A 57671-nucleotide genomic window follows, 5' to 3' on the forward strand; every position below is an offset into this window, starting at 1 on the left:
GGACAGGGTGGTACTTTCTATTACGAATTTACTGGTCAAGGACAGCAAGAAAGTAAAAGATCCCAACCAGAGGGTAAAATTCAGGTTGACTATATTCCACCGAAGGAAACTCCGGAGCGTAAGGGGACAGAAACAGCTGGTGAGTTTGTCGATTTTGAGGAAATAAAATAATTTTTAGCAGTCCAAATAGCGTATCTTTGTGGCTATGTGGCTCAAGCAACTTTCTGTTCTAAATTTCAAGAATTACTCGGAATCTTCATTGGAATTTCTCCCTGAAGTAAATGCTTTTACAGGGAATAATGGTGTTGGTAAAACCAATCTATTGGATGCAATCCACTACTTATCACTTTGTAAAAGCTATTTTAATCCTATTGATTCGCAACATATCAAATCAGGTAATGATTGGTTTATGGTGCAGGGAGAATTTGATAAGGAATCAAATAGTGATGTTATTTCCTGTAGCCTAAAAAAGAATCAAAAAAAACAGTTTAAAAAAAATAAAAAAGATTATCCTCGATTGGCTGATCATATTGGGCTTTTCCCTTTGGTCATGATATCTCCCAATGATAGCGTCATCGTCACAGATGGTAGCGAGGAACGCCGAAAGTTTGTGGATAATGTGATTTCGCAAACTGACAATAAATACCTAGATACCTTAATTATCTACAACAAGTTTCTGATCCAACGAAATAGCGTGCTGAAGCAAGCCCGTCAGACCAATGTCTTGGATCTAGGCTTAATCGAAATTCTTAACTTTCAACTGGAGGAAGTCGGCAATATTATATTTGAAAAGCGAAGATCATTTATGGCAGAGTTCCAACCTGAATTTGATCGACATTATCAATTCTTGACCGAAGATGCTGAATCTGTCCAACTACAGTATGAATCTCCGCTGATGTTAGATTCTTTCTTGAATATTCTGGAGAAAAACCTTGAGCGCGATCGTATTCTGGAACGCACCAGTCAGGGAATTCATAAGGATGATCTGATATTTACCATTCATGGTGGAATGCCACTAAAAAAGTTTGGTTCCCAGGGCCAACAAAAATCATTTCTCATTGCTTTGAAACTTGCTCAATATTCTTATCTACAACAGAAAAAAGGATTCAAACCCTTGTTGCTCTTGGATGATATTTTTGATAAGCTCGACGATCGTCGTACCCATAAATTAATGCAGATGGTTTCTGAGGATGGTTTTGGGCAAATTTTTCTAACTGACACAGATTCGAAAAGAATTCAACGAATCTTTGACGAAATCAACCGCCCTGTTCGTATATTTGGTATCGAAGGAGGACAAGTGAATGTATAAGAAGCAACCAACGAAAAAGAGCCTAGAATTTATTCGGTCAAGCGATGATATGACCATTAAGCAGGGGGTAGAACGTCTCCTTGAAGCTTATAAACTGCGTCGAAAATTTGATGAGACCTCAATCGCTTCGGTATGGCCTCAATTGATTGGTAAAGCAATTGCCAACCGTACGCAACAGCTTTATGTGAGAGACAAAAAGTTGTTTGTGCGTGTGGAGTCTGCCGTCATTAAAAACGAACTGGCATTAATGCGTCGGCAAATCCTCGGAAGGGTAAACGAGTATGTAGGACACGTCATCATCGAAGAAGTCGTGATCTTGTAGTTTGCTTTCGTAGTTATGTTTAATCAATTGTTTGAAAACCTATTTCCTCTTCCCAAAGCCACTCAAGAAAAATTGTTCGCAAGTTTCGAACGAATTGAACTCAAAAGAGGAGATTATCTGATCAAAGAAGGGGACTATTCTTCCAATTTATTTGTTATCGAATCAGGACTGATTCGCCAATATGCATGGAGTAAAAACGGGGAATTTACACAGTGGATAGGTACAGCTAATCACTTCGTCACAGAGCTGTCTTCTTTTATTTTTGATACCCCTTCTAAATGGAATTTTCAATGTATTAGTGATTGTCATTTGTTCCGTTTGTCAAAATCAGATTACCAAAAGATGGAGTCTGAGGTTATTGAATGGAATAAATTTGAAAAGACATTTTTAGCAAAATGTTTTGGAGCGATGGAGCAACGAATTTCAGATTTTATTTGTTTGACAGCGGAAGAACGCTATCAACAGTATTTTGAGCAACATAAATTCCTATTCCATCAAGTACCACTTCAATATATTGCCTCAGTCTTGGGTATGAGCCCCGAAACACTCAGTCGTATCCGCGCAAAAATGAGTTCTTGATAAAAGTCAAGAGCTGTCTCCATTTCTTATCCTAGTTTTGTTTTATCTCCAATAGTAAGTGAGGGCCTTTGGGCTTTGAATTGGGCTAAGGCTTCTGTGTAATAAGGTGTTCAATTTGAAAACGCTTTGTGAACACTTGTTTTCTGGAGCAATTTTCAATTCAATGAATCCATCATGGGGTAAGCATGTGGACTTCATTTGGAGGGATATAAATTATTAAAATAATGAAAAAGATTGAGACAAGTATCGCGATTAAAGCGACAGTAGAGCAGGTATGGCAAGTGTTGACAGATTTCAAAACTTATCCAGTGTGGAGTCCAACTATAAAAAGCTTTGGACAGGAGCCTGCATTGGGAAAGCGTTGTGCAGTTAGGTTGGAACAACCTGATGGTTTTAAAATCAAGATGAATCCACGCTTTTTGAGCATCGACTCTAACCGCGAGCTGCGTTGGAGAGGTGAATTATTTGTTCCGGGAATCTTTGATGGTGAGCATTATTTTATATTGGAACAGATGGAAGAGGGGCAGGTTCGACTCATTCAAGGTGAGCTGTTTTCTGGTTTATTAATCCCATTCTTCGGAAAGTTATTGTTGACAACGAAGCAGGGGTTTGAACTTTTCAATGCAGCATTGAAGCAACGTGTGGAGTTGGGTTGTTAACTTTCAACATTGTTATGTGAATTTGGATCTGTTATACACATCGTATTTCGATGCCGAAGAGCTTTTAAGCTTGTTATGAACATTTTTATGTTGATAACCCCTTGGTTTTACACATTTATCGTTAGTTTTTAGATTTGCTTATTTATCTTATTAACATTTAACTGTTGATAAGCATGGGGTTATACACATTTTGCATCAACGATCATATATGTACGTTACACTTATTAACATTTTAGGTGTTAATAAGTGGTTGTTTTTGTGGAAAAGTGAGCGTTAAAGTATCGAAAAGTAAATCTTATGCACAAAGTACCAACAATCTGATCTGGGTTGATCTTTGGTGATTTGTTAAGATGTTTGTTGAAATGTTAAATAGTCCTGCGCTATTTGGAGAATACTAAATATTATAAGTATTGTTCCAGATCACCTTTTCCTTCACGAATAACATCAAAGGTTCCCTCTGTCAGGTCTACTACTGTTGAAGCGACATTGTCCCCGTAGCCTCCGTCAATAACGGCGTCTACCAGATCTTGATATTTCTCATAGATCAATTCGGGGTCCGTGGAGTATTCGATAATTTCGTCTTCATCGTGGATGGAAGTTGTCACAATCGGATTGCCTAATTGTTTCACAATTTCCCGAACGATGTTATTGTCTGGCACACGAATACCTACAGTCTTCTTCTTCGAACTTAATAATTTGGGAACTTTGGTGGTAGCATTAAAGATAAATGTAAAAGGGCCGGGTAATGCCTTCTTAAGGACACGAAAGACGGCAGTGTCGAAAGATTTGGTGTATTGTGAAATATCAGTCAGGTCGTAACAGATGAAAGAGAGATTGGCTTTATCGGGTTTTAAACCTCTAATCTCACACACACGTTCAATTGCCTTTTGTTGGGTAATATCACAGCCTATACCATAAACGGTATCTGTAGGGTAAATGATTACACCGCCACGCCTAAGGATATCAACGGCTTGTGCGATGGCTTTTGGATTGGGATTATCGTTATATATTTTGATAAGCATATCTAGTCTGGTAAAATTTATAATAGCGTTGGGGGATTTAGTTTTTTAATCTGGTCACGTTCGAGCACGAAGCGGATGATGTCAAAGCTTCAAAACTATCCTTCCGATACGTATATATTTAAAAGAACAACAGCCAAAATATTTTGTTTTGGCTGTTGTTCTTTATATTAAAATTCTGCGTTTTTCGGTGTGCGTGGGAATGGTATTACGTCGCGGATATTTGTCATTCCGGTTGTGAATAATACCAGGCGCTCAAAGCCTACACCAAATCCTGAATGTGGCACGGAACCAAAGCGGCGTGTATCCAAGAACCATTCCATTTCTTCTGCTGGTATACCTACTTCGGCCATACGTGCTAATAGACGGTCAAGATTTTCCTCACGTTGCGAACCGCCGACCATTTCACCGATACCTGGGAAAAGAATATCCATGGCACGAACAGTATTGCGACCCTGGGCATCAGGCTCATTCTGCTTCATGTAGAAAGATTTGATCTCCCTTGGGTAATCAGTTAGGATAACAGGTTTTTTGAAGTGTTTTTCCACCAAATAACGTTCATGTTCAGATTGCAGGTCAGCTCCCCAGTCATCAATTAGATACTTGAATTGTTTCTTCTGGTTTGGCTTACTACGTTTTAGTATTTCAACAGCGTCAGTATAAGTTACACGTTCGAAATTATTCTCTAAAACAAAGTTTAGTTTTTCAACCAAATTTAATTCAGAACGTTCTGCTGCTGGTTTTGATTTCTCTTCTTCTAACAAACGGCTTTTCAAAAATTCGATTTCCTCAGGACAAGTTTCCAAAGCGTATTTAATCACGTATTTCAGCAAAGCTTCTGCTAAATCCATATTGTCTTCCAATTCATAGAAAGCCATTTCCGGTTCTATCATCCAGAATTCAGCCAAGTGACGTGTTGTATTTGAATTTTCGGCTCTAAAGGTTGGCCCAAAAGTATAGATATTACCAAAAGCCATTGCTCCGAGTTCACCTTCCAATTGACCAGATACGGTAAGATTCGTCGATTTTCCGAAGAAATCTTCCTTGAAATCAATTTCGCCATTTTCTTTACGTGGCGGGTTGGTCAAATTTAAGGTAGTCACCTGAAACATTTCACCGGCACCTTCTGCATCAGAACCTGTGATAATCGGTGTGTGCATGTACACAAAATCATTTTCTTGGAAAAATTTATGTACAGCGAAAGCTAAGGCATTACGAACTTTGAATACAGCATTGAATGTGCCTGTACGAAAACGTAAGTGAGCAATTTCACGTAGAAATTCTAAGCTGTGTTTTTTCGGTTGTAAAGGGTATTTTTCAGGATCTGAATCCCCTATAATGCTTACTTCAGTAGCTTTAACTTCTACTTTTTGTCCTTTACCTAGCGATTCTATCAATTGGCCTTTTACACGAACTGCAGCTCCGGTAGTGATACGCTTTAGGATATCTTCAGGTGTATTTTCAAAATCGACTACTGCTTGAATATTATTGATTGACGAACCGTCATTAATTGCTATAAATTGATTGTTACGGAAAGTTCTTACCCAACCTTTAACAACGACCTCTTTGCCGAATTCTGTGGCATTCAATAGTTCCTTTATTCTTGTGTGTTCCATCTTAATTTTTGGAGAATGACTTGTAAAAGATGCTTTGTCAAAAAAGCAATACAAAAATAAGCTATTCTATTGGTTTATTGGGTATAAATGTTGATTTAATTCGCTGAATGAAGGATCAATAAGCTTCTAAACTTAATTTTTCCCGGTCACTATTCGCGTCAAACTGAGTGAAAAATAGCTGCCTTGGGGGCAAAAAAAAGCGGAACAACTGAGTTGTCCCGCTTTTAAGCTTTATGATGATTGAAGGAATTAACCTTTCAACACTTTAGTTACTAATTCAGCAGCTTCTTTCAATAAGATTGCAGAATAAACTTGTAAGCCTGATTCATCGATTAATTTTTTCGCTTCTTCAGCATTTGTACCTTGAAGACGTACGATGATAGGAACAGGAATATTACCAATTTCACTGTAAGCATCAATGACACCTTGCGCTACACGGTCACAACGAACGATACCACCGAAGATGTTGATCAAAATTGCTTTTACATTAGGGTCTTTCAAAATGATATTGAAACCAGCTTTTACAGTTTCAGCATTTGCAGTACCACCAACATCTAAGAAGTTTGCAGGTTCACCACCAGCTAATTTGATGATATCCATTGTTGCCATTGCAAGACCAGCACCGTTTACCATACAACCTACGTTACCGTCAAGTTTAACATAGTTAAGGTTTGATTCACCAGCTTCAACTTCCGTTGGATCTTCTTCTGTTACATCGCGCATAGCTGCGTAATCAGGGTGACGGTACAATGCGTTCTCGTCAAGATTTACTTTGGCATCAACTGCTAAGATCTTGTCATCAGAAGTTTTTAATACCGGATTGATCTCGAACATAGAAGAGTCAGTAGAATCGTATGCTTTGTAAAGTGCAGCAACGAATTTTACCATTTCTTTGTGTGCAGCACCAGAAAGACCTAGATTAAAAGCAATTTTACGTGCTTGGAATCCTTGTAAGCCTACTTTTGGATCGATTTCTTCTTTGAAAATCAAGTGCGGTGTTTTTTCTGCAACTTCTTCAATGTCCATACCACCTTCTGTAGAGTACATAACAATGTTACGTCCTGTAGCACGGTCTAATAATACAGACATGTAGAATTCTTTTGTTTCGCTTTCACCTGGATAGTAAACGTCTTGAGCAACCAAAACTTTGTTTACTTTTTTACCTTCAGGTCCAGTTTGAGGCGTTACTAATTGCATACCAATGATGTCAGTTGCTTTTTGTTTGACTTCATCTAAGTTCTTAGCTAACTTGACACCACCACCTTTACCACGGCCACCAGCGTGAATTTGAGCTTTGACAACAACCCAGTCGGAATTGTAGTCTTCTTTCATCTTTTTAGCCGCTTCCACAGCTTGCTCTGGAGTATCTGCTACGATACCTTCCTGTACGCGCACACCAAAGCTCTTTAGTATTTGTTTTCCTTGATATTCGTGAATGTTCATTTGCAAAAATATTTGGCGTAAAAATATGTTTTTTTGGGGGATAAGACAAGGGATAAATTGCTCTTTTATCTATTTTTTGACATTTGTGAAAAATAAAATGGCTGAAATAGAGAAATAACTGCTTATTTATTCAAAGGTGTGATATCGTAAATTTATTTATCTTTGCCCTATGATGTTACAAGCCAAAGGAATTCACAAAGCTTATGGGGCATTACCCATCTTAAAAGGCGTCGACATAACCGTGGAAAAAGGTGAAATCGTAAGTATTGTCGGAGCGTCAGGGGCAGGTAAAAGTACACTTTTGCATATTATCGGAACGCTGGACAAACCTGACCAAGGTTCGATATTTATTGATGGTGTCGATATCCATAAACTGAGTGCCAAAAAGCTGAGTGCATTTCGTAATGAGCATATTGGTTTCGTTTTTCAGTTTCATCATTTATTGCCTGAATTTACTGCGCTGGAAAATGTGTGTATTCCTGCATTTATTCGTGGACAGGGACGAGCTGAAGCTGAAACGAAAGCGAAAGAATTATTGGAGCTACTTGGGGTTTCACATCGTATTGATCATAAGCCTGCTGAGATGTCCGGAGGCGAGCAACAACGTGTGTCTGTCGCTAGGGCTCTGATGAATGATCCTTCAATCATTTTAGCTGATGAACCCTCGGGGAATTTGGATTCCGAAAATGCAGCGGCCTTACATCAACTGTTTTTTGATCTTAGAAACAAATTCCAACAAACATTTATCATCGTAACCCATAATGAAGAATTGGCCCGTATATCGGATCGAACAATTCATATGCGTGACGGATTGGTTGTTTAACTATTTCATAGGAAAGCCATTGCGTTTATAGATCAAGGTAGAGGAAGGAGCCAAACCTGATTTACTGGACAGGTCTTTGAGGGCTTAATTGCCGATGAAAAACAAAATTATTTTGATGAAGAGAATATTGATAACTTTCGGAACTAGACCGCTGGCAATGCGTATTGCTAGAAAACTTTCAGGTAGTTTTGAAGTTCTGTATGCAAGTTCGGAAGAGATTCCCGATTTGCTTTTAAAATCTGGGAATTATACGGCCATTCCAAAGGGCTTGCTACCAACTTTTGCGCATGAGGTGCTAAAATTGAGTTTAGACCAGCGGGTTGATTATGTATTACCTTTAGGTGGTTTCGAACTGGAGCCATTGGCCGAAGCCAAAGTTTTATTTGATGAATATCAGATTTCAGTTCTCGTTCCAGATAAGGATATCCTTGAAACATTTTCCATCATTGAAAATCCTCCAGCTGATCTTCCTTATGTTTTGCTTTCGAAGGGCAATAACTTGTTGGGTGAGGCGATCTATGAAAACACATTGGATGGACTTTTGGTCACTTCGGATTCGGCTGAAGAGTTCGCATTAGTCTGTGTTTCGAAGTAATATGATCCGATTCTCTATGCGTTATCTGTTGGGCATAATCTGTTCAACTTTTTTAATTTAAAGGTCTATTAGTGATGATGTTTCCAGAAGAAAAAAAAGTGTACGTTTTTGAATTGGATGATGTTCTTTTTCCGAAAAAAGACTACTTACTTCAAGTTTATTATCTCTTTGCCAACTTTATAGAATTCACGGAGACTTTTCCTCCACAGGGTGATTTGGTCAACTTTATGAAAAATCATTTGGAAAGTCAGGGTGAAGGATCCCTATTTGAACATGCGCAAGCCACATTTGGATTTGATATGAAGTACAAGGAGCATTTTGAACGACTACATGTAAATGCTGTATTACCACTTAAGTTGCATCTTTTCGATCATATTACTACGCTATTTTCGCAATTGAATGAAGAAGGTAAGGAAATATGTGTTTTGACGAAGGGGAATCCACTGGAACAATTGAACAAGGTGAAATTTGTAGACTGGGGAGAGTTTAGCAATCGGGTGAAAATTTATTTTCAAGATGAGCTTGCTTTCCGGCAGATAGATCCTACTCAATTTTTAGCACAGGAATTTGCAGTAGATATCACTGCGATTCAATTTGTGGACTAAGTTTGCATTGATTATCTTTGTATTATCTACTAACAATGTTTTGACTTTAAAATATACTGAATAAACATTGTTGAAAAAAAATTATGATTAGGGATATAAAAGCCCTATTTTTATATAAAGCCCTTGGATTTATGAATAAAGTGAACAAGCCTGCCACGATTAAGGAAATTGCCAAGAAGCTGAAAATCAGTCCTTCCACGGTTTCAAGAGCATTGAATGACCATCCAAGTATTGGATTGGTAACGACAATGCGTGTGAAAAAAATGGCCGAAGAATTGAACTACGAACCCAATCAAACAGCCATTTTCTTTAAACAGCGTAAAACATTTACCATAGCTGTGATTTTACCTAGCCTTTCAGAACCATTTTTTTCTTTTGCAATCAGCGAAATAGAAAATGTTGCTTCGGCACAACGGTACACTGTTTTAATGGGGCAGTCGTTGGATGATCCTGATCGGGAGGAACAGATTTTGAAAACATTTAAAAATCATAGGGTAGATGGGATCTTGATGTCTATCGGTAAGAAAACAACTAATTTGGAGTTTATCGAGAAATTGGAGTCATCTGGAATCCCAGTTGTCTTTTTTGATTGTGTCCCTAGTTTGCCAAATATCAATAAAGTTCAAAGCGATCTATCCACAGGAATGAATGAGGCTGTTGATGCTTTTGTCGCCCGTGGCCATAAAGTCATTGCTTTGGTCAATGGGCCAAAGACTTTGCCTGCGAGTGAGGATAGAAAGTTAGCCTACTTATCTGCAATGAAGCGAAATGGGATGGATATCTTGGAAAAGAATATTATTGAAACGGACCTGAGTACCGAAGGAAATGAGAAAGCAATGGACAGTATATTTGCGATGTCCGAACGACCTTCAGCGATTATTTCTTTCAATGACTTTGTTACATTGGATTTGATGAAAGCAGCGCGCAACAAAGGGTTGGTTTTAAATCAAGATATCTTCTTTATTAGTTATGCTAATTATCCTCTTTGGCAATACATGGAAAATCCACCAATGGGTCGTATCGAACAGTTTCCAGGTATGCAAGCGCGTAAGGCAGCTGAAATTCTGTTTGAACGAATCGAAAATTCAGATGTCGCAGATCAACAAATTGTATTTAAGTCGAGATTGGTGATGTAATTTTCATCCAAATGAATAACATAAAAAAGAGGGGAAAATCATTCGATTTTCCCCTCTTTTTTATGTTTATAGGTGACTATAAGTGGATCACTTCACCGTATGCATCGGCGCATGCTTCCATGATAGCTTCACTCATTGTTGGGTGCGGATGGATTGTTTTGATCATTTCATGTCCTGTTGTTTCCAATTTACGGGCAACAACAACTTCTGCGATCATTTCGGTAACATTAGCTCCAATAAGGTGGGCCCCTAGGAATTCACCATATTTTGCATCGAAGATAACTTTTACGAAACCGTCTTTTGCTCCAGCTGCTGAAGCTTTTCCTGAAGCAGAGAATGGGAATTTACCTACTTTAACTTCATACCCTGCTTCTTTAGCTGCTTTTTCAGTATAACCGACAGAAGCAATCTCTGGAGAACAATAAGTACATCCAGGGATGTTGTTATAATCGATAGGTTCTACATGAAGACCTTTGATTTTTTCAACACAAGTGATACCTTCTGCCGAAGCAACGTGAGCTAATGCTTGACCTTTAACGATGTCACCGATAGCGTAAACACCTTCAATATTTGTTTTGTAGAAATCGTCTACGACAACACGGCCACGATCAGTTTTTACACCAACCTCTTCCAAGCCTATGTTTTCGATATTAGGAGCAATACCTACCGCAGATAGTACAACTTCTGCCTCGATTACTTCAATACCTTTTTCAGTTTTAATAGAAACCTTGCTTAGTTCTCCAGATGTGTCAACAGATTGAACCTCTGATTTAGTAAGGATATTAATGCCCTGTTTCTTTAAGCTTTTTTCTAGTTGTTTTGAGATTTCTTCATCTTCAACCGGAACGACTCTGTCCATAAACTCAACAATAGTCACTTTTGTTCCAATTGCATTATAGAAATAAGCAAACTCAACACCGATTGCGCCTGAACCAACAACAACTAAAGATTTTGGTTGTTTAGGTAATGTCATAGCTTGGCGGTAGCCAACAATCTTTTTACCATCTTGTGGTAAGTTAGGCAATTCACGTGAACGTGCCCCTGTCGCCAAGATAGTGTGTTTTGCTGCATATTCTTTGGTAGAACCGTCTGCGCCTTTCACATCGATCTTACCACCTTTTTTAATTTTTGCAGTTCCATTGATGACATCAATTTTATTCTTTTTCATCAAGAACTGAATACCTTTACTCATTCCTTCAGCTACGCCGCGGCTTCTTTTGACGATAGCTTCGAAATCAGCCTCACCACCTTGAACATTGATGCCGTAATCTGCGGCATGGTTTAAATATTCAAATACTTGAGCACTTTTCAATAATGCTTTTGTAGGGATACAGCCCCAGTTTAGACAAATTCCGCCTAAAGATTCGCGTTCAATAATCGCTGTTTTGAACCCTAACTGAGCGGCTCTAATGGCAGCAACATACCCGCCTGGACCACTACCGATTACAATGATGTCGTAATTCATATAAATAAATATTCTGTAGTTGAGTGTTATAGCTTCAAATACCAAGGTATTGAACCTTATATTCATTCAAAAGTACGTATTTTTTCTGACGAATATGAACTATTTATTGTAAAATTGGCGGTTTTTGATAAAACAATGTCATTGTATAATGGATAATGTCACGTCTTGGTAAAAGGGCAAAAAATAATGGGTCAACTGTATTTAGAGTCTTATTTTTGAAGTTCACAATACACAGTTTATCATTATGTTAAGAATATTTAGACAGATTGCGTTGTGGGAGGCCATTTCCACGATTTGCTTGTTTTTCATTGCAATGCCACTGAAATATTTTGCTGGAATACCGGAGGCTGTTAAGATCGCAGGATCCATTCATGGCTTTTTTGTCGTTATATTTGTTGTGATGCTCATCATGTCTACTGTCGAATATAAGTGGCCTATTTTAAAAGCTATAAAGTACTTTTTAGCTTCTTTGGTTCCAATCCTTGGATTTTGGGTGGAGTTGGATCTAAAGAAGGAAATCGACGGCAAAAGACAGAAATCCTAATATTGAGATATTCGCATAGAGATCCCAATAGTGTAAGCCCTAAGCTTACAAAGTTAAGCTTTCCGCATGGTGCTTGATAATTTGTGATCGCAAATTTCCAAATTGAGCTTTATAAAAAATACGCATTAATATCAGAGGAACAGGGGAGATGTTTAATCATCCCGCCCTGTTTTCTCGATGCCCATATAAGCATAGGTTATACTATCTTTTCCATGCGGGGCAGGGTTTCCATTCTCGTCCAAATTGACAAACACCAATTTGTCGATGGATAGTATCGTTTTCTTTGAGATTTTATTTCTGACCTCACAACGCATCGTCAATGAAGTTGTTCCGAAATTGATCGCTTCAATACCTAATTCCAAAATATCCCCCTGTTTGGCCGAATTTACAAAGTTTATTTCAGATATAAACTTTGTAACCACTTTAGGATTTCCCAATTGTACAATAGCGTAAATAACCGCTTCTTCATCGATCCAACGCAAAAGTGTTCCGCCGAACAATGTTCCATTTGGGTTAAGGTCTTCGGGTTTGACCCATTTTCTTGTATAAAAATTCATCTGATATAGGTATTTATGACAAAGGGGAAAAGTTTCCTTTTCCCCTTAAGTTTATTCTGTTTAACACTTACGCGTGTATTGCTCTATTTGCGGTTGCGGCTAATGCAGCTTCTTTAATTGCTTCAGTATAGGTCGGGTGAGCATGGCAGATACGTGCGATATCTTCTGCAGATGCACGATATTCCATCGCTACAGTCGCCTCACCGATCATGTCAGCTGCACGCGGACCAATCATATGTACGCCTAATACCTCGTCTGTTGTTGCGTCAGCCAGTACTTTTACAAAACCATCTGTATCACCGGATGCTTTTGCACGGCCAGAAGCTTTGAAAGAGAAAGATCCAGCTTTATATTTCACGCCAGCCTCTTTAAGTTGCTCTTCAGTTTTTCCAACTGAAGCTACTTCAGGCCACGTGTACACAACACCAGGAATCAAGTTGTAGTCTATGTGTGGTTTTTGTCCTGCAATATATTCCGCAACATATACTCCCTCGTCTTCCGCTTTGTGCGCCAACATTGCTCCATTGATGACATCACCAATTGCGAATACACCTTGAACAGAAGTTTCTAAGTGTGCGTTTACAGGGATTTTCTTGCCTCTTTCTTCTAATGCAATGCCGATGTTCTCTAAGCCTAAACCTTCAGAATAAGCTGTACGTCCAACAGCAACGATACAATAGTCGCCATCCAATGTGATTTCTTGTCCCTTTGGATCCTCAGCAGTTACTTTTACAGTTTTACCTTTTGCTGTAGCACCTGTCACTTTATGCCCTAGGTAGAACTCCATGCCTAATGATTTTTTCAAAACACGTTGCAATTCTTTTCCTAAGCCGCCATCCATTGTACCAATGATAGATTTTGCAAATTCAACTACAGAAACTTTTGAACCTAGACGAGCATACACCGAACCTAATTCCAGACCGATTACACCACCGCCGATGACGATAAGGTGTTTTGGGATCTCTTTTAAGTTAAGTGCTTCAGTAGAAGTGATAATTCTTTTTTTGTCAACAGGCAAGAATGGTAACGAAGTCGGTTTTGATCCTGTTGCAATGATGACGTTTTTGGCAGTGATTTGTTCTGTAGAACCATCTGCTTTTGTTATTTTAATGGTGTTTTTATCCACAAATGAACCTACACCTTGGAAACTGTCAATCTTGTTTTTCTTAAATAAGAAAGTGATACCGGCAGTATTTTGCGCAATGACATCGTCTTTACGAGCAATCATCTTTGCCATATCTACCTTGAGATCTTTTAAACTGATGCCGAACGCATCAAAATTATGGGCAGCATTGTGGTAATGCTCCGATGAATCTAAAAGCGCTTTCGAAGGAATACATCCAACGTTAAGACAGGTACCGCCAAATGTGCTATATTTTTCAATAACAGCTGTTTTTAATCCTAATTGGGCACAACGGATAGCTCCTACATATCCGCCTGGACCACTTCCGATTACAATTACGTCGTATTGCATTGATTACGTTTTAATTTTTAGTAGTACAAATTTAGTGATTATTAATGGGATAGGAAATCAAAACTTGCGATTTGTAACCGAATAGACTTACTTTACATTTTTTTGATAAAAGAAGTATTGCTTACTCCCTTTAAAATAATCTAATTTCGATAATTCGTATAGAGGAAAAATATACAGCTAGACATAAAGCCTTAAAGAAGTAGCGCATGCTGATGCATCAACGCCGAAATAGATAGGACTACGAGCAATTGAATATATGCCTACAATGAATCTCAAAAAAGAGGGTGAGACACTACTTTTCTACCTTTGAGCAAAGGGTAGGTGAAGAAAAAGGATATCCAGATTTGAATATCCTTTTCGTTTTTATTTTATTATTCTGCAACGATTTTTCCTTGCATTACTCCATAGTGTCCAGGGAAACTACAGATGAAAGAATATACTCCTTTTTCGAGTGTAAATGTAATTTTATCTGTTTCACCAGGACCCAATAATTTTGTATGGGAAACGATAGAGGATAGGGCTGATTTTGGAACATACTCATCAGCAACCGCTGCTGCCGCTTCAGCACCGAAAGTTGGAAGATCTACACCTGGTTTAAGGATGACAACATTATGTCCCATAGACTCTTTTGGCATGGTACCAGCATTTTTGAAAGATAATTCTACTGGTTCACCAGCTTTAACACGGAATAAGTCCTTGTCAAATTTCATCTGATCGTTACCTTCTAAAGATAAGCTGTTAGATATAGCCACGTTTTCAATTCCAGGTACTGTTTCTGTCGCTTGGTTTTCTGTTGAAGTTGTCGATTCTGTACTAGCTGATTTGCCAGACTTCTCACTGTTTCCGCCACAAGATGCAATTGACAAGGCAACTGCAACTGCTGGTATCATAAAAAGTTTTTTCATTATTACGTTTTGTTAATTCTTTAAAATTAATGATTTCATTGGTAAATAGAAACAATCATTTCAATTTTGACAATAAAGCATCAATTGTTTTATATAATTTGATAGGGTCAAATGGTTTCCCAACGACTTCATTTGCACCTGCATCCATAGCTTCTTGTTGTTCGGCCTTTAAAACCGAGGCAGAGATAGAGATGATGGGCATATTCGCAATTGTTGGATTAGGATGGCGACGTATTTCTTTTATTGCTTCAAAACCACTCATAAGGGGCATATGTGCGTCCATAAATACCAAATCTATTTTTTTTCTGTTTATTTCCTCTAGTGCAAGCTGTCCATTTGTTGCCAGTGTAATTTCGCAGTTCCAACTTTTCAGGATATTCGCTAACATGAAGCTGTTCAATTCGTTGTCTTCGGCAATAAGGATCATTGGTGAATTAAATTTAGGTAACTCTGTATAAAGCACTTGTGTTTCTTTTTCTAGGGGTTTATCTTCTATTTTGTCAAAGGCACATTCAAAAGAAAATATGCTTCCTTTACCATATTCGCTCGATGCGAATACTTTTCCATTGAGAAGGGCAGCGATGCGTTTTACGATTGCTAAGCCCAAGCCGGTACCGCCAAATTTTTTTGTGATACTGTCTTCCCCTTGCTCAAAAGCAATGAATATTTTTTCCAAAGCTTCTTCGGCTATGCCGATGCCTGTGTCTATGACTTGAAACTGTAAACCAATTTGTTGATCGCTTTCCGTCAGAAGGTGAATTTTTAAAATGACCGAGCCCGAGGACGTAAACTTGAAACTATTGGAGATAAAGTTTGTAAGAATCTGCTTTAAACGAAGTGGATCAGTTAAAAAATAACTGTTTATCCGGTCGTCCACATCTATATAAAAATTTAATCCCTTATAATTTGCCTTATCAATAAATAGATTATTCAAATCATCCGTAATATCATGTACCGAAGTGGATTCCATGTTAAGTTTCATCATACCAGAATCGACCTTAGACAGGTCTAATATGTCATTAATGATTGTTAGTAGGTTCTGAGAAGCTGAATCGAGTTTATTGATCCAGTTTTCTTGTTCGATACTAAGCTGTGAGTTTTTTAACATTTGGGTAATCCCCATAATACCATTGATAGGCGTACGGATTTCATGGCTCATATTAGCCAAGAAAGTTTCCTTTGATTTTCTTGCTAATTCAGCTTCCTCTTTTGCTTTAAGAATCGCTTGCTTCGATTCTTCCAAAGCAATATTTTTCTCTTTAATTTCCTGTTGTATTAACAGCTGCTGAACAAAAGATTTGACTTTTGCTATGGTTGCTTCCGGATTAAGAGGTTTATACAGGTAGTCTACAGCTCCACTGTTAAGTCCTTGAATAAGGTACTTATCCTCTTTCGAAATAGCGGTTACCATGATCGGAATAATGTGATTCGTCTTAGGGTTTTTCTTCAAAAAAGTAACAAATTCGAATCCATTGATTTCGGGCATCTGTACATCAACTAAGGCAAGATCTATTTCTTCTTTCCAACAGATTTTTAGGGCTTCGTTGGGATCCGTACTGCTAATTATATTTACATATTCGATATCCTCCAGCAAGGCTGTGAGACTGATAATATTTTCAATTTTATCATCGACGATCAATATATTAATCTTCTTCATTATATCAAATCTAAATACAACTTTAGGTTAATTGCATGATGTAATCCTTTATTTCGGCTATGGTTAAGATCTTATCTTGCGCATTTAATTCTATGGCCGCCTGCGGCATAATTGGAACCTCCGCATCCAGTGGATCTTGTACAAAGGTGCTGCCACCATATTTTTTAATCATCAACAACCCTTGCGCACCGTCCTGATTGGCTCCAGAAAATAAAATAGCGGTACAATTTTCTTTATAGACTTCGGCTGCCGATTCGAAGGTCACATCGATTGATGGCCTTGAATATTGAACGGGTTCAGAGATATCTAAAGAAAAGCTATAATCAGGTTCGATGAGCAAATGATAACCCGCTGGCGCAAAATAGATTGTTCCATCTGCTATGGTTTCTTTATCATCTGCTGTTTTTATTCTCTGCAATAAGGCTTTTGATAGTGTATCTTCAATGCTCGATGCATATTTGGGGTTTCTGTGCACAATAACGATGACCGGTATTTGAATAGGGCGTTCCAATGCTTTTAGGATATTTAGAATAACACTAAACCCACCTGCAGATCCCGCTAATAAAAGAATTTTCCGTTCCATCTTGATCTAACCTATTTTTTGATAAATATTGTGCTTTTTGTTTACAACCTTAAATTTTGTTGCGTTTTTGTAGTTAATTAGCGACTCTTTTGAGCCTAAACATAAAAAGCCAAGGTGGCAGAGCGAATTGTAAAATAAATCCAATACTTTTTCCTGAAGATTTGTGTCGAAGTAAATCAATACATTACGGCAGGTGACCAACTGAAATTCATTAAATACCCGATCGGAAACCAAGCTGTGCTGAGAAAAAAGAACATTCTTCTTAAGGCTATTATTTATCGTAGCGGCATTGTACATCGCTGTATAATATTCTGATAAAGAACTTTTGGGATCCGTTTTAATGAAATTTTCAGAGTAATCTTTCACCTTTGCCAGAGAATAAATGCCTCTTTTGGCTTTTTCCAATACTTTTGTGTTGATATCCGTTCCATAAATAAACGAACGCTGATAGAGCCCGGCTTCTTTTAGTAAAATTGCCAATGAATAGACTTCTTCCCCTGTGGAACAACCTGCACTCCACAACTTAATATGAGGATAGGTTGCCAAATAAGGAAATACATCATTTTTTAACGCTTTGTAAAATTCCGGATCTCTAAACATTTCAGTCACATTGACTGTAATTTCTTGTAAAAGATAAGTACTGAAGCCTGGTTGGTTAATTAATTTAGATTTTAATTCGACCAGATCTAGCTTGTTGAGCTCCATAATTCTGGTGACACGCCGCTTTAAGGATGACCTTGTATATCCGGACACATCGTAGCCGTGGAGGTTTTTGACAACGTCAATAATTTCCTCCAACTCTTCAAAAGTAATCATTGCTGCTATTTTATTGCTTAACTCAACCATACACGCATTAAGGATATCAATTTATCCACATCAACCGGTTTGCTAATATAATCGTTTGCTCCTACAGCGATTGTCTTTTCCCGGTCACCTTTCATAGCCTTCGCTGTAACAGCGATAATGGGAAGGTTCGAAAACTTCTTGTTCTCCCTTATTTTTTCGATGGCTTCATAGCCGTCCATAACGGGCATCATAATGTCCATCAAAACAATATCGATATGCTCATTGCGTGCTAAGATATCCAATGCTTCCTGACCATTATTGGCGATCTCTATTTTCATGTCATAGCTTTCGAACGCGGTACTTAAAGCGAATATATTCCGCATATCATCGTCAGCCAGCAATACGGTCTTGGAAGCCAAATTGTTCTCGTCAAGTACAGATGAACTGTTGCTAAATGAATGATATTCCGTTTTGCTGCTTCGGATTTTATTTAAGAATAAATTGACTTCGTCAATTAATCTATTGTTGGATTTGGCTGATTTTAACACCATGGCCTGACTATGGTGCAAAATTTCTGATGTTTGTTCAGGACTTAACTCCATTGCGGTGTTAATAATAATCGGCAGATCCTTAAATTCACTATTCGACTTGATCTCATTGAGCAGTTCGATTCCAGATTTATCAGGCAGATTTAGATCCATAATGATACAGTCGAAGATTTTTTCCTGAATCAATAGATCGAGCGCCTGACGTGCATCGAATGCCTGAAATATTTGAATATTTTTTTCTTCAAGGGATTGCTTGATAAAATCACTTTGAATTTCTTGATCCTCTACCAATAGAATTTTCTTAATAAGGCGGCTTGTGGATGCTTTGATCTTCAGGAAAGTTTCGGCGAGAGATTCTTCAGAGACTGGTTTGGACATAAACCCGATAGCGCCTGCAGATATCGGTTCATCATGGAGGAATGTTCCTGCAGACATCATGTGTACTGGGATATCCTTCGTCGACGTCGCTTTTTTGAGATTACGCAGTACTTCCCAACCATCCATTTTTGGCAACATGATATCTAATATGATCGCTGCAGGCATTAAGTTTCGTGCTTTGTTGAGTCCGTCCTGTCCGTCATAGCTAATATAAACATCGTACCCATTTTGGATTGCATAATCTTTTAGGATATCTGCAAAGATGAAATCATCTTCGATAATTAGTAGCTTATTGTTTCCATTACTATTGTCAGCCGGCCGGTCTCTTCCGATTGTTATATCTTCTAATTGAAGATATGGCATCGTCGTATTTTTTTCAATGACAGGTAATTCGGAGATTTTTCCACCTTGAATTTCCGCTTCCAATGGCAAACTGAAAATGAACACACTGCCTTCGCCAACTTTACTGTTTAGTGTGATTCTTCCCTTTAATAGACTCGCTATCTCACGGCATATGGAGAGGCCAAGTCCTGTACCACCATATTTGCGGCTGGTGGAACCATCCTCCTGCTTAAAGGCATCAAAGATGAGTTCTTGTTTTTCTGGAGCGATCCCTATACCATTATCTTGGACTGTAAAATATATGGTTCCATCCTCGATATTTATCTTGAGTAATACGGTACCATTTTCACCAGTGAATTTAAATGCATTCGACAATAAATTTTTTAAAACCTGTTGTATGCGATGCTCGTCACCAATAAATTCCTGCGGTGTATCGCCATCAATTTCGACATTGAATTTGATGATCTTTGATTCAGCGGTATCATGAAAAAAGTCTTTAATATAATTAACCAGATAATTCGTGTTGATATGCTCTTTTTGAACTTCGACTTTTCCAGATTCTATTTTTGCTAGATCCAACAACTCGTTGATCAAGTGAAGCAGGTCTGAACCTGCACTATGGATAACGGACGCATACTTTATCTGATCGTCATTCAGGTTTTCCTTTTTGTTGTCCTGCAACAATTTGGCAAGTATAAGAATACTGTTAAGTGGAGTCCTTAATTCGTGACTCATATTTGCCATAAACTCAGACTTATACTTGCTTGATAATTCGACTTCTTCTATTTTCTGAGCGATTGCCTGTCTTGCTTTCTCCAGATCTTCATTTTGAGCGAAGAGTAATTTTGCCTTCTCATCCAATTCATTGTTCGTCTGGATGAGCTCTTCTTGTTGTACCCGTAGCTCTTCTTCGGAAGCTTCTAGTAAATGGGTTTTATGGATTAATTCTTCGTTAGTCGTCCTTAATTCTTCTTGTTGCGCCTCCAGTTCCTCGGTTTGCTGTTGAAGTTCTTCATAGAGATCCGCAAGTTTGCCATGCGTCTGCGCAACTTTAAGAATGATAGCGATGTTACCCTTTACTTTATCCAAGAAATTGAATCGCAACTGTTCCTCTTTTTCATTTACCAGCGGGCAGCATATTTCCATCAACCCTACACAATGATTTTCATAAGTAAATGGAATAATGTAAATTTCAGTCTCGATCCTATTGGATAAAGAAGTCTCTAAAACGAGATGAGCGTGATCAATATCCTTGATTTTCACAACGACATGTTTGTTGGCTACTTCGCCTAAAATACCATCATTTTCCTTAATGCTCTTTTTTACCTGCTGTGTGGAAGCAATCCCTATTTTATGGCATAATTGATACTCCTGATAAGTATCATCAAAAATATAAACTGTACCTCCCAATGCTTTCGTCATATCGGTAATAGCATTTAGGCTGATCTCTGCTATTTTTTTATCGCTATAATCACCACGTAGCTGTTCATCAATATGGTTTATCGCATTTAAAATCCAGTTATCATTATTGGTCTGATCTTGCAGGAGTTGGAGACGGTTGTTTGATTCTTGCTGGCTTTTAACCGTTGACCTTAACACTTTTGAAATAGAGAAAATTTTAGCCAGAATATAGAAAAATCCACTTAAACCGATCGCAATGAAGAGATAAGTAATGTTTTGTGCGAGCTGAAGATCGTTTCTGGACTTTTCCAGTCGATTTGCTCTTTGATCGAGCAGATCCCTAGATAATATATCGATCTGATTGAAAATAGCTGTTTTTTGTTCGTGGATGTACGGCGGTAAAGTGCCGTTGTTAGTTTTGGCGTAGGCTATATCTTTATCAAAATCATAGAAAAGGGCAATTTCTTTACGCATAGTTTCGATCGCATGTGGTGAAACTGTATAGAAATCATCCACTTTACTAATAGCTCTCAATGACTCATCTGCCTTTTTTCGTCCGAGCTGGTAAGGAATAAATAATGCTGGATCTCTTTTTGTGAAATAATGAAGTTTAACATCATTGATCTCATCTATGTTTGATCTAACTTCATTGATAACATTAAACCTATTTTCGGCTATACGAACGATATTACGTTCGTTATCCAGAATATGATGCAAAGAGATAAAAAAGTATAGGGCAGAAATAAAAATAAGCAAAAAAGAAATTATCACGCCTATGGTAATTTGCTTTCTATAGTTTTCTTGATCCATGCGAGAATGAGTTTAATGAATTTTGGTCACCCAACTATCGTTCATTTTTCTGTAGGTAGTTTTCCTGATATTACCTGGGGAAAAAAAGATATATGTAAAATAACAAAAAAACTTGCTATTCTTAAAATAGTCACAAATACGAATAGATACAATATTGTAAATAATGGAAGAAAAAGTCCTAATAAAACAAAACCCTGATGATGGGCACCAGGGTTTGTTACTAACCAATTATAAACCTAAATTATGAAAAGACTTTTTAAGGGCGACCAAACTAAATTAGTTGCCGTGTTTTTTGCTCTGAAAAACTAAGTTGATTGTTTTTTTAATCTTATGCAGCTTTTAACAGAATTACCTGTTTCAATAGCGCTGTTAGTGTTTTCATAGCGAGATAACCTTTAATTATCTTCTACAAAGATACGGTAAATATCAGGTTCTATCCAAATGTTTTTTATAATAAGTTGCTAATACAACTATGTTGTGACAAATAAATGATATTTTGGCTTATTTGAATAATTTACTGTCAGAAATCCAATAAATAAGACGATATAGGGTAATCGTATATTTAACTGAAATGCCTTATTTTTACAAAAATATATTTCGATGGTACTGACTGAATTTAAAACGATAAAAGGATTTGTATTGGATGTGGATGGAGTATTGACAGATGGAACTGTACAAGTCAACGAGAGGGGAGAACAGCTTCGATCTTTTAATATCAAAGATGGATATGCGATGCAATTGGCTATAAAAAAGGGCTATCCAATCTTTGTCATTACTGGTGGAGCTTCAAAAGGGGTGGAACTGCGTCTACAAGGATTGGGGGTTAAAGAAATTCACTCCCGTGTCTCAGATAAACTTTCGCTATTGAAAGCATTGGCTAATGCGTATAATCTTGGACTTGATCAATTAATGTATATCGGGGATGATATTCCTGATTTTAGTTGCATGCGATCTGTTGGTTTGGCTGTGTCACCGGCAGATGCTGTTGAGGAAATCAAGAAGATATCGCATTATATTTCTGGTTTTAATGGTGGAAAAGGAGTCGTACGGGAACTGATCGAAAAAGTACTTAAAGTACAGGGAAATTGGTACGAGGATGAAACGATAAAAAGCATTTAATGATGTTAGAAAATTTAAAGAATAAGACGGTTATCTTGGGTTCTCAATCGCCTAGGCGGAAACAATTATTATCAGGATTAGGAATCGAGTTTGAGATAGAAGTTCGGGAGACTGAGGAGTATGTTGATCCGAGTCTTTCTGCCATTGAGGCAGTTCGTCAGATCGCATTGCAAAAAGTGAAAGCTTTTGCGGATAAATCGGACTGTTTGGTTATCTGTGCCGATACAGTTGTTGTTTCAACAGCCGGTGAGATTTTGGGTAAACCAAAGACTGCGGCTGAAGCTATGCAGACTTTAGAAAATTTATCCGGAAAGAAGCATTTGGTCATCACTGCTGTCGCTACACAGTGGCAAGGTATAGTACATTCCTTTGTGGAAACGACAACAGTCTATTTTCATGTCTTGGATCGGGATGAGATAGACTATTATGTTACTAATTTTTCGCCCCTTGATAAAGCTGGGTCCTATGGTATTCAGGAATGGATTGGTTTAATTGGCATTGAGAAGATAGAAGGTGAGTATAATAATGTTGTCGGGCTACCGACAGTACGGTTATATCAGGAATTGAAAAACTTAATATAAAAAAAGCGGCTTAGCCGCTTTTTTTATATTAACTCAGTACTATTTTATGAAATAACGTACCCCTGTATAAAACATTCGTCCTGTTAAGGGGCCCCATAACATGGAGGTATCAAAGTAATTTCCGAAGGGTTGATCCGCTGCAAGGATCGGTGTTTTCTGGAAATAGTTTGAAAGATTTTCCCCTCCTAAATAAACGGTGAAGTTTTTGTCCTTTCCAAATGTTTTGCTGATCTGCGCATTCATCGTAGCATATGTTTTTGATTCGGTTGGCATCTGGTATTCAACCGGGTTGTCCATGGTTGAAGGTATACGTTTTGGTCCAACAACGTTTAACGTATAATCTAGGCTCCATCCGGAATGATGATTATAGGCTAAATTGACAAAACCACGGTGTTTAGCTAACAAAGGTTTGGTTTTTCTTCCACTCTGAAAGTCGGTCTGTACATCCAATAGACGGTAAGCTAATCTCGTTTCAAAATGTGGAGCAGGCATAAACCTAAATTCCGTCTGCAAACTGTTTGAAAATGATTTTCCTGTTAAGTTGTAAAAACTGATTTCTCTTGGATTCTCGTAGTCGACCACGACCTGATTGGAAAAGCTGTTATGGAAAAATTCAACCGAGGCAGAAGCTTCTCTTCCAAATATGCGCATGTTTTGATCAACCGCAATTCCTGTGTTCCAGGAAACTTCTGGTTGTAAGCCATAGGCTTTATTATAAATATCCTGGGACTGAATGATCAGTCTTCTACTACTGGCCAAAACGGCTGTATTCTCCGCAAAGATATTTGCTGTACGCTGACCTCTTCCTGAGCTTGCACGGAATGTAGTTCCAGCAATAGGAGCATAGCGTAAATTTAACCGTGGTGTTGTAAACCATCCATACAATGAGTTGTAATCTTGACGTAGACCCACTACTGCATCAAATTTTTCGGATGGACTGAAGGTATATTCTGCAAATGCACCTGAAACGACTTCTTTACGTTTGAAATTTTGATCTGTTAAATACCATTCATCGTAGTTATCGTAATTGATAGAGGCACCAACACGATATTTATGGGCTACAGTACCTATGATATCCTGGAACAATAGGTTAGCGTAACCATTCTGTTGCTCAGAATTGTAGTTTTTTAGTCCAAAATAACTTTTTTGATTGTAGTTGGAACCAGCTAATTGTAAACCGATACTGCGGTGTTTGTTCTCAGGAAATACATAACCGATTTTAGCAAAACCTTCAACACGTTCGATGTCAAAACCAAGACCATAACGATTAGTAGTGCCCTTATCTGTTTTTTTGTTAAAATCTATTTGCCCACCAGTACGATCATCATTTAAATACTTCACGCCAAATTGTACCATTAGGCCTTTACCGTTCTCATACAACCAACGGTTTACTCCCGAGAAAAGATTACCAACGGGCACATCCCTAAATCCATTGTGGCTAAAATTCATGGATTTATTGTACATAAAGTTGTCGTGTAATAACACCGATGTCGACCAATGTTGTCCTAATTTTTGTGAAAGATTCAAATTCACATCAGTACGTCCCATATTATTGGCATAGGCGTTAAAAAATAGCCTTTCGGAGTTTTGAGGTTTTTTTAGTTCCACGTTGATCTGACCGGCCATACTTTCGTATCCATTAGCTACAGAACCAACCCCCTTGGCAATTTGAATAGATTCGATCCAAGTACCAGCAATGGAATTAAGTCCTAGTGGAGACGCCAGACCGCGCGGTCCAGGTAAGTTTTCTACCGTCAATTGTGTATAAATACCACTTAAGCCAAGCATCTGAATTTGTTTACTACCAGTTACAGCATCAGCACTGATCACATCCACAGAGGCGTTGGTCTCAAAGCTTTCACTTAAATCACAACAGGCAGCTTTAAATAATTCTTTGCCAGTCAGTACCTCCAGTCTTGCAGGTGTCATACGGTCAATATAAGTGGATTTACGTGTTCCTTTAACTTCGACCTCCATCAATACATTACCTTTGGCTGTAATCATGACAACCTCGTGTAAGTCTTTAATTGTGATCGTATCGGATTTCATTCCAACGTAACTGACAACAAGTTTGTCAAAACCTTCTTTGTGTTCTAACTTAAATACACCATTCTCATTACTTCGGGTGTTTCTGCTTGGCAAATTCGCCCAATGTAAATTAGCTCCAACAATAGGTTTTAGATCACCTTTTTCATTCTCTTCGACAACAACACCTGTCACGGTATGTGGATGATCATGATGTCCAACTTCGACAGATACTGTCTTTTTTTCGGGAACTTGTCCGTTTTCCAATCTGGGATACATACAACATTCATGAAGCTTTGCATAGGATTCGTCACTTGCAACCAGATTGTCTACATCGTGTCCGACTTGGGCAATATTCTTTTTGATTGTTTCCAGTTCAACTTTTTGTACATTGTATTTAACATGTAGCAAATTATCACTCGCGTTCCACACAGCGCTTTCGACACCTTGTAATTTTGCCGCTGTCTCGATCCTTTTTTTACACATCGCACAGTTACCAGCTACAGTAAGCGTTCTTGTGCTGTCGCTTTGTGCCTGCGCAATTGTGAAGGAAAATAACAATAAAAGGGTTGTTGTATATAGTTGTTTTAAAATTTGATTCATAGTTTTTTGATAATGGACAGCCTAAAAAAAGTGCATAGCATGTAAGGTCGAAGGTAATATCTTCGACGTTTATTTTGATTAAAAATCTAAAAATTAGGAAATCAAATTCTGAAACTCTGATTTAGAATAAATACAGAAGGACTGTATCTCTTTAGGAAGGTGTTCTGATTTGTACTTTGTTTGGATGAACTATCCTCATCTGCCGAAAATTGGTAATAATTATGTATCCAGTGAAGGGTAATAATGGCCGGAGAAAAACTATTGAAATTGAGTGTCTGAGATAATCTGTTGAAATCATCTACTTTTTGGGCAGCGATGGTTACATCCTTGCAACTACCTTCCTGATGACAGTGGTTCTGATGTTTTTTTTCTGACTTGGCACACATCGGACAATGAGCAGTTTGATTTTGGCTTAATGATACACTTTGTGCTTCTCCTTGACAGAAATGGAAATGTAGGGTTGCACCACTTGCTGCGAGCAAATAAAAAAATAAGCCGATAAACAATGCAATTTTCCTCATCCCAACAAAAGTAGAGAAAATTTGTATTTTTTTTTTGTAATATTTTGGATAAATGTTATAACTTGTACATAAGAAATGAAAAACCAAAAATTACCGTTATGATGTGCCTTTTATTTATTAACTCCATCAGTTTATATTTATTAGCTGTTTTTTTGATCGTTGGTGCAGTTTTACTGTATAAAGGATTCTACCACGTTATTCGTCGTATACAAGAATAATATCGAAAGGTATGGTTTGTAGTGTGATGATTTCTGAAAATAAAAGATTTCAGACGTATTAACTATTTGTTGCAATAATCACCGTTAGGCGAGGCTATCTCCTTTCGAAAATAACCCCGTTTAAATTTATTGTCATCGGCTTAATAGTGGGTCACTTTTTCCGCTTTTTCCAACTTCTATACGGCCTGCATATTGCTCTTGGAATGTATTGCAATCTTTGCAGCTGATACGGAAATCATACCAAAAACTTTGTTTGGAAAGATCAAACTTAATCGTTGTTGACTCGCCACTTTTGAGTTGGACTTCTTTTTTGCCCTGCCCGTAGCTGATGTCCTCAAGTAAGAGCAAATGACTTTTTTTGTCTTGATTTATACAAGTGAACAACAAACGACCCGTAAATGATTTTTCATCTCTGCTCTTTTCATAGGTACAACGGATTTTGATATTTGGATGTTTAGTATAGCCTTTAAACATACGATAAAATCCATTTGGTCCATGTACATCAAGTTGAAATAGTTCGTTGTCAAACGCATGGATAGCCCAATTGTCTGACAAACTGCCTCCAGGGGATACGGCGTAGTTACGGGAAGTCCCAATCTCGCCCTTATAAGGAGTACTATGATATACTGTAAATGGTGAACCCGCAGTGCGTTTCCCAAATATCTTGTTCGAAGCTTCAAATGTCAGTTGATACCTTCCATCAGATAGATATTCTCCATGTGTGTAAAGTTCATAGGGGAGCGTGCAGGAGTCGCGAAGCCCTTCTTCTTGTTTCGGAAAATAAGATGAATGGGCTGGATCTTGCTCAATCTGCTTAATCTCATCTGCAGTTAATGCTTTGAATCCCATCGGAAGACCTTTAAACTTCGCCTGGTGGATCTCTTTGATAAATGGCTGACGTTCTAATACCAATGGCTTTTTGATTACCTCTCCATTATAAGGTCTAAAAGCAGAAGTGAGATCTCCACAGACCGTACGTCGCCAGCTGCTCACATTGGTTTCCTTTGCTTCTTTATTTATTTTGTGGCTGATAAATTTCTCTAAAAACTGCAAGCTTGAAGTATGGTCAAATACCTGTGAGTTTACCCAACCACCCCTTGTCCAGGGGGAAGCAATGATTAAAGGGACACGATACCCCAAGCCGATGTTGCTTTCTCTTCCACTTTCGGGGTAATACTGTTCGTCGCGACGCACAAATTCCAATTTTGGGTCAATATCTGGAGACACTTTACCGCTATCTGCTTCATAGGGATTAGGAGCCGTAAAAGGAGCAAAGTGATCAAAATAACCGTCATTCTCATCATAGGTAAGGATAAAGATTGTCTTTTTCCAGACTTCCGGATTTTGTGTTAGGATATCCATAATTTCACTCACATACCAGGCGCCAAACCAAGGAGAGTCTGGATGATCCGAGAAAAGCTGAGGTGGAGCAAGCCAGGATACCGTTGGTAGTTTACCCGCTTCGACATCTTTTCTAAATTGGTATAACACATCACCTTTTGGGATTTGCAGTTCCCGTTGATGCTCGCCTTCCTGATAATGCATTGTTTCGAGCTCCATGTAATCGGGCTGTGCACTGTTATTCACAAATGCACGACGATGAATATCTTTCGTTCGTTCATCAAGTTTTTCAAAATTTTCCGCTGTGTATTGTTGTAGTTCTTCCAGCACATGTTGAATTTCCTTATGTAACTTTTCAAGTGCGTCTTTGGTCGATGTGGTAGCTATTTTCAGTTCCAGTTCTTCTTTTTTGCGTGCAAGCAGCTCTCTATAGCGAGGACTATATTTGACTTGATACTGAGGGAAATATTCCATGGGGTTACATCCAAAATTCGCTAACCAGCCATTGGCTTCGCCACTGTATCCAGCACTACTTGAGGAAATCTCATTCTGATATATTTTCCAGTCTACGCCAAGTGCTGAAAGACGTTCTGGGAAAGTCTTCCAGTTCGCTTTACCACTAAATTCTGAATCACCGTTCCATACCAATGCCTTTCCGTTTAAATTTTCTCGAATATTAGCTGTCCAAAAATAGAGTCTATTGGGATTTGTACCTGTAATACTTGAACAGAAATGTTGATCGCAGATCGTGAAAGAATCTGCCAGTGAATAGTAGAATGGAATGTCTTCTCGCGTATAATGTCCCATCGTCAGTGGAAGGTCTGCAAATTCTTTAAATCCAGAATGTTTGACATCTAACCATTTGTCCATCTTTCCCTTGTTTCGGGCATCGGTTTGATCGGTCCAATTATGAGGCAAACATCCCATCCATGTAATTTTTGAATCTTTAATATCCAATCGGAAAGGAGCGTATGTTTCACCTGTTTTTTGCGTCTGTAACCACACTTTGTTTCTGTTTGGCTGGCGGATCGCCCTTGGGTCATTGAAACCCCGCACTCCCCGTAGTGTACCAAAAGCATGATCAAAGGATCTATTTTCCTGCATCAGTAGAACCACATGTTCAGCATCATAAAAGGTGCTCCCCAAAGCGGGGTTGATGGCCATTGCTTTTGCAATAGCAGAAGGAAGGCCCTGAGAAAGTGAGGCCCCTCCGGCGAGCATTGCCGCTTTTTTTAGAAAATCTCTTCTTGTGTCCATGTTTTAGTTTATTTGGCTGGTCATATATCGAAACGTATGTTTTTTCAAATATTGGTTTTTACAGCGTGATTATAAAATAAACAAGCGTTCAGTGAAGGAATTGTTACCTTCGACTGAACGCTTATCTAAATTATCAAACGGATTTTTACCCTTTTATTGATTTTATAAAATCAGGAATTTTATCCATATAATCTTTTTCTCCAAGCCTTTTTACAAACGCGCTACCAATAATTGCTCCTGCAGTATATTGACTTGCTTTTTGAAAAGCGTCTTTGTTTGAAATTCCGAATCCAACGATCAGTGGGTTTTGCAGCTGAAGATCATGTATCCGTTTGAAATAAGCATTGGTATCTTCGCCCACATCTAGCGTTTTGCCTGTTGTGGCATTGGAGGATAATAAATAGATAAAACTATTGGATAGACTATCTATTTTTCGGATTCTTTCAGTTGAAGTCTGTGGCGTTACGATAAAGATATTCGCAATGCCGTTTTTCTCAAAAGTTTCCCTATAGAGATCCTCGTATTCATACATCGGTAGGTCGGGAATAATGACGCCATTCACACCGACATTTTTGCATTCTTCACAGAATTTCTCTACGCCAAATTGGATTACGGGATTAACATAGCCCATCAGAAAGACCGGGATCTGTACATGTTGGCGTAGTTCACGTAACTGTTCAAATAATTTTTTGACAGTCATTCCATTGGCCAGAGCAACTTCCGAACTGTGTTGGATAACAGGTCCGTCTGCAACAGGATCAGAGTAAGGAAAACCTATTTCCAAAAAGTCGGCACCCGCTTCTTCCAATTTCTTGGCTATACGGATTGTACTGTCCAGTTCGGGATATCCTGCTGTAAAATATATAGATAGAAGGGGATTACCTTCCTTTTTTTCGATCGTATTCATGCTTTAAAAATCAAAGTATTTCATATAGTTATCAAGATCCTTATCGCCGCGCCCTGATAAACAAACAACAACGGTTTCATCACCCTTGAAAGGAATTTTTTCCAAATAGGCGAGTGCATGTGAACTTTCGATTGCGGGGATAATGCCCTCCAGTCGAGTAAGCTCCAGTCCCGCACGCATTGCCTCATCATCTGTAATACTCACATATTTTCCTCTTCCGGATTTAAACAGCCAAGCATGTTGCGGTCCGATGCCAGGGTAATCCAGTCCGGCAGAGATAGAGTAAGGTTCTATTACCTGACCGTCTTCAGTTTGCATTAATATGGATCGACTTCCATGCAGTACACCTTCTTTTCCGAGGGCTGTTGTCGCTGCAGATTCACCGGAATCAACACCATGTCCCGCAGCTTCTACTGCATATAACTGTACAGATTCATCATCCAGAAAATGATAGAACATACCGGCGGCATTGGATCCGCCACCCACACAAGCTAATACGATGTCTGGATTCTCTTTACCGGTTTTTACTAATAACTGCTTTTTGGTCTCTTCGGAGATAATGGATTGGAAGCGGGCGACCATGTCAGGGTATGGATGTGGGCCAACCACAGAGCCAATAATGTAATGTGTATCGACCGGATTATTGATCCAATCACGCAAAGCTTCATTGGTCGCATCTTTGAGCGTTTTTGAACCAGATGTTGCAGGAATAACTTCCGCACCCATCATTTTCATTCGCGCAACATTAGGTGCCTGTCTTTGGATATCAATTTCACCCATATAGACGGCACATTGTATCCCTTTTAATGCGCACACGGTAGCCGTAGCTACACCATGTTGTCCAGCACCCGTTTCTGCGATGATCCTTTTTTTTCCTAAACGCTCAGCTAATAGGATCTGACCGATGGTGTTATTGATTTTATGTGCGCCGGTATGGTTAAGATCCTCACGTTTGAGATAGATCGTTGTACCATATTTTTCAGACAGTCGCTTCGCATGATACAAAGGGGAGGGACGCCCTACGTAGTCACTGAGTAGTTGATTGAATTCCTCCTGAAAACTTTTCTCTTCGATTATCTTGAGATATTCTTCACGTAGCTCTTTTACATTGGGATAGAGCATTTCGGGGATATAGGCACCACCAAATGGACCATAATACCCTTTTTCATTGACTTGATATATACTCATTTTTTAATACTATTTATGCTATGGGCCAAAAGATCGATATCTTTTAACCCCGGTTCTACTTCAAATTTTGAATTGAGATCCAAGGCATATAACCTAGGATCATTCGCTTGCAAAGCGTCTTTGACATTGTTCGCATCTAATCCGCCACTGAGGAAATAAGGGCACTCGAGTTTGTACTGATGCAATAGGGACCAGTCAAATCGCATACCTGTACCTCCGTAAGAGTTACTTTTGGTATCAAATAAAAAATAGTCAATTGCTCCAGCGTAGACGTTCAATACTGTCCAGTCAAAATGTTGGTCTATACCAAAAGCTTTAATCACGGTTACAGCTGTATGTTGCTTAAGTTCCTCACAAAATTGAGGGCTTTCATCTCCATGTAATTGAACTGCGTTTAAATTGAATTCGTCTATTTTATGATAAATTTCCGTTAAGCTTGCGTTCACAAAGACACCAACTTTTATGACAGCCTTAAGCCCCTTTATATATTCCTGGTTGGCATTGCCAACAAAACGTTTGGATTTTTCATAAAATATAAAACCGATGTAATCAATAGCAAGAGCAGTCACCGCAACGATATTGTCGGGGTATTTCATGCCACAAACTTTTATCTTGACAGCCATTTTACTGGTTTGTTATTTTTTTGAAACTTTTGAGTGCTTTTCCTGTCATGAGTGACTCTTCAGCTTCATAGAAACAGTCAGCAAAAGATTTTTTAGAATGAAATGTTTTTATGGCAAATGCCGCATTTGTCAAAACTACATTGTTCTGTACATCTTTACCCTCATTATTCAAGATAGATAAAAATGTCTTTGCTGCTTCAGCGACGCTGTCTCCGCCAGCAAGTTCCTCGGGAAGAATAGGGCTAAAACCTAGTTCCTCCATATTATAATAATTTTCGCCCTGATTGTTGATGACCTTGAAATCTCCGGTCATCGATATTTCATCATAGCCATCCAAAGCATGGATAATGGAGTACTGTTTGTTTGTATTTTGGTATAGATAGCCATACAGGCGTGCAAGCTCTAAGCTGAATACACCTACAGATTGAAATTTCGGGTTGGCGGGATTTGTTAATGGCCCCAACATGTTAAAGAATGTTTTTACCCCCAGGGCACGACGTATTGGCGCAACTGTTTTCATAGCTGGGTGAAACAATGGTGCGTGTAGGAAGCATATATTGGCTTCGTCAAGCTGACGCTGTAATTCAGCTTTGTCATTCGTAAATTGATAGCCCAAATACTCCATTACATTTGAAGACCCGCAGCTCGATGATACACCTATATTGCCGTGTTTGGCAACGTGATAGCCCGCACCGGCTGTCACGAAAGAAGCAATTGTAGAAATATTGAACGTATTTTTGCCATCACCACCCGTACCACATAGGTCGATCAGATCGTAGCCATCAAAATCCAATTGGAGACATAGGTCGTACATGGCATCTCGAAATCCACCAAGTTCTTCCACCCGAATACTACGCATGCCGTAAGCTGTCATAAAAGCAGCGATTTGATGACTGTCATATTTACCTTTGGCAATGTTCGTCAAGATCTCATAAGCTTCTTGTCGCGAAAAAGACTTGTATTCAAATAAATGGGCTAAAATTTCTTTCATAATATTTTTAAATAAAAAAGGGCTTACCTTATTCAGGCAAGCCCATCATATCTTGATGTATATATCAAATAATGCAATAGGAGTTTGCCACAACGTTATTCGTTGTGCCACCACCAAGCTTTATTTAATACAGTTATTATCATTTCCGTTTTTGTTAATACAAATATGGTTGATAGAATTTTAAAATGCAAGTGTTTTTATTGAAAAATTTTTAAGAAAGCTCCCTGCGCTTAAAATTGCTTTCAAATCGACAGTTATAGAAGTCGAGAATAAGACGGTTGGATTGTACCCATTTGTTTCAAGAATAGAAAGATTGTCCCACTAGATTTGCTTGAATACCATAGAAGGTACATCTATTTGTACCGACAAACAATAAAGCTAATAAAAGACTAATAGAATACGAAATGCGCTTTATTGTTCCCTTTAGAAACCAAGGTAAAGGAGGCTATTTTTTTGTCCCGAATAACAGTAGCGAAAACAAAACGATTGAGATGCCTAACGAAATAAACCTGTTTTGGATCTATTCCTTCAAGGTCAATATCGAAGGTTTCTTTCCGACCGGCCTGTATAAAGTTGATATACTCCAATTTGCTGATATCCTTGCTCTGTACATTGATTCGTATCTCATCTATACTGGCTAGAAGATATTCCTGTTGGTCTTCATCTAAATTTTTCGCTGTTAATATATCCTGGCTTAAAATGATGTCGGTTGCGAGATTGGTATCGTTGAGACGATGTACAAATTGCTTTAAAACAGTAACATTTTCGGAAGTAACCGGTTTTTCCTGTGCGAACACGGAAATATAGAGTATACAGCTTACAAACGTTAACAACAATACCTTTACTTTTATTTTCATAAGCTTAAGACTGAACTTCACGGCAATGGATTAATTTACTGAAATAAAAAACGCCTTTAACTAAAGGCGTTTTTATTTTCTAGTATTCATCTTCATTGAAGAAGAAATCATCTTTTGTTGGATAATCGGGCCAAATTTCTTCAATATTTTCATATGGCTCACCGTCATCCTCAAGAGATTGTAAGTTTTCAATCACCTCAACTGGTGCACCCGAACGAATAGCGTAATCGATTAATTCATCTTTTGTTGCTGGCCATGGTGCATCTTCTAGATGCGAAGCTAATTCTAATGTCCAATACATATAAAAACAATTTAAGTTCTCTATTTTCGCAAAACTATCATTTAATTTAACTTAAACAAGTAAATCAACTGTTATTTTTGTGTCAATAATATAAGTGTTTGATTTATAATGAAATAATATTTTTAAATATTCTCGAAGTCACTCCCCTTTTCATTCAGTGCACTTAGTCGTGGTGATACAGATTTAATATCAGCATTGGGATAATCGTTTTCAATTAGTCCATCGCGCATGCGTACAATACGATGGGCATGTAGTGCAATATCCTCTTCGTGTGTGACCAAGATAATGGTGTTTCCTCTGGAGTGGATCTCTTCGAGTAAGCCCATGATTTCAATGGATGTCTTTGTGTCAAGATTCCCCGTAGGCTCATCGGCTAATATAATGGAAGGATCATTGATCAGCGCTCTTGCAACAGCCACCCGCTGACGTTGTCCACCAGATAGCTCATTGGGCCTGTGATCCATACGATGTCCCAGTCCAACACTTTCCAATGCGCCCGTAGCTTTTTCTTCACGAGTAGCCTTATTGTATCCAGCGTAGATCAATGGAAGTGCAACATTATCCAGTGCGGTACTTTTGGGAAGTAGATTGAACGTTTGAAAAACAAACCCTATCTCCTTGTTTCTTACTTCAGCGAGCTCATCTTCAGACATGTCACTTACATTGATACCATTGAGGATATATTCACCTCTGCTCGGCGTATCCAAGCAACCCAGGATATTCATCAATGTGGATTTTCCCGATCCTGAAGGCCCCATAAGTGCTACAAATTCTCCTTTATGGATATTGAGTGTAACCGAACTGAGCGCATGAATTGTTTCCGAGCCTATTTGGTATTCGCGCGCAATATCTTTAATTTCGATTAATATCTTTCCTGACATATTTTTTGGACGTTCTCTGGTTGATGAAAATACGATTTATTCTTCATAATCCAATAGGAATGCATTTTGTCATATACAATTTTCTCCAAGTCGGACGCATTGTTGTCGTCAAAGTCTTTTGTTTCAATAGGTGAAAAAACATGTACCTTAACAATTCCCGGATGAGATCCTCTTTTTGCACCGTCATCAAAGAAAATGTCCCATGCATTTTCAATAATAATAGGCACTACAGGCACATCATTTTGAACGGCAATACGAAAAGCACCAGACTTAAATGCATGTATTTGAGGCGGAAATCCATCATCGATTTTTCCTTCCGGAAAAATAACAACACTTCGACCATTTTGGACAAGCTCGTTAGCCCGTTGAAATGCTTTAAATGAAGATACTTTGCTCCTTCGCATGACAGGAATATCTATGGTTTTGAAAAATATACGGGTAACGGGATTTTTAAGAAGAGAAGCCTTGCCAATAAATGAAAACGGGACAGGACATAGATAGGTGAGTGCTGTGATATCAAGCACTGAAGTATGATTGGGACATAATACCATCGGTCTGTTCCAGTCTATTTTTGAGTCGTAAGTTACTTTAAAAAATACACCTGCCAATGCCGATCCTCCAATCGAGACCCAACGTCTCATACGTGCAATCCGCGCATAGTTCTTTTCTGGATGCTGGGCCAAAAAATAGATATAGGGGAATAATACGATGAAAACAAGTAGAACGCTAATAAAATACCAGTAACGATGGAGTTTTTTGAGCAATAGAACCATACAATTCAACTAATTTTGACCTAAAGTAAAAAAAGAAAATGGATAATTAATTATCCATTTTCTTTTTTAGTCTATTGTAAAGCCATACTTCTTGTAAATCCGCTTGGCTGTAGGGGAGTCCATAAATTTCAGAAAATCATCTGCTGCCTGTGCGTGTGGTGCATTTTTTAGTTTTGCGGCCACGTAGGTTGCCGTGGTATTTTGACTGTCCGGAATTGTGATACCTTCCACCGGATGGCCAATAAGTTTTTGATAAACAACCTCAGATGTCCAGACCGGTGCGACATCTGCTTGGCTATAAAGGATACGCATCGGGCTTTCTCGATGATGTATTTTTGTTAAATGCGTGCTTCCATCCTTTACTTTATCTTCCATAATCTTCTTGACCAGTTGTTCGCCTCCTGCTTTTTTATACGATGCTTTGATTTGCTCTCCTATGCCTTCCCATAGCGGATTGGGCATGCTAATGCGCACATTGGAGTTGCCCAGATCGTTCAATGTTTTGATATTTGCAGGGTTTCCCTCTGGGATCATCAAACATATATTGTTATAACAATAGGTCTGGGTATGACTGAAATAATCAGCCATGTCATTAATTGCGCGTTTGCTTGCCGTGTAAATGTCAGGTTTGTGCGTAATGCGTAGGTTACCGATGGTGATGGAGCCCCCTTTTATCTGCTTTGCCAGAATTCCGGGAGGCAATGTTTCTACAAAAATACGTTCGTACTGAGGATATTCCTTTTTGAAAGATGTTAATAGATCATCGACGACCATAAACTGATTGCCGGCAAAGAAAACTGTTAGCTGCGGATTTTCAATATCGCCATATAGATCGGGGATATTATCGATTCCTGGAACCGTAAAATTAAGTGCTGATTCCGGGGGATTATTCCATGGGGGATCAAAGCGATGTTCTTGCGCCTTAGTTTTTGTCGATACGAACAAGGCCATAGCAAGGGTGAAGGGGACTAGCTTTTTCATCATACTATGGTTTAACAATGACCCAGCCTTCATTAGCCCGCAAGATTAACTCACCATTCCCACTGGGGACGTACCCAATAAAATCGAATAATTCTTCCTTTGCAATATGTTTTTCTTCCAATGTATTTAAACACTGGGCGACAATAACTCCTTTTTCTACGAGGTCCTGCAGTGGTTTTTCATATTGGCTGTTCTTTTTTAAATAAGCTTCTGTTCCGCCTGAAAAAGCAACTAGTTCAATTTGAAGATGCCCTTTTAATCGAGGATCTTTCAAAACGTTATTGATATTTCGGATGGCCTTCTCAATTATTTTTGGATCATTACTATCCAATTGATAGATTGCTTTATACATTTTTTTCTTAGCAACAGCACCTGTATATTGATGGTTGTTGAGTAATAATTTATTGCTTTGTGCTTTAGCTTGAATCGTTGTCATCGCTAAGAGGATACAAGCGATTGTCAGTTGTTTTTTCATCATATTAAAAATTATAAGGTCCGTGTCTATGTTGTTCTAAGCTAATATTATCTGCATATGGTGGATAGGGGCTATCCTTTGGTTTTTTTGCCAAATTTGGATAATCGAGCTCCTTGTTTGCTTTTTTAGGTCGGTCAAAAGAATTGATATAGGCAGCGACATCATAAGCTTCATCGTCGCTGAGCTGAGGTGAGTCGTAACTTGCTCCTAAGGGCATATTTGCTTTGATAAAACGTGTTGCGGTAAGCAATCGTGCCATACCGGCTCCATCGTTATAGCTATCTTTCCCCCAAAGTGGCGGATATAGATATCCCTTGCCGGTGGGCTGTGTCATGCCTTGTCCATCTTTTCCATGACAACTTGTGCATTTACCTTCAAATACCAACTGACCATGTTTTAAATCTGCGGCGCGGTTTGGGATCTCCATTTTGACAAAACCCTGACCGGCTAATCTCCCTTTATTGACTGTATTGATACTGATATTTTTTATATAGGTAACAATAGCGCGCATTTCTTTACTGTTTTCTGGAATAGCACGACCGTTCATACTTCTTTCAAAACAGCCATTAATGCGTTCCTCCAGAGATTCTACTTTGTTTTCCCGTCCAATGTAAACTGGGAAAACATTTGTGAGGCCAACATACGGTGCTGCGAATGCCTTGGTCCCACCGTTGAGATGACAACTACTGCAAGCCAATTTATTTCCGGTTTTTATGTCACCGTCGTAAAAGTAGTCATAGGTATTTTTGATCAGCTTTTCGCCATAACTAGCCATTTCCCCTTCCGGATTGTCTTTGAAAGAAACAGCTTTGAATTGTGACACATGTGTGATCAATGAATCATTAGCGAGAGCAAGTGAATCCGTTGACCTGTCATTGTTTGCATGCTTAAGCGGAAACACACAGAGTGTTGTACAGGTAATAAACAATGCGATAATGATCCAACTGAGCGCTTTTAGGTAATTTGTTAGTTTTTTGTGTTCCATGCCTCTAATTCGTTTGTACAAATCTACCAGCCTATCGACAAGGATTAAAACGATGTTTCTTTATGAGACATAACCAAATGTTATATCTTGAAATTTTGTCTCAAACAGAACTGCAGGAATTGGTTGGGAGTACCGGCAAGGCCACCATATAGATGTGTGAAATAGAAATAACGTTCTATAGACAAATGAGGAATATCGACGATGGTCAATTGACTATTTAAGACCTCCCGCTGAACGGTATGAATAGAAAGAAAGGCAAAACTATGACGGCGGGCCAGATATCCTTTGATACTTTCTGTTGATGGGAGTATCATTTCGATCTGGATTTCAGCAAGACTGATCCGTTGTTCTTTTAATGCATTCTCAATAATTGTGCGGGTACCCGAACCCTGTTCGCGGAGAACAAGAGGTAAACGTGTTATATCTGAGAGAATGGGATTTTTTAATTGTTTTAATAGCGGGTTTTCGCTATTGGTAACTAATACGAGCTCATCTTTCATGAAAGGGATATATTTTAATGCCCTATTGTCGGTTGATCCCTCTGTGATGCCAAGATCCAATGTTTTGTCAATAAGCTGTTCTTCAATGCTTCGGCTATTGGATTGAAAAGATTGGATGCGGTTGTTTGGATATTGAGATAAAAAATCTGCCAGTAAGGTTGGAAGCACATATTGAGAGATTGTCGTGCTGGCCCCTAATACAAGATTCCCTTTACGTCCACTTTGTAGTTCTTGTATTTCCTGTCCTGCCTGATTGTAGAGATTGATAATCTGTTGCGCGTATTTATAGAGAATTTGGCCGGATTCTGTCAGGTCAAGGTTATTTCCCTTCCTCTCAAAAAGAGGAACGCCGAGTTTTTTTTCCAGTTCCTGAATGTTTTTGCTGACCGCAGGTTGTGAGATGAAGAGTGCCGAAGCAGTCTTGGTGAAATTAAGATGCTGAGCTGCAGTATAAAAAACGATGAGACGAAAATCAAAATCCATAAAACGATAAAGGGTTATTTCTAAAATTTAAAAATAACCCTTTATCTAATGAAAAACTAAATTATTTACTTAGTTCTGCGTAATATTTATGAAATAAAGGAATAGTAGAGATACCCATTAGGTAATTCTCGATTCCATATTTCTCGTTTGGTGAATGCAGGTTATCACTGTCAAGACCAAATCCAAGAAGCACCGTTTTTAGTCCTAGAACGTCTTCAAATAAAGCAACAATTGGAATAGATCCACCACCACGGGTAGGGATTGGTTTTACACCAAATGTTTCATGTAATGCTTTTTCAGCAGCTTTATAGGCAACACTATCTGTAGGAGTGACCACTGGTTCACCACCGTGATGCGGTTTTACTTCTACTTTAACGTAATCTGGTGCAATACCCTCAAAATGTTTTTTGAATAGTTCAGTAATGCGTTCAGAATTTTGGTTTGGAACAAGACGCATCGAGATTTTTGCATTTGCTTTGGAAGGTAACACGGTTTTGGCACCTTCACCGATATATCCACCCCAAATACCATTGACCTCCAAAGTAGGACGGATTCCTGTGCGTTCTAAAGTTGTGTATCCCTTCTCTCCCCAGATATTCTGAATACCCAAATCTGATTTGTATTCTTCGATATCAAATGGCGCTTCATTTAATGCTTTGCGTTCTTCAGCCGTTATTTCAATGACATCGTCATAAAATCCAGGGATTGCAATATGGTTATTTTCATCATGCAGAGAGGCTATGAGTTTTGCAAGAATTGTAGCCGGGTTCGCGACAGCACCACCATATACACCAGAGTGTAAATCACGATTCGGTCCAGTGACTTCAACTTCGACGTAAGAAAGTCCACGGAGACCTGTTTCCAAAGACGGTTGCGCCATGCTGATCATAGACGTATCCGAAATCACAATAACATCCGCTTTAAGTCTTTCAGTGTTTTCTTTTACAAATGTACCTAGGTTAACAGAACCAACTTCTTCTTCACCTTCGATCATAAATTTGATGTTACATGCCAAAGCATTGTTTTGCATCATATATTCGAAAGCTTTCACATGCATATAAAACTGTCCCTTGTCATCTGCTGAACCACGGGCATATATTTTACCATCGCGGATAGTTGGTTCAAAAGGAGGGGTATCCCACAACTCATATGGATCTGCTGGCTGTACATCGTAGTGACCGTAAGTCAGTACAGTTGGCAATGAAGGATCAATAATTTTTTCGCCATAAACGATTGGATTACCAGCAGTGGCACAGACTTCTACGTTGTCGGCACCTGCTTCACGCAATTTTTGAGCAACAAATTCAGCAGTCTTCTGTACGTCGCCCTTAAATTTAGGATCGGCACTGACCGAAGGTAAACGCAATAAATCAAACAACTCATCTAAAAAACGTTGCTTGTTTGCTTCTACATATTCTTTAATGTTTTGCATATTGTTTGTATTTGAAACAAATTTACACAAATAGACACATTTAACTCAATTTGTTGTAACCTTTTCAGAGTCGGTAGTGACTAATGTTAAAATTAAATCAAATATTATGGAAAAACAGACAATGGCAGCAGTTGTGGCTGTGGGATTATTTACCTGTATCACATTTTGCGTTTATTTTGTCATGCGTTATCGCAGTACAGCAATCAATATCCCCGGAGAGGAAAGAAGAAGGCAGCCCGCTGATTGGCAAAAACCGGGGGTTCTGGTATTAGGCATAGGTATTGGGCTGTTTATCGTGGGCGTAATACAAAACTATGTGAGTACTGGTTTGCCTGATTCACTCGCTGTTGCAATTCTGATTATATCCGCTGGTATAGCAATGATTGTCGCAAATAGACTGGATAAAAAACACGATATTTAGCCATTCAATGGACGAAATCTATATTCGAAAAGTACTGTCCGGGGATGTAGAGTCATACCGGTATTTTATAAAAACGTATCAGGATATGGCTTTTTCTGTTGCGCTTTCCATTGTCAAGCAGGAACATTTGGCTGAGGATGTTGTTCAAGATGCTTTTATTAAATGCTATCAGTCCTTATCCTCTTTTAAAGGCAAATCAAAATTTAGCACCTGGTTTTATCGTATCGTTGTTCATATTGCTTTTAATAGCATACGGTATAAGAAATTGACGCTGATCGACTTTGATCTCACAGACCATGATCAGGCTTATGATGAGTCTATACTTGATGAAATTATCGACAATGAGCGAAGAGAAATGATTAACGATGCCCTTGCTATTTTGTCTCCCAAGGAATCTGTCGCCTTACGTCTATTCTATCTGGAGGAACAATCCATGGATGAAATTCAGGAAATAATGGGCTGGACGCTCGCTAATACGAAAGTCATTCTGCATCGGGCCCGAAAAAATATGCAACTGGTATTGAGTCAATTGATTAAAAAATCCGAATATCATGGATAACCAACACAAGAAAATGAAACAGGCCATGCAAATGAGCAAAGTAAGCATGCCCTTTGATGACTTTGAACAACGTATTATGGGTCAGATCGCAGATTTAGAAAACGCAAAATCTAAAGCTCTTTCAGATAAAAAATATGCCATCATATTTTTCCTTTTGGGATCAATCTGTGGTATTCTACTCAATAGCTATTGGATGAATAGACTTGAGAGAATAGAAATAATGGCCGCATATCACAATTATATAGCGATATTCTCCCAAATTGTTTTTGTGGTATTGATTTGCTCTTTCTGTCATCAATTATGGAAATTGATCAAGATACAACGCGATAAGAGCTATCAATAATTCCAAATCTTTTGTGGAATTTATCCAATTGCGATATCCTGATTATATAACCTTTTTATTTTATCTCAATTAGCCGTAGGCCGTTTAAAAATACTTTTTGAGAAATAAAATTAAATTTACTGTAACAAAACATTGGTTTTATCTACTAATGTTGTATTGATGTTAATATACTATCCAACAATTTTATGAAAAGAGTTTTGCAAATTCTCTTGTTTTTCGTTTTCGGTGTTCATGGAATAGCGCTAGGGCAGTCCAAAATTGCCGGAAAAATAAGTGATGTAAAAGATCAGGTCAAGCTATCTGATGCAACAGTTATGTTGCTAACCGCTAAAGATTCCATATTGACTGGTTTTACGAGGTCAGATGAAAATGGACTTTTTTCTTTATCAAAGCCAGATACAGGATCTTATCTATTGATCGTAAGTTATCCCAAATACGGTGATTATTATACAGAGATTTCTAAAGACAGGGATTATTCCAAGTTAACTGTTGGGCTGACCAAAACGGCCACTTTATTGGAGGAAGTTATTGTTACTGGTCGAATTCCCATTACTATAAAAGGAGATACCACAGAGTATGACGCTGGTAGTTTTAAAGTAGAAAAAAATGCGAAGGTTGAAGATCTGTTGAAAGTCTTGCCTGGGATCACAGTTGACGCGTCCGGAAAAATTACTGCACAGGGTAAAACTGTCAAAAAGGTATTGGTGGATGGTGAGGAGTTTTTCGGTGACGATCCGACATTGGTGACCCGCAATATTCGATCGGATATGGTTGATAAGGTACAGGTGTATGAAAAGAAATCCGAGCAGGCGGAGCGAACAGGTGTGGATGACGGTCAACGTGAACAGACTATTAATGTCAAACTAAAAGATGGTGCCAAAAATGGTATGTTCGGAAAAGCCTTACTCGGTGGCGGTACCAGTGATTATTACATGGGGCAGTTGATGTTAAACAAATTCAAAGGATCTCAAAAGATTTCCGTTTATGGTCTTTTTGGAAATAATGGGACGACAAGTATGAACTGGCAGGATGCACAGAAATATGGTGGTGACTCGGGTGTTTCCTATGGGGATGACGGATCCATGTCCTGGACTAATTTTACGGATCCTTTTTCTGGGCAAGGTGTTATCGGTATACCACGTGCGATTAATTCGGGTGTCAATTTTTCGGATAAATTCAACAAGGATAAACATAATGTCAATATCAACTATAAATACGGAAGACTAAATAGTGACGGAGATGAGGAGACAATTAGTACTGGCCTGATCAATAATAAATCAACTAAATCAATAGATACGGAGAACGATCAGCATCGCGCCAATTTAAAATATGATCTGAATTTTGACTCATTAAATACCTTGACTATCCGGGGCGGAGCTTCCCGCAAAAATCTTTGGTCGGATAACAAACGTGAAGGCTATCAGTTTACTCAGAATATGGATACAACTGTAGCTGAAAAAACTCATGAGACCATCAAGAATACGATCAACGAGTTGAATTTTAGTACTTATTTTACACATAAATTTAAGAAAAAGGGACGTTCATTTACATTTGATGGTCAATTCAAACGAAGTGAAATGATAGGAGATGGCTATCTATTCTCAACTGTTGAAAATAGTTTAGCTAAGAAGGATGCCGAAGGTTATACACCAATAGACTCTACAGATCAACGCAAAGAACGCAATAATAAAAATGATGTTTTAGGCGCTTCGGTGTCGTATACAGAGCCGTTGTCAAAAGTTTGGAATCTTGTTGTCGGAACAGGCATAGAAAGTAGTAATAACTCCTCCCGTGTTGAATCATTCAATAAAGATGCTGAAGGGAAATATAATGACCTAGACAGTCGTTTCAGTAACAATTACGATTTTGATAGACGGAGCAGCAGGTATAAATTAGCCATAGTACATACCACGGACAAGTTTAAGTTTACCGTTGCTAATAATTTTAATAACGATAAACTGGAGCAATATAACAACAATAGTAAGCAAGGCTTGTCCAGAAGTTATTTTACGTATAATCCCAATGTGAGCGCGGGATATTCTTTTACAAAAACCAAGGGGGTATGGTTGAATTACACAGGAAAGAATCAGCTGCCTTCCATGACTCAGATTCAGCCTATTCTGGATAACTCGGATCAGATCAACCGTTATTTGGGAAATGAAAATTTAAAACCTTCTTTTAGAAACTCTTTAAATATCAATTATAACTCCTTTCGTATTCTGACTGGAAGTTATGTCTATGCGGGCGGGAATGTCACTTTGGATAAAAATCCAATCACGCAAAATATTGACACTGTAAAAGGACTCAATATCTATACTTGGAATAATGTAAAGGGTAAAACAAATACCTCTGTGAACATCTGGTCTGGTTATCATTTTAAATTGAGTAAAAAACTAGGCTTGTCCAATTCGCCACAGTTCTATCTGAATATGAGTGATAACTATAATCTATTCAATCAGCAATTAAACAAAGTCAATACAACGAATTTTAATTTTACATACAACTTTAAAAGAGATACAAAGACTGGATTGAATTTCGATTTAAACTTCAGTCCGCAATATCGGTTAATGAAATCCAGCTTGGAGCGCAACACAAATAGTAACGGCTTTGTATTTGGATCGAATGGTAGTGTAGAATATTTTATTGGCAAAACCTTTAAAGTATATACAAACTATAGCTATACCTACGAAGCAGCGACCAAGGCTTTTGATCAAAAATTTGAACAATTTTTGTTGCACCCTGGGGTAAGTAAAAAATTCCTGAAGAATGAATCATTGATGTTGGATTTTATGATCAATGATGTGCTTGACAAAAATAAAGGTTTCAGTCGTTCGGCATCGACATCAATTTTTACACAGCGTCGTTATGATACGATCCGTAGATATTATATGCTCAAGCTGTCCTGGGACTTCACAAAAATGTTTCTATAAAAATTTAAGATAAATACCATGCTAAAATATATCGTTTTCCTATGTTTTTGTTGTACTGTTCTAAGCCTTAAGGCGCAGTATACCCTATTCGGAAGGTCTGGGAGCATTTCCTACGATAAGACCATGTACATGAAGAATATTGTGGGTAAGAAATTCTTGGCCAAGGCTGATGATAAATCAAAAATATTTTTTGAACAGGTATTACCCAAACTGCCTGAAAATGCCGTATTGAAAAAGACTTTAAAATTCAATACCAATGAAACTTTGTTTGAACCTGTCAAAGATGATAATCTGGATGAGATGGTTAAAAAGTATATTATGACATTTGCACTGGATTTTGAAGGGGTTACCTTGTCCAATATGACGACCCGCTCTTTTCTAAGATATAATGATATCGTAGGTGAAAAGATTATTGTGGAGGATACAATGAAACGTATCAAATGGAAAGTTACTGACGAATATCGTGAAATTGCAGGTTACAGTTGCCGGAGAGCCAATGGTCTTACAGTTGATTCGATTTATGTGATCGGGTATTATTGTAACGAGATTCCGATCAGTGGTGGACCTGAATCTATCAACGGGCTTCCCGGGATGATCCTTGGATTGGTGGTGCCCAGCCAGCATGTTTCCTATTTTGCCACTAAAGTCGAATTAAGCAATGATGTGATCATGGATAAAAAGAGATTCGAAAAAAGCAAAGTGAAACGGATGACCAGAAAGACAATGACTGATCAGATTTCGGGTGTATTGTCACAGCACATGAATAAAGAAACGGTTCAATTTATTATGGAGCTAGGTAATTTGTAGGAAGATCACCTTATTCAATAAACGATGTGATTTGAAGACACGAGTTGTTCTGATCAACAAAGGGCTATCTATGGGTAGCCCTTCGTCGATCTTGGCAAAATAAAATCAATGTTAATAATGATGATTTACATGAAATTTTGTTGATTTCTTTTGACTTATATAGACTTAGCTTGAATTTTATAGTGATTTTTTCATTACATAGTTATTTTTTTTTATGACGAAGTAAAAAATATCCAGTAAAATGGTAGTTTTGCCTGCTATTACAATTTGTCACTAAATACCATTCAATAAATTTTATGAAAAGAGTGTGGTTATCACTTTTACTTTTTCTACTTTGCTTATGTGGAACAGTTCAGGCACAATCCAAAATCGAGGGAAAAATTAGCGACTCAAAAGATAAGCTTAAACTTCATAATGCGACGATTATGTTGTTAACTGCCAAAGATTCGATTCTAACAGACTTCACCCGATCCAATGAAGATGGAAGATTCTCTCTACTACAACCAGATACTGGTCAATATGTGCTTATCGTAACCTATCCAAAATATGGCGAATATTATGCAGATATCTTACCAGAGAGAGATTATACAAACATGTCGATCGGGCTTACAAATAGTGCTACTTTATTACAGGAGGTAATCGTAACGGGCCGGATTCCGATAACAATAAAGGGGGACACAACAGAATACGATGCCCGGAGTTTCAAGGTAGAAAAGAATGCGAAGGTTGAGGACCTTCTGAAAGTCTTACCGGGGATTACTGTAGATGCTTCTGGAAAGATTACCGCACAAGGGAAAACAGTTGAAAAGATGCTTGTTGATGGGGAGGAGTTTTTTGGTGACGATCCAAAATTGGTGAGCCGAAATATCCGTTCGGATATGGTGGATAAGATTCAGGTCTATGAGAAAAAATCCGATAAAGCGGAGAAAACTGGTATTGATGATGGCGTACGTACACAGACTATCAACGTTAAGTTAAAAGAGGAAGCGAAACGTGGTATTTTTGGAAAAGTCGATGCTGGAGGAGGAAACAATAAATTTTACCTTGGTCAGGGTTTTCTGAATTATTTCGACCAATCTTTCCGGGTTTCAACTTATTTGATCGCGAGTAATACAGGCAAAACAGGATTGAACGGTCAGGAAGCTTCAAGTATTGGAGGTGATGGAGATGGTTCCGGAAATTTTGAGGGCGAAGGAGTTCCGAAGTCTCTCAATACGGGTTTCTTATATTCGGATAAAACCGCAAATAAGAAACACTCCTGGCGGATTGATTATAAATATAGTCAGTCAAATGTAGATTTAGATAGAAGTATATTTACCAGAAATGCAGCAAGGGATACCATTCTGATTAGCAATAATAATACAGCAGCTTCCAGTGATAATAAAAAACATAATGTTGGACTGAAATATGAATTTAAAATAGATTCTTTATCCGATTTGACTGTATGGGCAGGTGCCAATAGGAGACGGGATATCAGCTCTTCAAGGACTATTTCAAATACGGTCAACCAATTTGATCAGCTGGTTAATGGAAATACCCGAGATTTTCAAAATGATACTAAGGCGGAGCAGTATAATGCTTCGGCACTTTATGTGAAACGATTTAAGAAGAAGGGCCGTTCATTAACAATCAATTATTTCACCTCTGGAAGTAAGCAGGATGGAGACCAACAGCTATATTCCAGCTTAGTTTACTATAGAAATGGGGATTCTGTGGGAAATACAACCTTGGATCAGAAAAAGGTGATTGACAACAATACATTTGCAGTCGGTGGTGAACTGTCTTATTCTGAACCGTTATCAAAAAAGGTCATACTAGCTTTTGAATATGGTATTAATTTTGACCGCAATAGCAATTCGGTGGAATCACTGAACAAAAACCTAAACACAGGAAAGTATGACGATAAGGATGACGTGTATAGCAATGACTTTTTGTACAAAACAACGAAGAATACCTATAATCTTTCGATCAACTATAAGCCGATGGAAAAATTTGTTCTTAACATTGCCAATAGGTTTGAAAATAGTGATTTGTCACAGTTGAATAGAGCGGACGACGCACACTTGTCCAGATCTTTTTTTGTCTATAATCCCATTTTGGATTTAAATTATGAGATCAAAAAAAATAGATCGATTTCCGTGGTCTATAGAGGAACAAATGGATTACCTTCGCTCAATCAGATTCAGCCACTGCGGTCAAATCTTGATCCATTGAACGAATATTTAGGAAACGAAAATTTAAAGCCATCTTATACGAATGAATTGAATTTAAACTTTAGATCTTTCTCAATTCTTACAGGTGAGTTTTACGGTATTTACATCAATGCTTCCCGAACGAATAATGCTTTGGTACAAAACACCACAATAGACTCCGTCGGCAAAACGACCTTTATATGGGATAACTTGAACAATAATACCAACAATCAGATTAGCATAAGACCAATGTATTACGGGATTTTATGGAAAAAGTACCAATTGAGACACGGTGGAGGACCTGCTATTTCTATCGGTAATAATTATAATTACGTGAATAATGTTTTAGCCAATGCAAAGTTTCAGACCTATTCATTGAGTTATGGACTTCAAAAGTCCTCCACTAAAGGTTTGGATTTTGGAATTGAGGTTTCACCCGGATATGTCATCCAGGATAATTCGATTGGCATGATGGAAGATAGTAAAGGTTTTACATTCTCTTCTAATGGAGAATTTAAATACTTCCTGCCAGCCAAATTTGTATTACGGACAGATTTTAATTACAGATATCAGGCACCAACAGCGGTATATAGCAAGAAATTCGAGCGTTTGGTGTTGAGCCCTGGCTTGTCAAAAAAGTTTATGAAAGACGAGAAGCTGGAGCTGACATTTATGATCAATGACGTATTGAACCAAAATGTTGGCTTTGAGCGAAATCAAAATGGAACACTTCTGACTGAGCGCCGATTTAATACGATTGGTAGATATTATATGGTAAAACTGAGCTGGGAAATCAACAAGATGTTAGTCAAATCAAAATAAAATGAGAACGATCAGAAATATAATAACCCTATTTTTAATATTACTTTTTGGAAAGGTGGCGGAGGGTCAATATGCTTATTTTCCAGATCAGGGAACAATTACTTTTGAGAAAACCGTATTTCTTAAAAATTTGATCAAGCGTTATGGAGCTTATGCTAAGGACGAAGAGAGCCGAAATGCATTTAAGGGAATGGCGGAACATGCGCCAGAAAATCAAGTCCTCAAGAAGACGTTGAAGTTTTCTACAAATGAGGTGCTTTATGAACATGTCCCTGAGGACTATCCTGAGGCCGCTCAGCAGCTGATGCGGATGGGAATTTTCGAGTCGGGAATTAGCAGTTATCAGCATTTGAAAACAAAGGAATTCAAATCGACTTTTGAATTGGGAGGAGAACGGATTGTAATAGCCGATTCTACCCTGAAGATTAAATGGAAAATTACAAACGAGTACAGAGAGATTGCAGGATATCAATGCCGCAGAGCTAATGGGCTTGTACTTGACTCAATCTATGCTGTCGCGTTTTATACAGATCAGATTCCCGTATCTGGCGGGCCGTCTGCATTCAATGGTCTACCTGGGATGATTTTGGGTTTGGCTGTCCCGGAGCTTCACTATAATATGTTTGCCACCAAAGTAGAGCTGAGTCCTGTAGCGATTTCTTCTAACGAGTTTCTTAAGAAAAAAGACAAACCTTTGAATAGAAAGCAAGTTTACGACAAACTAAATGCAGTCGTGGGTGGTTATCTTGGTGTGAAGGTCTATAACCTTGTGATGGGCTGTTACTACTTGTAACAAGTACTGGGGCGCATTAACGCATAAAAAAGGCCCTTCATTTGAAAGGCCTTTTTTATGTAAACTCAGGAAAGATTATTTTCCGTCGTTTTTCTTAGCAGTAACTTCGTTACGAATTTCTTGTGCTAAGGTTTTGATGTCTTGTAATCCTTTACGTACACGTGTACCAGCAGCAGAATTACCATTGTTGAAGAACTTGTCTGCATCAGCTTCGATAGAAGCTACTAACTCTTTTAATTTTACGTAGTTTTCCATTTTTTTATAATTATAATTTTAGTTTTTATGGTTTTTCCTAAACACTCCCTAAATATACAAAAACGAATCAATTTGAAAATAAATTTCGTTTTTTTTTATCGAAAAAGCTTAAAAAAAACTATTCAACAATCTTAAGTTCGTCAATAATGTTAGTTGCTCCCGCAAATTTATCGATGATAAATAATACATAACGGATGTCAACTGAAATTGTACGTTGTAGCTTATGGTCGAAGATTACATCACCAGCCATCGCTTCAATATTACCATCAAAAGCTAGGCCAATTAATTCACCATTGCCATTTATTACCGGAGAACCGGAGTTTCCGCCAGTTATATCGTTGTCACTTAGGAAGTTTACTGGTAAATATCCTTTTTTGTCAGCGTAGCGACCATAGTCCTTATTTTTGTACAAATCCATCAAACGTTGTGGCAAATCGAACTCTTCGTCACCTTTTTTGTATTTGGCAACAGTACCTTTTAAGGTTGTATAGAAGTTCTTATCAGCGTCGTTACGTGGGTCTTTTGGTAAGCCTTTGATAGCGCCATAAGAAAGACGCAATGTACTGTTTGCATCCGGATAGAATTTACCTTTTGGATTGGAAGCCAATACACCTGCAACATATTTGCGGTAAGCTGCGTCGAACTTGTCATGCTCAGCTTTTGCGCTAGGATCTTCCTGACGGTATTTGCTGATCAATGCCGAAGATAACTTATACAATGGATCATTTGCCAAAATTTCAGCATTTGGGTTTTCTAAGTAATTGTTTAGGCGCTCAGCGGAAGCAAAAATGCTGTTTTTTATAGATTCTTTGATATAGGCTGTAAAATCGCTATTGTTTTTAGTTGCCAATTCAGCAACGTAAGGAGCGATATTTCCGGCCTTTTTTGCATATAGATTCAGCTCATCGATCAATACCTGCTCTTCTAGCGGCATATACATTTTTTCGTAACCTGCATCAATCGCTGATTTTAAACGTGGAAGGATATCTTTTCTCCGTGCTTCATCAGCCGTAGCATAAACTTCTAAACCAGAACCGATGGAGTAAGGTAACGTAGCGATGGCACTGGAACGGATCATACCCATCAAGTAATTATCGTGTTTCGCTTGCTCGTTGGTTGCGGTATAGAATGCATTGATTGTTTTGATCACATCACCGTATTCCGCTTTATTGGCCGCCTTATTGGCCCATTTGTCAAATTTAACCTCATCTTTAGCTTTAGATGCCGCCGTCTTATGTAAGGTCAATGCATCAATCATACCTTGACGATTTTTCCAGTAATTGGCTACTTGAGAATATTTCGAAGCATAGTTTAATTTGACCGCTTGATCTTGATCCATGAATTTTTTCATGGCATCCATACCTGTTTTGGAAGCCTCTACCCAAGCAGGGTATGCAAATTTCACGTTTTGATTGATTCCACCTGAAGGCATCCAACGGTTGGTACGCCCCGGGTAACCTAGGATCATAGCAAAATCGCCTTCTTGAACACCTTTTAAGCTAACAGGTAAGAAATGTTTTGGTTTCAATGGAACATTATCCTGGGCATATTCCGCTGGATTTCCGTTTTTGTCCGCATAGACGCGGAAAATTGAAAAGTCACCTGTATGACGAGGCCATTCCCAGTTGTCCGTGTCACCACCGAATTTACCAATACTATTTGGAGGAGTTCCCACTAGACGTACGTCATTATAATCTTGGTATACAAAATAATAATACTCATTTCCTTGGTAGAAAGATTTTACTTCAACAACATACTTGCCATTTTCACTATTTTCCTTTTGGATTTTTGCGATCTCAGCCGCTATGATTTTGTTGCGCTCATCTTCAGTCATTTTATTGTTAACCAAACCTAAGATGCGTTTTGAAACATCATCCATACGTACAAAAAAGCGTACAGATAGCGATTTAGGTTTCAATTCCTCACTTTTCGATTTTGCCCAGAAACCATTTGTTAAGTGGTCGTTTTCTGGTGTGGACAATTCGGCAATTGCTCCATAGCCACAGTGGTGATTGGTGAATACCAAGCCCTGATCTGAGACAATTTCTGCTGTACAGCCACCAGCGAATTGCACGATAGCGTCTTTTAAGCTAGAGTTGTTAATGCTGTAGATCTCTTCGGCACTTAAACGAAGTCCTTTTTTTTGCATATCTGCCTCATTTAGACGCTTCAGATACATTAAAAACCACATTCCCTCATCGGCAAATGCAGCAAAGCTTGTTGTTATCAACAACAAACACATCCATAATTTTTTCATATCAACCTGATAAAAAGTTTGTTTATACCCTACAAAAATGCTTTAATTCTATTAAAAACCAAAATATTAGACTTTATATTATGCTTTTTCCCAATTTTTATGTCAATTAAAAGTAAATGTGTACCGTATTGGTTATCAAAGAAAGTCAAATGGACTCTTTTCCTTATCTTTGTCGGATGCAGCAATCATTTGAAAATTTTAAATTCAATAAACAAATCTTAAATGCGATCACAGACGCGGGGTATGAACAACCGACTGAGATCCAAGAAAAGGCAATTACACCGATATTGGCGGGGCAAGATGTGATGGGAATAGCCCAGACCGGAACCGGAAAGACAGCTGCATTTGTATTGCCTATGTTGATGAAATTGAAGTATGCACAAGGAAATGATGCGCGTGCCCTGATCTTGACACCAACCCGGGAGTTGGCGATGCAGATCGAGGAGAACATCAAATTATTTTCTACTTACCTCGATTTACGTTCTGTTGTATTGTATGGCGGATTGGGTCCAAAAACTCAAATAGAAACCCTTGAAAAAGGAGTCGATATTATCGTTGCTACACCAGGTCGATTCCTTGATTTATACTTAGAAGGACATATCGTCGTTAAATCACTCAAATTTTTAGTTTTGGACGAAGCGGATAAGATGATGGATATGGGATTTATCAGCAAAATCCACCGCGTATTGGAAATCGTCCCGCGCAAACGTCAAAATTTATTGTTTTCTGCAACAATGAGTGAGCTTGTTCGTAAGATCGCTGGAGATTTTCTTGCTTTTCCTACTGTAATAGAGGTGTCTGAACAAGCGACACCCGCTAAAACGGTCAGTCAGGCTTTATATCTTGTTCCTAACCAAAAAACGAAGCTGAATTTACTTCAGCATCTATTGAAAGACGATGAAGCTTTTAGCAGACTGATTGTTTTTTGTAAAACAAAACAAGTTGCAGATAACGTTTTTCATTTTCTGGAACGTAAATATGGCAAAGATGAAGTTCGTGTCATTCATGCCAATAAAGGACAGAATACCCGTATAAACTCGATCAACGCATTTAAGGAGGGAAATATCCGTATACTTGTTGCAACGGACGTTGCGGCGCGGGGACTCGATGTTTCCAACGTGAGCCACGTAATCAACTTTGAAGTTCCTATTGTTATAGAAGACTATGTGCATCGTATCGGACGTACCGGTAGAGCCTTCAATGAAGGGGATGCAATCACTTTTTGCAATGAGGCGGAGAAATATTATGTCCGAAAAATTGAGAAATTGATTAAGCAGAGTATTCCGGTGCATCCAATTCCAGAGGAGGTATTTATTGAGAAAACACCTTTTCAGGAGAAACAGGATATAGCACGCGATATTGATAATCAAAAGAAAAAAGACAATCCAGATTATCAGGGAGCCTTCCATGAAAAGAAATATGTGATCAAACAAAAGGAAGTACGTGAAGCACAACGTGCCTCGGGCTTTAAGCCGAAAGCCAAGAGCAAGGGGAAGTCTGGTGGCGCTAAGTCAACAGGATCAAATCGTAATTTCAAGAAGCGATAGTTAAAAAATGCGGTTTACTCCTTTAAATATCGCTAGTGCGTGCTTGGTCGCTTGGTTTGTTATGGAAAATCCCAATGACGAAAAGGCACTATTTACATGGGGAGCATTTATAGCCTTGATGGTACTACTGACGGTAGTCGATATTTTGTTTCGAGTACTTATCAAGGAAAATAAAAAAATGTGGATGTTACAGTTGGTGTTTTTGGTGGTGGTCTGCGTTGCCAGCCTGATCGTTAAAGTGACATTTGCGTAGCGGAAAATTAAAAAATAAGCAGAGATACGATGTATGCCATGGGCTTACAAAACTGAAATCTCAATACTAAATACTCATATCTCAATACTCAATATTAAAATGAAAAAAGCGGAAATAAAATTACAAGTAGAGCTTGACGAAAACAATGTTCCTGAAAACATCATGTGGTCGTCCACAGATGGGAATAATGCAGAAGAATTACCTGCTAAAGCAATGTTTTTAGCACTATGGGATTCACATTATAAAAATTCAATGCGCATTGACCTTTGGACAAAAGACATGCCTTATGATGAAATGAAGCGTTTTTTTTACGAAACTTTACAAACCCTAGGTGATTCATTTATCCGTTCTTCAGGTGGAGATCCCATGGCTGAGAAAGTTATTGGCGACTTGCGTGATTACTGTGCGCATTTTGCCGATAAAATGGAAGTATTAATGCCGCAACAATAGTTTTTAACGCTTAACAAATATTTGACTATGCAATATTTCTTAGTAAAATCTGAACCATTTAAATATAGTTGGGAACAATTTAATAAAGATGGACGGACGTTTTGGGATGGTGTACGCAATTACCAGGCTAGGAATAATATGAAAGCGATGAAAGAGGGGGACTTGGTCCTGTTCTATCATAGCAACGAAGGAAAGGATGTGGTTGGTGTCGCTAAGGTGGTGAAAGAATTTTATCAGGACCCCACAACAGATGATGAACGTTGGGTTGTTGTAGATCTGGCTCCTGTTGAAACATTGAAGAAATCTGTCACCCTGGAGACGATCAAAGCAGATGAACAGTTACAGGATATCGCTTTGGTAAGACAGGGCCGCCTATCGGTAATGCCACTTAAACCTGAGGAATTTGATCGAATCTTAGCCTTAGGTAACGAGGACTAGTTGATTCAGAAGAATGATAGACCAAGGTGCTGCATTGTTGAGCTAGTACGATAAATAAAAAGAGAGAATATATATATGTTCTCTCTTTTTATTTATTGCAATTATAGCATAAGGTATCAGTTCTTTTGGCTGAATAAACTGACCAATGCTTTTAGTTTTTTTGCATTTTCGGGTTTTAATTTCCCTGCCAGAATAAGGCGAAGTTCTCGTCGTTGTAGCGCATCCTCGTAAGCTTTGTGTTCTGACTCTGTTTCAGGGATCAATACAGGGACAGCTTTGGGGTTGTTGTCGGCGTCTACAGCAACAAAGGTATAATAAGCCTCATTGGTTTTTACGCGTGTGCCCTCGGGCAGATTTGATGCGAAAATTTCCATGCGTACCTCTAGGGAGCTGTTAAATGCACGTGTCACTTGCGCTTGTATGGTGACCACTTCACCCAATTTGATCGAACGCTTAAAAGATACATTATCCACAGATACTGTAACGACCACATTGCTACAATGTTTTTGTGCGGCAATAGCTGAACAGATATCCATCCAGTATAATAAACGGCCGCCCATTAGATTTCCAAATGTGTTGGTATCGTTAGGTAGGACCAATTCGTTCATCTCCGTGTATGACTCTCTAGCAAATTTCTCTATCATATCATTTTTTGTCATTATCGTCCAAATTCTTTGAATTGGCTATCAATTATTTCCAAAGATTTCAAAAATGTTGTTGGTAGATAGCCCAGTTCATTTTCAGATTTACTAAGATCAAAACCTGTCTGGCGCGGCCTGTTATCCGCTTGTCCAATACTCGCTGCGCTGATTTCTGAAATCAATGTTTTGTCCAATTTCCAATAATCTGCGATTTTATAAACCGCCTCATTGATGGACATCAACTCCGCTCCAGAGATATGAAATATTCCCTGCGCTTGTCGTTCAATAGCCAATTGACAAGCATACGCTAAATCATCTACAAAGGTAGGCATTCTCCATTGGTCATTAACCACTTTTATAGCTTCTTTTTGGGAAAGCTTTGCCTTTGCCCAAAGGACTAGATTGGAACGATTCGGATCTCCGTTGATACCGTAGACCAAAATTGTACGTAAGATCGTATAATGACAGGAAGACTGCGCGAGTACTTGCTCAGAGGCATATTTGCTTTTACCATACTCACTTTGAGGGTTGGGTGCGTCCAGTTCATTATAGGCATCGCCTTTTTTGCCATCAAATACAAAATCAGTAGAGAGATGGATCAACTGTGTCTTATTTTTTTCGCAGTAACTTGCTAGTGTTTGTACCAGATCTACATTGATCAGCTGGCAGGCCGTTTTATCGGCCTCACATGCTTCCACACTGGTCATGGCAGCGGTGTGTATAATCGCATCAAAAATATGGTTGGATAAAAAATCCGCTAATAGGATCTGATCCAATAAGTCAACTTGATAGAAAATATATCCCGCTTGATTGGGGTTTCTATTCGGGCCTTTTGAAATGGCTGTAACTTCATAAAGATTATTTCCAGCAAGTAGGTCGACGACCTTCTGACCCAAAAAACCATTGGATCCTGTGACAAGAATTTTTTTCATCCGTATACTTATTTTTTTATCTGTGTTTTAATCTTGTGGGTATCTAAAGTACCTTAATAAATCCGCTCTCGTTTGCCCTCGAGCCTAGGCCATATTTTTAAAAGCTCATCTACGGTTTATTTTATCCGTTTTAGTTGGTCCAGATAAAGTCCATTTTACTTGATTGTTTCATGATATTCTCGATCACCGATTTCTCTAGATCCAGAATAGATTTTAATGAATTGTAATCGATCTTGTCTGCATCATCCGTCGGCATATGATAGTCGGGGTGTCCGCCAGTATGGAAGAATAATACTGGAATATTCTTTTTGTAGAATGAAGTCTGATCCGACCCGCCGTTACCGTCTTTGCTTAAATTGAACTTGATCGGCGCTTGGATATCTTTGAAAATAGTCGGCCATTGACTGCTTGTTCCGTATCCGATGACGGCAAGACCATTGTCGGGATTGTAGCGGCCGATCATATCCATATTAAGCATTGCCGTGATTTTTTCCAACGGTAGGGTAGGGTGTTCGGTAAAATATTTGGAACCCACCAAACCCAGTTCCTCGGCCCCGAAAGCGATAAATAATAAATTATAAGGTTCTTTTTCCTTATTGCTGCTAAAATAACGGGCGAGTTCCAATAAACCTGCAGTACCCGAAGCATTGTCGTCGGCTCCATTGTGGATTTTACCAACACCTAGAGAATCTTTCGAGCTACCTTGGTGACCTGTTCCCAAGTGATCGTAATGCGCACCTATCACAACTGTCAACGCTGCTCCATTATCGATAAAACCAATAATATTGTCAGCATTGCGAATACTGTCAGCTACTTTTACCTTCCATACCTTTGCTTTGAAAGATTGGCGATAGCCTTTTTCACCCTTGGGTTGTAATTTATATTTTTTAAACTCCTTTTCGATATAGTCAGCTACTTTGAACACTTCTTTACTACCTGTTCCGCGACCTTGCATTTTGTCATCCGCTAGGTAGTAGATATGTTTTTTTAGATTCGGGATTTCAATTTGTTGTGCTTGTGCCAATTTTGTCACAAAAAGTGCGCAGACGATTAGGAATAAATTTATGTTTTTCATTTTTTGGTATTTAGTATGGAGATCGTCATAACCTATATTACCAGATTGTTTGATAGTCGGATTACAATCCCCGTTCTTAATTTTTTAAAAGAAAAGCCTTGTGATTAACAAGGCTTAGTAAGATATTTCGTTAATCTTCAACGATTTCGCTATGGATACTCGATTTCTCTTCTTTTTCCGTTTTGAAATACCGTTTTTGGAATAATAGTATCAGCACCACACCCACTGAAATAGCGGAGTCAGCAATATTGAATACCGGCCGGAAGAATAGAAACTCTTCACCACCCCAAAAAGGTACCCAAGTAGGGAAAGTACCTTCAATTAAAGGAAAATAAAGCATGTCAACGACCTTTCCATG

The 57671-nt window shown here is 38.4% G+C and carries 56 protein-coding genes (2 of these 56 running past the window's edge); 23 read left to right on the forward strand and 33 right to left on the reverse strand.

The features are described from left to right. From M2408_RS20920 to M2408_RS20940, 5 genes are all read left to right on the forward strand, one after another. Window positions 1-171: the 3' portion of a DUF4834 family protein gene (locus tag M2408_RS20920; protein WP_259186387.1), read on the forward strand. Its footprint begins 150 nt before the window's first position; the window shows 171 of its 321 coding nt (coding positions 151-321); the start codon falls outside the window, past its left edge; the stop codon is at window positions 169-171. Between the two features lie 34 nt (window positions 172-205). Beyond that, window positions 206-1309 (forward strand): DNA replication/repair protein RecF, encoded by a 1104-nt coding sequence (recF, locus tag M2408_RS20925; RefSeq protein WP_259186388.1) that lies wholly within the window; start codon window positions 206-208, stop codon window positions 1307-1309. After that, window positions 1302-1631 carry a DUF721 domain-containing protein gene (locus M2408_RS20930; RefSeq protein ID WP_077437878.1) on the forward strand — a complete coding sequence of 110 codons (330 nt, stop codon included), beginning with the start codon at window positions 1302-1304 and terminating at the stop codon, window positions 1629-1631. The genes recF and M2408_RS20930 overlap by 8 nt, the downstream gene beginning before the upstream one ends. Before the next feature lie 15 nt (window positions 1632-1646). Further along, window positions 1647-2210 (forward strand): Crp/Fnr family transcriptional regulator, encoded by a 564-nt coding sequence (locus tag M2408_RS20935; RefSeq protein WP_259186390.1) that lies wholly within the window; start codon window positions 1647-1649, stop codon window positions 2208-2210. Window positions 2211-2434: 224 nt separating this feature from the next. Further along, window positions 2435-2869 (forward strand): SRPBCC domain-containing protein, encoded by a 435-nt coding sequence (locus tag M2408_RS20940; protein ID WP_259186391.1) that lies wholly within the window; start codon window positions 2435-2437, stop codon window positions 2867-2869. A 401-nt stretch (window positions 2870-3270) separates the two neighbouring features. Here the strand turns inward: M2408_RS20940 and M2408_RS20945 are convergent, their stop codons facing one another. From M2408_RS20945 to sucC, 3 genes are all read right to left on the reverse strand, one after another. After that, window positions 3271-3891, reverse strand: a complete 621-nt coding sequence (locus M2408_RS20945; RefSeq protein WP_223583873.1) for an L-threonylcarbamoyladenylate synthase — start codon at window positions 3889-3891, stop codon at window positions 3271-3273. A 167-nt stretch (window positions 3892-4058) separates the two neighbouring features. Next, complete coding sequence (asnS, locus tag M2408_RS20950) at window positions 4059-5504, reverse strand: asparagine--tRNA ligase (RefSeq protein WP_259186392.1); 1446 nt, start codon at window positions 5502-5504, stop codon at window positions 4059-4061. Window positions 5505-5753: 249 nt separating this feature from the next. Next, window positions 5754-6947 (reverse strand): ADP-forming succinate--CoA ligase subunit beta, encoded by a 1194-nt coding sequence (sucC, locus tag M2408_RS20955; protein WP_120261531.1) that lies wholly within the window; start codon window positions 6945-6947, stop codon window positions 5754-5756. A gap of 172 nt (window positions 6948-7119) precedes the next feature. On the opposite strand from sucC, the gene M2408_RS20960 reads away from it, so the two are divergent. The 4 genes from M2408_RS20960 (at window position 7120) to M2408_RS20975 (ending at window position 10106) form a co-directional block, all read left to right on the forward strand. Next, window positions 7120-7770, forward strand: coding sequence for an ABC transporter ATP-binding protein (locus tag M2408_RS20960; RefSeq protein WP_208642616.1), 651 nt, complete (start codon window positions 7120-7122; stop codon window positions 7768-7770). A 115-nt stretch (window positions 7771-7885) separates the two neighbouring features. Continuing rightward, complete coding sequence (locus tag M2408_RS20965) at window positions 7886-8365, forward strand: hypothetical protein (RefSeq protein WP_259186395.1); 480 nt, start codon at window positions 7886-7888, stop codon at window positions 8363-8365. Window positions 8366-8439: 74 nt separating this feature from the next. After that, window positions 8440-8970, forward strand: a complete 531-nt coding sequence (locus M2408_RS20970) for an HAD family hydrolase (RefSeq protein WP_259186398.1) — start codon at window positions 8440-8442, stop codon at window positions 8968-8970. A 131-nt stretch (window positions 8971-9101) separates the two neighbouring features. Further along, window positions 9102-10106 carry a LacI family DNA-binding transcriptional regulator gene (locus M2408_RS20975; RefSeq protein ID WP_259186399.1) on the forward strand — a complete coding sequence of 335 codons (1005 nt, stop codon included), beginning with the start codon at window positions 9102-9104 and terminating at the stop codon, window positions 10104-10106. A gap of 76 nt (window positions 10107-10182) precedes the next feature. On the opposite strand, the gene lpdA (M2408_RS20980) is transcribed toward M2408_RS20975, so the two are convergent. After that, window positions 10183-11571: a dihydrolipoyl dehydrogenase gene (gene lpdA / locus M2408_RS20980; protein WP_259186400.1), complete on the reverse strand. Its 1389-nt coding sequence runs from the start codon at window positions 11569-11571 to the stop codon at window positions 10183-10185. 244 nt (window positions 11572-11815) lie between these two features. Here lpdA (M2408_RS20980) and M2408_RS20985 point away from each other — a divergent pair, with 244 nt between their 5' ends. Next, on the forward strand, window positions 11816-12115 hold the full coding sequence (locus M2408_RS20985; RefSeq protein ID WP_120261536.1) for a DUF3817 domain-containing protein: 300 nt from the start codon (window positions 11816-11818) through the stop codon (window positions 12113-12115). A gap of 152 nt (window positions 12116-12267) precedes the next feature. On the opposite strand, the gene M2408_RS20990 is transcribed toward M2408_RS20985, so the two are convergent. From M2408_RS20990 to M2408_RS21020, 7 genes are all read right to left on the reverse strand, one after another. Then, window positions 12268-12672 carry an acyl-CoA thioesterase gene (locus tag M2408_RS20990; RefSeq protein ID WP_259186401.1) on the reverse strand — a complete coding sequence of 135 codons (405 nt, stop codon included), beginning with the start codon at window positions 12670-12672 and terminating at the stop codon, window positions 12268-12270. A gap of 67 nt (window positions 12673-12739) precedes the next feature. Further along, window positions 12740-14146: a dihydrolipoyl dehydrogenase gene (gene lpdA, locus M2408_RS20995; RefSeq protein ID WP_259186402.1), complete on the reverse strand. Its 1407-nt coding sequence runs from the start codon at window positions 14144-14146 to the stop codon at window positions 12740-12742. Between the two features lie 371 nt (window positions 14147-14517). Continuing rightward, window positions 14518-15051 carry a plastocyanin/azurin family copper-binding protein gene (locus M2408_RS21000; RefSeq protein ID WP_120261539.1) on the reverse strand — a complete coding sequence of 178 codons (534 nt, stop codon included), beginning with the start codon at window positions 15049-15051 and terminating at the stop codon, window positions 14518-14520. A gap of 55 nt (window positions 15052-15106) precedes the next feature. Then, a complete protein-coding gene (locus tag M2408_RS21005) occupies window positions 15107-16708 on the reverse strand; it encodes a response regulator (protein ID WP_259186403.1) in 1602 nt (533 codons plus the stop codon). Between the two features lie 22 nt (window positions 16709-16730). Next, window positions 16731-17291, reverse strand: coding sequence for a chemotaxis protein CheB (locus M2408_RS21010; protein WP_259186404.1), 561 nt, complete (start codon window positions 17289-17291; stop codon window positions 16731-16733). 6 nt (window positions 17292-17297) lie between these two features. After that, window positions 17298-18107: a protein-glutamate O-methyltransferase CheR gene (locus M2408_RS21015; protein WP_259186405.1), complete on the reverse strand. Its 810-nt coding sequence runs from the start codon at window positions 18105-18107 to the stop codon at window positions 17298-17300. A gap of 17 nt (window positions 18108-18124) precedes the next feature. Then, window positions 18125-21556 carry a response regulator gene (locus tag M2408_RS21020; RefSeq protein WP_259186406.1) on the reverse strand — a complete coding sequence of 1144 codons (3432 nt, stop codon included), beginning with the start codon at window positions 21554-21556 and terminating at the stop codon, window positions 18125-18127. A gap of 600 nt (window positions 21557-22156) precedes the next feature. Between M2408_RS21020 and M2408_RS21025 the strand changes: the two genes are divergently transcribed. Then, window positions 22157-22675 (forward strand): HAD family hydrolase, encoded by a 519-nt coding sequence (locus tag M2408_RS21025; RefSeq protein ID WP_259186407.1) that lies wholly within the window; start codon window positions 22157-22159, stop codon window positions 22673-22675. After that, on the forward strand, window positions 22675-23256 hold the full coding sequence (locus tag M2408_RS21030; RefSeq protein WP_259186408.1) for a nucleoside triphosphate pyrophosphatase: 582 nt from the start codon (window positions 22675-22677) through the stop codon (window positions 23254-23256). The genes M2408_RS21025 and M2408_RS21030 overlap by 1 nt, the downstream gene beginning before the upstream one ends. Window positions 23257-23295: 39 nt before the next feature. On the opposite strand, the gene M2408_RS21035 is transcribed toward M2408_RS21030, so the two are convergent. The 16 genes from M2408_RS21035 to M2408_RS21110 all read right to left on the reverse strand — a co-directional run bounded on the left by M2408_RS21035 (window position 23296) and on the right by M2408_RS21110 (window position 40598). Next, window positions 23296-25884, reverse strand: coding sequence for a TonB-dependent receptor domain-containing protein (locus M2408_RS21035; protein ID WP_259186409.1), 2589 nt, complete (start codon window positions 25882-25884; stop codon window positions 23296-23298). Window positions 25885-25985: 101 nt separating this feature from the next. Next, a complete protein-coding gene (locus M2408_RS21040; protein ID WP_259186410.1) occupies window positions 25986-26405 on the reverse strand; it encodes an HYC_CC_PP family protein in 420 nt (139 codons plus the stop codon). 350 nt (window positions 26406-26755) lie between these two features. Beyond that, window positions 26756-29221, reverse strand: a complete 2466-nt coding sequence (locus M2408_RS21045; protein ID WP_259186411.1) for a phosphocholine-specific phospholipase C — start codon at window positions 29219-29221, stop codon at window positions 26756-26758. Window positions 29222-29366: 145 nt separating this feature from the next. Continuing rightward, on the reverse strand, window positions 29367-30128 hold the full coding sequence (gene trpA, locus M2408_RS21050) for a tryptophan synthase subunit alpha (protein ID WP_259186413.1): 762 nt from the start codon (window positions 30126-30128) through the stop codon (window positions 29367-29369). A gap of 3 nt (window positions 30129-30131) precedes the next feature. After that, on the reverse strand, window positions 30132-31316 hold the full coding sequence (gene trpB, locus M2408_RS21055; protein WP_259186414.1) for a tryptophan synthase subunit beta: 1185 nt from the start codon (window positions 31314-31316) through the stop codon (window positions 30132-30134). Beyond that, window positions 31313-31912 (reverse strand): phosphoribosylanthranilate isomerase, encoded by a 600-nt coding sequence (locus M2408_RS21060; RefSeq protein ID WP_259186415.1) that lies wholly within the window; start codon window positions 31910-31912, stop codon window positions 31313-31315. Before M2408_RS21060 ends, trpB begins: the two co-directional genes overlap by 4 nt. A 28-nt stretch (window positions 31913-31940) precedes the next feature. Then, window positions 31941-32930: an anthranilate phosphoribosyltransferase gene (gene trpD, locus M2408_RS21065; RefSeq protein WP_259186416.1), complete on the reverse strand. Its 990-nt coding sequence runs from the start codon at window positions 32928-32930 to the stop codon at window positions 31941-31943. Between the two features lie 389 nt (window positions 32931-33319). Further along, window positions 33320-33787 (reverse strand): hypothetical protein, encoded by a 468-nt coding sequence (locus M2408_RS21070; RefSeq protein WP_259186417.1) that lies wholly within the window; start codon window positions 33785-33787, stop codon window positions 33320-33322. Between the two features lie 79 nt (window positions 33788-33866). After that, a complete protein-coding gene (locus M2408_RS21075; protein WP_028072584.1) occupies window positions 33867-34088 on the reverse strand; it encodes a DUF2795 domain-containing protein in 222 nt (73 codons plus the stop codon). A 122-nt stretch (window positions 34089-34210) separates the two neighbouring features. Beyond that, window positions 34211-34969: an ABC transporter ATP-binding protein gene (locus M2408_RS21080; protein ID WP_259186425.1), complete on the reverse strand. Its 759-nt coding sequence runs from the start codon at window positions 34967-34969 to the stop codon at window positions 34211-34213. Further along, complete coding sequence (locus tag M2408_RS21085; RefSeq protein ID WP_259186427.1) at window positions 34951-35742, reverse strand: 1-acyl-sn-glycerol-3-phosphate acyltransferase; 792 nt, start codon at window positions 35740-35742, stop codon at window positions 34951-34953. Before M2408_RS21085 ends, M2408_RS21080 begins: the two co-directional genes overlap by 19 nt. A gap of 66 nt (window positions 35743-35808) precedes the next feature. Further along, the gene (locus M2408_RS21090; RefSeq protein WP_259186429.1) at window positions 35809-36726 is read right to left on the reverse strand and encodes a substrate-binding domain-containing protein; all 918 of its coding nucleotides are present in this window, start codon (window positions 36724-36726) and stop codon (window positions 35809-35811) included. A 1-nt stretch (window position 36727) separates the two neighbouring features. Next, on the reverse strand, window positions 36728-37201 hold the full coding sequence (locus tag M2408_RS21095) for a DsrE family protein (RefSeq protein WP_259186430.1): 474 nt from the start codon (window positions 37199-37201) through the stop codon (window positions 36728-36730). A gap of 1 nt (window position 37202) precedes the next feature. Beyond that, window positions 37203-38183, reverse strand: a complete 981-nt coding sequence (locus M2408_RS21100) for a c-type cytochrome (RefSeq protein WP_259186431.1) — start codon at window positions 38181-38183, stop codon at window positions 37203-37205. An 80-nt stretch (window positions 38184-38263) separates the two neighbouring features. Then, window positions 38264-39166, reverse strand: coding sequence for a LysR family transcriptional regulator (locus M2408_RS21105; protein ID WP_259186433.1), 903 nt, complete (start codon window positions 39164-39166; stop codon window positions 38264-38266). A 61-nt stretch (window positions 39167-39227) separates the two neighbouring features. After that, window positions 39228-40598 (reverse strand): dipeptidase, encoded by a 1371-nt coding sequence (locus tag M2408_RS21110; RefSeq protein ID WP_259186435.1) that lies wholly within the window; start codon window positions 40596-40598, stop codon window positions 39228-39230. A 106-nt stretch (window positions 40599-40704) separates the two neighbouring features. On the opposite strand from M2408_RS21110, the gene M2408_RS21115 reads away from it, so the two are divergent. The 7 genes from M2408_RS21115 (at window position 40705) to M2408_RS21145 (ending at window position 49465) form a co-directional block, all read left to right on the forward strand. Next, window positions 40705-41019, forward strand: a complete 315-nt coding sequence (locus M2408_RS21115) for a hypothetical protein (protein WP_259186437.1) — start codon at window positions 40705-40707, stop codon at window positions 41017-41019. 7 nt (window positions 41020-41026) lie between these two features. Then, complete coding sequence (locus M2408_RS21120) at window positions 41027-41578, forward strand: RNA polymerase sigma factor (protein ID WP_259186440.1); 552 nt, start codon at window positions 41027-41029, stop codon at window positions 41576-41578. After that, the gene (locus tag M2408_RS21125) at window positions 41571-41921 is read left to right on the forward strand and encodes a hypothetical protein (protein ID WP_259186443.1); all 351 of its coding nucleotides are present in this window, start codon (window positions 41571-41573) and stop codon (window positions 41919-41921) included. The genes M2408_RS21120 and M2408_RS21125 overlap by 8 nt, the downstream gene beginning before the upstream one ends. Before the next feature lie 185 nt (window positions 41922-42106). Next, window positions 42107-44851 carry an outer membrane beta-barrel protein gene (locus tag M2408_RS21130; protein ID WP_259186444.1) on the forward strand — a complete coding sequence of 915 codons (2745 nt, stop codon included), beginning with the start codon at window positions 42107-42109 and terminating at the stop codon, window positions 44849-44851. Between the two features lie 18 nt (window positions 44852-44869). Beyond that, window positions 44870-45658 (forward strand): GLPGLI family protein, encoded by a 789-nt coding sequence (locus tag M2408_RS21135; RefSeq protein WP_259186445.1) that lies wholly within the window; start codon window positions 44870-44872, stop codon window positions 45656-45658. 296 nt (window positions 45659-45954) lie between these two features. Beyond that, window positions 45955-48672: an outer membrane beta-barrel protein gene (locus tag M2408_RS21140; RefSeq protein WP_259186446.1), complete on the forward strand. Its 2718-nt coding sequence runs from the start codon at window positions 45955-45957 to the stop codon at window positions 48670-48672. A 1-nt stretch (window position 48673) separates the two neighbouring features. Beyond that, window positions 48674-49465 (forward strand): GLPGLI family protein, encoded by a 792-nt coding sequence (locus tag M2408_RS21145; protein WP_259186447.1) that lies wholly within the window; start codon window positions 48674-48676, stop codon window positions 49463-49465. 75 nt (window positions 49466-49540) lie between these two features. On the opposite strand, the gene M2408_RS21150 is transcribed toward M2408_RS21145, so the two are convergent. Beyond that, a complete protein-coding gene (locus M2408_RS21150) occupies window positions 49541-49720 on the reverse strand; it encodes a hypothetical protein (protein WP_045753606.1) in 180 nt (59 codons plus the stop codon). A 118-nt stretch (window positions 49721-49838) separates the two neighbouring features. Then, a complete protein-coding gene (locus tag M2408_RS21155; protein WP_259186449.1) occupies window positions 49839-51977 on the reverse strand; it encodes a S46 family peptidase in 2139 nt (712 codons plus the stop codon). Window positions 51978-52153: 176 nt separating this feature from the next. On the opposite strand from M2408_RS21155, the gene M2408_RS21160 reads away from it, so the two are divergent. The 4 genes from M2408_RS21160 to M2408_RS21175 all read left to right on the forward strand — a co-directional run bounded on the left by M2408_RS21160 (window position 52154) and on the right by M2408_RS21175 (window position 54665). Further along, window positions 52154-53524, forward strand: a complete 1371-nt coding sequence (locus M2408_RS21160) for a DEAD/DEAH box helicase (protein WP_259186450.1) — start codon at window positions 52154-52156, stop codon at window positions 53522-53524. Between the two features lie 7 nt (window positions 53525-53531). Then, window positions 53532-53777 (forward strand): hypothetical protein, encoded by a 246-nt coding sequence (locus tag M2408_RS21165; protein WP_259186451.1) that lies wholly within the window; start codon window positions 53532-53534, stop codon window positions 53775-53777. Between the two features lie 99 nt (window positions 53778-53876). Beyond that, complete coding sequence (gldC, locus tag M2408_RS21170; protein WP_088160288.1) at window positions 53877-54227, forward strand: gliding motility protein GldC; 351 nt, start codon at window positions 53877-53879, stop codon at window positions 54225-54227. Between the two features lie 27 nt (window positions 54228-54254). Continuing rightward, a complete protein-coding gene (locus M2408_RS21175; RefSeq protein WP_257093906.1) occupies window positions 54255-54665 on the forward strand; it encodes an EVE domain-containing protein in 411 nt (136 codons plus the stop codon). 116 nt (window positions 54666-54781) lie between these two features. On the opposite strand, the gene M2408_RS21180 is transcribed toward M2408_RS21175, so the two are convergent. From M2408_RS21180 to M2408_RS21195, 4 genes are all read right to left on the reverse strand, one after another. Then, window positions 54782-55309, reverse strand: a complete 528-nt coding sequence (locus M2408_RS21180) for an acyl-CoA thioesterase (RefSeq protein WP_120261652.1) — start codon at window positions 55307-55309, stop codon at window positions 54782-54784. Window positions 55310-55323: 14 nt separating this feature from the next. Then, window positions 55324-56238: an SDR family oxidoreductase gene (locus M2408_RS21185; RefSeq protein ID WP_259186454.1), complete on the reverse strand. Its 915-nt coding sequence runs from the start codon at window positions 56236-56238 to the stop codon at window positions 55324-55326. 130 nt (window positions 56239-56368) lie between these two features. Continuing rightward, on the reverse strand, window positions 56369-57313 hold the full coding sequence (locus tag M2408_RS21190; protein ID WP_259186455.1) for a M20/M25/M40 family metallo-hydrolase: 945 nt from the start codon (window positions 57311-57313) through the stop codon (window positions 56369-56371). Between the two features lie 130 nt (window positions 57314-57443). Continuing rightward, window positions 57444-57671, reverse strand: the 3' end of a protein-coding gene (locus M2408_RS21195) for a lipoprotein signal peptidase (RefSeq protein ID WP_259186456.1). It continues 423 nt past the right edge of the window; the window shows 228 of its 651 coding nt (coding positions 424-651); its start codon lies beyond the right edge, outside the window; the stop codon is at window positions 57444-57446.

Origin of the sequence: Sphingobacterium sp. BIGb0165, from assembly GCF_024810095.1 — a bacterium.
GTDB lineage: Bacteria > Bacteroidota > Bacteroidia > Sphingobacteriales > Sphingobacteriaceae > Sphingobacterium > Sphingobacterium detergens.

What these genes read in the sequence shown, in the direction of transcription:
- recF (WP_259186388.1), top strand. Translation starts at nt 206, where the DNA reads ATGTGGCTCAAGCAACTTTCTGTTCTAAATTTCAAGAATTACTCGGAA.
- M2408_RS20930 (WP_077437878.1), top strand. Translation starts at nt 1,302, where the DNA reads ATGTATAAGAAGCAACCAACGAAAAAGAGCCTAGAATTTATTCGGTCA.
- M2408_RS20935 (WP_259186390.1), top strand. Translation starts at nt 1,647, where the DNA reads ATGTTTAATCAATTGTTTGAAAACCTATTTCCTCTTCCCAAAGCCACT.
- M2408_RS20940 (WP_259186391.1), top strand. Translation starts at nt 2,435, where the DNA reads ATGAAAAAGATTGAGACAAGTATCGCGATTAAAGCGACAGTAGAGCAG.
- M2408_RS20945 (WP_223583873.1), bottom strand. Translation starts at nt 3,891, where the DNA reads ATGCTTATCAAAATATATAACGATAATCCCAATCCAAAAGCCATCGCA.
- asnS (WP_259186392.1), bottom strand. Translation starts at nt 5,504, where the DNA reads ATGGAACACACAAGAATAAAGGAACTATTGAATGCCACAGAATTCGGC.
- sucC (WP_120261531.1), bottom strand. Translation starts at nt 6,947, where the DNA reads ATGAACATTCACGAATATCAAGGAAAACAAATACTAAAGAGCTTTGGT.
- M2408_RS20960 (WP_208642616.1), top strand. Translation starts at nt 7,120, where the DNA reads ATGTTACAAGCCAAAGGAATTCACAAAGCTTATGGGGCATTACCCATC.
- M2408_RS20965 (WP_259186395.1), top strand. Translation starts at nt 7,886, where the DNA reads ATGAAGAGAATATTGATAACTTTCGGAACTAGACCGCTGGCAATGCGT.
- M2408_RS20970 (WP_259186398.1), top strand. Translation starts at nt 8,440, where the DNA reads ATGATGTTTCCAGAAGAAAAAAAAGTGTACGTTTTTGAATTGGATGAT.
- M2408_RS20975 (WP_259186399.1), top strand. Translation starts at nt 9,102, where the DNA reads ATGAATAAAGTGAACAAGCCTGCCACGATTAAGGAAATTGCCAAGAAG.
- lpdA (WP_259186400.1), bottom strand. Translation starts at nt 11,571, where the DNA reads ATGAATTACGACATCATTGTAATCGGTAGTGGTCCAGGCGGGTATGTT.
- M2408_RS20985 (WP_120261536.1), top strand. Translation starts at nt 11,816, where the DNA reads ATGTTAAGAATATTTAGACAGATTGCGTTGTGGGAGGCCATTTCCACG.
- M2408_RS20990 (WP_259186401.1), bottom strand. Translation starts at nt 12,672, where the DNA reads ATGAATTTTTATACAAGAAAATGGGTCAAACCCGAAGACCTTAACCCA.
- lpdA (WP_259186402.1), bottom strand. Translation starts at nt 14,146, where the DNA reads ATGCAATACGACGTAATTGTAATCGGAAGTGGTCCAGGCGGATATGTA.
- M2408_RS21000 (WP_120261539.1), bottom strand. Translation starts at nt 15,051, where the DNA reads ATGAAAAAACTTTTTATGATACCAGCAGTTGCAGTTGCCTTGTCAATT.
- M2408_RS21005 (WP_259186403.1), bottom strand. Translation starts at nt 16,708, where the DNA reads ATGAAGAAGATTAATATATTGATCGTCGATGATAAAATTGAAAATATT.
- M2408_RS21010 (WP_259186404.1), bottom strand. Translation starts at nt 17,291, where the DNA reads ATGGAACGGAAAATTCTTTTATTAGCGGGATCTGCAGGTGGGTTTAGT.
- M2408_RS21015 (WP_259186405.1), bottom strand. Translation starts at nt 18,107, where the DNA reads ATGATTACTTTTGAAGAGTTGGAGGAAATTATTGACGTTGTCAAAAAC.
- M2408_RS21020 (WP_259186406.1), bottom strand. Translation starts at nt 21,556, where the DNA reads ATGGATCAAGAAAACTATAGAAAGCAAATTACCATAGGCGTGATAATT.
- M2408_RS21025 (WP_259186407.1), top strand. Translation starts at nt 22,157, where the DNA reads ATGGTACTGACTGAATTTAAAACGATAAAAGGATTTGTATTGGATGTG.
- M2408_RS21030 (WP_259186408.1), top strand. Translation starts at nt 22,675, where the DNA reads ATGATGTTAGAAAATTTAAAGAATAAGACGGTTATCTTGGGTTCTCAA.
- M2408_RS21035 (WP_259186409.1), bottom strand. Translation starts at nt 25,884, where the DNA reads ATGAATCAAATTTTAAAACAACTATATACAACAACCCTTTTATTGTTA.
- M2408_RS21040 (WP_259186410.1), bottom strand. Translation starts at nt 26,405, where the DNA reads ATGAGGAAAATTGCATTGTTTATCGGCTTATTTTTTTATTTGCTCGCA.
- M2408_RS21045 (WP_259186411.1), bottom strand. Translation starts at nt 29,221, where the DNA reads ATGGACACAAGAAGAGATTTTCTAAAAAAAGCGGCAATGCTCGCCGGA.
- trpA (WP_259186413.1), bottom strand. Translation starts at nt 30,128, where the DNA reads ATGAATACGATCGAAAAAAAGGAAGGTAATCCCCTTCTATCTATATAT.
- trpB (WP_259186414.1), bottom strand. Translation starts at nt 31,316, where the DNA reads ATGAGTATATATCAAGTCAATGAAAAAGGGTATTATGGTCCATTTGGT.
- M2408_RS21060 (WP_259186415.1), bottom strand. Translation starts at nt 31,912, where the DNA reads ATGAAATACCCCGACAATATCGTTGCGGTGACTGCTCTTGCTATTGAT.
- trpD (WP_259186416.1), bottom strand. Translation starts at nt 32,930, where the DNA reads ATGAAAGAAATTTTAGCCCATTTATTTGAATACAAGTCTTTTTCGCGA.
- M2408_RS21070 (WP_259186417.1), bottom strand. Translation starts at nt 33,787, where the DNA reads ATGAAAATAAAAGTAAAGGTATTGTTGTTAACGTTTGTAAGCTGTATA.
- M2408_RS21075 (WP_028072584.1), bottom strand. Translation starts at nt 34,088, where the DNA reads ATGTATTGGACATTAGAATTAGCTTCGCATCTAGAAGATGCACCATGG.
- M2408_RS21080 (WP_259186425.1), bottom strand. Translation starts at nt 34,969, where the DNA reads ATGTCAGGAAAGATATTAATCGAAATTAAAGATATTGCGCGCGAATAC.
- M2408_RS21085 (WP_259186427.1), bottom strand. Translation starts at nt 35,742, where the DNA reads ATGGTTCTATTGCTCAAAAAACTCCATCGTTACTGGTATTTTATTAGC.
- M2408_RS21090 (WP_259186429.1), bottom strand. Translation starts at nt 36,726, where the DNA reads ATGATGAAAAAGCTAGTCCCCTTCACCCTTGCTATGGCCTTGTTCGTA.
- M2408_RS21095 (WP_259186430.1), bottom strand. Translation starts at nt 37,201, where the DNA reads ATGATGAAAAAACAACTGACAATCGCTTGTATCCTCTTAGCGATGACA.
- M2408_RS21100 (WP_259186431.1), bottom strand. Translation starts at nt 38,183, where the DNA reads ATGGAACACAAAAAACTAACAAATTACCTAAAAGCGCTCAGTTGGATC.
- M2408_RS21105 (WP_259186433.1), bottom strand. Translation starts at nt 39,166, where the DNA reads ATGGATTTTGATTTTCGTCTCATCGTTTTTTATACTGCAGCTCAGCAT.
- M2408_RS21110 (WP_259186435.1), bottom strand. Translation starts at nt 40,598, where the DNA reads ATGCAAAACATTAAAGAATATGTAGAAGCAAACAAGCAACGTTTTTTA.
- M2408_RS21115 (WP_259186437.1), top strand. Translation starts at nt 40,705, where the DNA reads ATGGAAAAACAGACAATGGCAGCAGTTGTGGCTGTGGGATTATTTACC.
- M2408_RS21120 (WP_259186440.1), top strand. Translation starts at nt 41,027, where the DNA reads ATGGACGAAATCTATATTCGAAAAGTACTGTCCGGGGATGTAGAGTCA.
- M2408_RS21125 (WP_259186443.1), top strand. Translation starts at nt 41,571, where the DNA reads ATGGATAACCAACACAAGAAAATGAAACAGGCCATGCAAATGAGCAAA.
- M2408_RS21130 (WP_259186444.1), top strand. Translation starts at nt 42,107, where the DNA reads ATGAAAAGAGTTTTGCAAATTCTCTTGTTTTTCGTTTTCGGTGTTCAT.
- M2408_RS21135 (WP_259186445.1), top strand. Translation starts at nt 44,870, where the DNA reads ATGCTAAAATATATCGTTTTCCTATGTTTTTGTTGTACTGTTCTAAGC.
- M2408_RS21140 (WP_259186446.1), top strand. Translation starts at nt 45,955, where the DNA reads ATGAAAAGAGTGTGGTTATCACTTTTACTTTTTCTACTTTGCTTATGT.
- M2408_RS21145 (WP_259186447.1), top strand. Translation starts at nt 48,674, where the DNA reads ATGAGAACGATCAGAAATATAATAACCCTATTTTTAATATTACTTTTT.
- M2408_RS21150 (WP_045753606.1), bottom strand. Translation starts at nt 49,720, where the DNA reads ATGGAAAACTACGTAAAATTAAAAGAGTTAGTAGCTTCTATCGAAGCT.
- M2408_RS21155 (WP_259186449.1), bottom strand. Translation starts at nt 51,977, where the DNA reads ATGAAAAAATTATGGATGTGTTTGTTGTTGATAACAACAAGCTTTGCT.
- M2408_RS21160 (WP_259186450.1), top strand. Translation starts at nt 52,154, where the DNA reads ATGCAGCAATCATTTGAAAATTTTAAATTCAATAAACAAATCTTAAAT.
- M2408_RS21165 (WP_259186451.1), top strand. Translation starts at nt 53,532, where the DNA reads ATGCGGTTTACTCCTTTAAATATCGCTAGTGCGTGCTTGGTCGCTTGG.
- gldC (WP_088160288.1), top strand. Translation starts at nt 53,877, where the DNA reads ATGAAAAAAGCGGAAATAAAATTACAAGTAGAGCTTGACGAAAACAAT.
- M2408_RS21175 (WP_257093906.1), top strand. Translation starts at nt 54,255, where the DNA reads ATGCAATATTTCTTAGTAAAATCTGAACCATTTAAATATAGTTGGGAA.
- M2408_RS21180 (WP_120261652.1), bottom strand. Translation starts at nt 55,309, where the DNA reads ATGATAGAGAAATTTGCTAGAGAGTCATACACGGAGATGAACGAATTG.
- M2408_RS21185 (WP_259186454.1), bottom strand. Translation starts at nt 56,238, where the DNA reads ATGAAAAAAATTCTTGTCACAGGATCCAATGGTTTTTTGGGTCAGAAG.
- M2408_RS21190 (WP_259186455.1), bottom strand. Translation starts at nt 57,313, where the DNA reads ATGAAAAACATAAATTTATTCCTAATCGTCTGCGCACTTTTTGTGACA.